Below are 56,097 nucleotides of genomic sequence, written 5' to 3' on the forward strand. Positions count from 1 at the left end.
AGAACCGACCCGGACCGGATGCGTGGCCCCGACCGCTCCCCGGACCCCGACCGGGTCGCTGGCCCGAAGCCAGGCCCGGTCCCTGGCCCCGACCTCGCCTCCGGCCGTGACTGCGGCTCCGGTCCCGGCTCCGGTCCCGGTCCCGGTCCCGGTCCCGGCTCCGGCCGCGGTCCCGGTCCCGGCTCCGGCCGCGGTCCCGGCCCCGGCCCCGGCCTCCGCTCCGGTCCCGGCCTCCGCTCCGGTCCCGGCCTCGGCTCCGGCCAAGGCTTCGACTCCGTCTCCGGCCCCAGCCCCGGGCTCGTCTCCGGCTCCGGCCTCGGCCCCGGCTCCGGCCTCGGCCCCGGCCTCGGCCCCGGCTCCGGCTCCGGCTCCTGCCTCGGCCCCGGCTCCGGCTCCGGCTCCTGCCTCGGCCCCGGCTCCGGCTCCGGCTCCGGCTCCTGCCTCGGCCCCGGCTCCGGCTCCGGCCTCGGCCCCGGCTCCGGCCCCGGCCTCGGCCCCAGCTCCGGATCCGGCCTCGGCTCCGGCTCCGGCCCCGGCCTCGGCTCCGGCTCCGGCTCCGGCCCCGGCTCCAGCCTCGGTCCCGGCCTCGGCTCCGGCCTCGGCTCCGGCCTCGGCTCCGGCCTCGGCTCCGGCCTCGGCTCCGGCCCCGGCCCCGGCTCCGGCCCCGGCCCCGGCTCCGGCCCCGGCCCCGGCCCCGGCCCCGGCCCCGGCCCCGGCCCTGGCCTCAGCCCCGGCCTCAGCCCGGGCTGTGACCCCGGCCTCGGCGCCGGCGGTCCGGCGGTGACCGGGGGCGGGCCGGCGGCGGTCCCGTACGGGGTGTCCGGTGGTGGGGGCGGCCAGGGCGTGGTTCTTCACCCGGGCGATCCGCTCACCGTGCTCGCGCACGGCATCGGCTCGCAGCACGATCTGCCCATCTCTCCCTTCTACGCCTTCGCCGGCGCCTTCACCGCACTCTTCGTCTCCTTCCTCGCACTGGGCCTCCTCTGGTCCACCTCCCGCTTCCGCGGCGACCGGTCCGGCCTCGCCCTGCCCGCCGGGTTCCAGCGGGTGGCCGACGCGCCGGCCACCCGCACCGCCCTGCGCGGGCTCGGCCTCGCGGCCGCGCTCGCCGTCCTCCTGTACCTGCTCCTCGGCCCCGACGACCCCGCCCGCAACCCCGCTCCCGGCGCCGTCTACGTCCTGCTCTGGGTCGGCCTCGTCCCCGCATCCCTCCTCTTCGGTCCCGTCTGGCGCCTCCTCAACCCGCTCCGTGCCCTGCACCGCCTGCTCGCCCGGCTGTCGGCGAAGCTCCGTACGGCCCGCCCCGCAGCCGCAGCCGCAGTTGCCGCCGGCGCCGCCGCGCGCTCCTCCCGGAGTCCGCGAGTCCCGGCACCGCACCTCGCCGCGGTGCCGGACCTCCCCGGCCCGCAGCCCCCGCGCCCGGAACCCCGCAACGACCGCCCGCTCCCCGCCCGGCTAGGGCAATGGCCGGCAGCCGCCGGGCTCTTCGCCTTCACCTGGCTCGAACTCGTCTCTCCCGACCCCGCCTCCACCACCACCCTCCTGATCGCCCTGGCCGGCTACGCCGCCGTCCAGCTCCTGCTCGCCGCCCGCTACGGCGAGCGCTGGTTCGCCGACGGAGACGCCTTCGAGGTGTACTCCGCCCTTCTGGCCCGGCTCTCCCCCCTCGGCCGCCGCAGCGACGGCCGCCTGGTTCTCCGTAATCCCTTCCACGGACTCGACGCGACACCCGAGCGGCCCGGACTCGTCGCCACCGTCTGCGTCCTGCTCGGATCCACCGCCTACGACGGCTTCTCCGACAACCCCTCGTGGATCAACGCGATCCAGACCTCCCCCCTCGGCCGCACCGCCGCGGCCACCCTCGGACTCATCGGCGCCATCGCCCTCGTCGCCGCCCTCTACTGCCTCTGCGCGGCGCTCACCCGCCTCGTCTGCGGCCCGCACCCCGGCCCGCTGACCGCCTTCGCGCACTCACTCGTACCGATCGCTCTCGGCTATCTCGTCGCCCACTATTTCTCCCTCCTGGTAGTCGAAGGACCACGCACAGTAATCATGGCACTGGGCACTGACAACGCCCCGGAACCCTTCTCTCCCTTGGGCCCCGGCGGCCTCGCCGCCCTCCAGGTCATCGCCGTCGTCACCGGCCACGTCCTCGGCGTGATCGCCGCGCACGACCGCTCCGTACGCCTCTTCCCGCCCGCGAAAGCCGTGGCCGGGCAACTGCCGCTGCTCGCGCTGATGATCACGTACACGGTGGGCGGCCTCAGCCTGCTGCTGAACTGAGGCGATCGAACCGGTACCGCCGCCCACCCGTGAACCAAGGAGCGGCATGATGGACCCCGTGCCCCCAGCCCACCCCCTGCGCCGGACGCCGATCCAGCAGCGCAGCGCCGACCGCCTCGCCCGGATCCTCGACGCGTGCGCCGAGCTCCTCGACGAGACCGGGTACGAGAACCTCAGTACCCGGGCCGTGGCCCTGCGGGCCGGCGTGCCGATCGGTTCGGTCTACCGGTTCTTCGGGAACAAGCGGGCCATGGCCATCGCCCTGGCCCACCGCAACCTCGACCGTTACGCCGACGGCATCGAGCAGCGGCTCGCGGACCTCCCGGACACCGACTGGCGCCCGGTCGTCGACGCGGTGCTGGACGAGTACCTGGTCATGAAGCGCAGCGTGCCCGGCTTCGCCCTCGTCGACTTCGGGGTGCCGGCGCCGCCGTCCGAGGGGCCGGCCTCCGACCCCAACCACCTGGTCGCCGTCCGCCTCACCGAACTCCTCGGCGCCCACCTCGGCCTCACGCCGGACGCCGTCCTGGAGCGTTCCGTCCTGGTCGCGGTCGAGGCCACCGACGCCCTGATCCAGCTGGCCTTCCGCAACGACCCGGCCGGCGACCCGGACATCGTCGCCGAGACCCGCGCGATGATGCAGGCCTACCTGGCACGCGTCCTGGACTGACCGGCCCGGCGGCCCCCACGCCGGGAGGCCGCCGTTTCCTCACGTGCGTTCCTCACACGCGTTCCTCACGCGCGGCCTTCGAGGCGGCCGGTCACCACCAGGTTGCCGTCCGGGGTGAGCCGTGCGAGGGCGCCGGTGCGCACGTAGCCGTCGGGGGTGAAGGAGCGCGCGTTGAGGCCGGGCGAGCGGTAGTAACCGCGGGCCGTGTAGGGGCCGCGGGCCAGGAGCTCGCCCGGCTCCCCGTCGGGGACCTCCTTGCCGTCGGTGTCGACGACGCGGATCTGATCGTCGGGGGAGAGCGGACGGCCCTGCGTCGTGAGCACGGTCTCGTCCGGGTCGTCGGGCCGGGTGAGGGTGAGCAGTCCCTCGGACGCGGCGAAGACCTGCTGGAGGCTGCAATCCCACTCGGCGGCCACCCGTTCGGCGGTCGCGCGATCCAGGGGCGCGGCGCTGCCGCCGACCTGTACGAGACGCAGGCTGCTCACATCGGCCCCGACCGCGGGACGCGCGTCGAGCCAGAGCCGGACCGCGGACGGCGTCAGCGCGGCGACGGTGACCCGCTCGCGCTCGACGGCCGCCAGGCACGCGGCGGGTTCCTGGTCCTCGACCAGGACGACGGTGCCGCCGACGGTGAGGGTGCCGATGACGCCGGGGCCGCCGAAGGCGAGGTTGAGGTCGCGGGGCAGCGCGGCGAGGTAGACGTCGTCCTGGGTGAGCGACACCAGCTCGGCCGCGGCCCGCGCCTGGTAGGCGTAGTCGTTGTGGGTGCGCGGAACCAGCTGGGGAGCCTCGCCGGGACCGCCGGAGAGCAGGAAGAGCGCCACCTGACCGGCGCTCAGCGCGAGCGCCGGTTCGGGCGGCGAGTCGAGGGAGTGCAGCGGGAAGTAGTGGCAGCCCGCCGTGTCGGTCGTGAAGCCGCCGTACGGGTCCGAGGTGCCCGGCGGCTCGAAGGTGAACACCCGGCGCAGGAAGGGGCCCTGGGTCGCGATGTCGGCGGCCATCGCCGTGTGGTCGAAGCCCCGGTACGTCGCGGGGCCGACGTAGCCGGTGGCCTCGGAGACCTGGACGACGTGGGACACCTCGGCCGCGCGGTACGAGATCGGGCAGAGCACGGGAACCGCGCCGGCGCGCATCAGCGCGAACGTGGCGACGACGAGCTCAGGGATGTCGGGAAGCTGGACGACGACCCGCTGCCCGGGCCGCAGGCCGCGCAGCCGGAAACCGGCGGCCATCCGGCTCACCCGGCGGTTCAGGGCGGCGTACGTGATGCGGGTGGCGCCGTGGGCGAGCGCGGTCCGCGGTCCGTACTGCAGGGCCCAGCCGCGCAGCAGGTTGTCCAGCGTATTGCCGCGCCAGTGGCCGGACGCCCAGTAGTAGTCGACGAATTCCTCGGGCCAGGGCGTACAGCCGTCGAGCATGGATGTCATTCGGCAATCCAATCCGGCCCTCTCCACAGGGGCAATGTGCTTTCCCGACCAAGGGTGCTGAAATGCGTCAGCAGAAGGACCAATGGGCGGCGCTGACCAGGGAGAACGGTCGGGGTGGTGGGAGGACGGCGGGAATGCGCGGCGGGGCGGCGAGGGTATTCACGGGGTGTCCGGCTTCTTGGGGCGCGTTCAATTGGCCCCGGGTCCGCGCAGTTCCCGGAGCCGGGCTCCGGGTGTGGCCCCGGCCTCGGCCCCGGCCCCGGTTCAGAGCCCGGCTGCCTGGATCCGGCCCGGCCCCAGCCCTGGACACGGCCCCGGCTCCGGCCCTGGCCCTGGCCCCGCCAACGAAGCCCGGCTCCGAGCTCGGCCCCGGCCCCCGGCCCCGGCCCCGGCCCCGATCTCAAGCCCGCCCCCCAAGCCCGGCCCCGCCCCCCCCCACGGAGCCGTCCCGGATTCCATGGGGCGCGGACCCTCCCCACCGTGCCTACCGGTCGGTATGCTCGGTGCCGCCCGCGCGGGTCCGGCGCCCGTGCCCCGTGTCGCAGCCTGCCGCCCCTGGAGGGCCCATGCCCCGCACCGCCCTGCGCATCTGCCCGCTCTGCGAGGCCACTTGCGGCCTCACGCTCACCATCGAAGGCACCACCGTCACCGGGGCCCGGGGGGACCGCGACGACGTGTTCAGCCGCGGTTTCATCTGCCCCAAGGGTGCCGCCTTCGGTGGCCTCGACGCCGATCCCGACCGGCTGCGTACCCCCCTCGTGCGGCGCGACGGCCAACTCCGCGAGGCCACCTGGGAGGAGGCCTACCAGGCCATCGCCGACGCGGTCCCGGCCCTCGTGGGCGCGTACGGGCCCCAGTCCGTCGGCGTCGTCCTCGGCAACCCGAACGTCCACACCATGGCCGGACAGCTCTACCCGCCCCTGCTGCTCAAGGCCCTCGGCACCCGCAACCTGTTCACTGCCAGCACCCTCGACCAGATGCCCAAACACGTCTCCAGCGGGCTGCTCTTCGGGGATCCCTTCGCCATCCCCGTCCCGGACCTCGACCGCACGGACTTCCTCCTGCTCCTGGGGGCGAACCCGGTCGAGTCCAACGGCTCCCTGTGCACCGCACCCGACTTCCCCGGCCGGCTCAAGGCGCTGCGCGCACGGGGCGGCACCCTCGTCGTCGTCGACCCGCGCCGCACCCGCACCGCCAAGCTCGCCGACCGTCACCTGGCGCCGCGCCCCGGCAGCGACGCGCTGCTGCTCGCCGCCCTGGCCCACACGCTGCTCGCCGAGGAGCTGACCGATCCGGGCGTGCTCGCGGAACACACCCAGGGAATCGGGGAACTCGCCGAAGCGCTCGGTAGTTTCACTCCCGAGGCCGTCGCCCCCGCCTGCGACCTCACGGCCGAAGAGATCCGCGGCCTCGCCCGCGATCTCGCGGCCGCGCCGACCGCCGCCGTCTACGGGCGCATCGGCAGCTGCACCGTCGAGTACGGCACGCTCGCCAGCTGGCTGGTGGACGTGCTGAACATCCTGACCGGCAATCTCGACCGGCCGGGCGGAGCCCTGTTCCCGTTGTCCGCGACCGACCGCGCACCCCGGCCGGCCGGACCCGGCAAGGGCTTCACCCTCGGGCGCTGGCACAGCCGGGTCAGCGGCCACCCCGAGGCCAAGGCCGAACTGCCCATGGCGGCGCTGGCGGAGGAGATCGCGACCCCGGGGGAGGGGCGGATCCGGGCCCTGATCTCCATCGCGGCGAACCCCGTGCTGTCCGCTCCCGACGGCCGGCGCCTCGACGCGGCCCTGGCCGGGCTCGACTTCATGGTCAGCATCGATCCCTACCTCAACGAGACCTCGCGCCACGCCCACGTGGTCCTGCCCCCAGGGCCGCCCTCCCAGAGCGCCCACTTCGACTTCTCCTTCAACACCTTCGCCATCCGCAACCAGGTCCGCTACTCACCGCCCGCCGTCCCGCTCGAAGACGGGCGCATGGACGAGTGCGAGATCCACGCCCGTCTCGTACTCGCCGTCTCCGGCATGCACGGAGCCGACCCGGCCGCTGTGGACGAACTGGCCATCGGGTCCACCCTCGCCAAGGAGTGCGCCGACCCGGACTCCCCCCTGCGCGGACAGGATCCGGCGCGCCTCGCGGGGCTGCTCGCCGGCGGCAGCGGCCCCGAGCGACGCCTCGACATGATGCTCCGGCTCGGCCCCTACGGAGACCGGTTCGGCGCGGCCCCGTCCCTGCCCGGAAGCGCCGCTACGGGCACCAGCGCGGGCACGCCCGACGGCGCGGCGGAACCGGGCCCGGCCCCTGCTGCTGCCGCCGCCCCCGGCGGCCTCGGGCTGGAGCAGCTGCGCGCGCACCCGCACGGAATCGACCTGGGCCCGCTGCAGTCCCGGCTCCCGGGCCTGCTGAAGACGCGCAGCGGCAGGATCGAGCTCCTGCCGGACCCGATCGCGGCCGAACTCCCCAGGCTGCGCAGGGCGCTCGCCGACAGCCCCTCGGCCCTGGTGCTCGTGGGCCGCCGCCACCTGCGGTCCAACAACAGCTGGTTGCACAACGTCGCGGCCCTCACCGGAGGTTCCAACCGCTGCACCCTCCAGGTCCACCCGGACGATGCCGCCCGGCTCGGCCTCACCGACGGGCGCCCGGCCCGGATCACCGCCGACGGCGGCAGCCTGGAGGTTCCGGTGGAGGTCACCGACACCCTGCGCGCCGGAGTCGTCAGCCTCCCGCACGGCTGGGGCCACGACCGCCCGGGCACCCGCCTGTCGGTGGCCGCGGCCGCGCCCGGAGTCAACGTCAACCAGCTCCTGGACGGCAGCCGACTCGACCCGCTCTCCGGTACGGCCGTGCTCAACGGCTTCCCCGTCGAACTGACACCCATCCCCTGAGCTGGGGTTTTGCTCGTATTGCTCACGCGTGGACGTCTTGTTGGCCCCCAGAGGAGGCACCTAGGTTCCCCCCATGCTGACCTTCCTCGGCTTCGCCATGATCGCGACCTTCCTGGTTCTGATCATGCTGAAGAAAATGTCGCCCATCGCGGCGCTCGTCCTCATCCCCGCGCTCTTCTGCGTGTTCGCCGGACAGGGCGCGCAGCTCGGCGGCTACGTCATCGACGGAGTCGGCAAGCTCGCGCCGACCGCCGCCATGCTGATGTTCGCCATCGTCTACTTCGGCGTGATGATCGACGTCGGCCTCTTCGACCCGATCGTGCGCGGCATCCTGCGCTTCTGCAGGGCCGACCCGATGCGCGTCGTGGTCGGCACCGCCGTCCTCGCCGCCATCGTCTCGCTCGACGGCGACGGCTCGACCACCTTCATGATCACCGTCTCGGCGATGTACCCGCTCTACAAGCGCCTCGGCATGAGCCTGGTGGTGATGACCGGCGTCGCGGCCACCGCCAACGGGGTCATGAACACCCTCCCCTGGGGCGGCCCCACGGCCCGCGCCGCCACCGCGCTCAAGCTCGACGCCGCCGACATCTTCGTGCCGATGATCCCCGCGCTCGCCGTGGGCCTGCTCTTCGTCTTCGCCCTGGCCTACGTCCTCGGCCTCAAGGAACGCCGCCGCCTCGGCCTGCTGACCCTCCCCGCCGACACCGGGCGGTCGGCGGAGCCGGCCGGGGAACTCCTGGTCGCGGCCGGCAAGGGCCCTGCCGCCGCCGCCGCGAGCGCGAGCACGCGTACGCCCTCCACCGGCTCCGCCCCCTCCACCGGCTCCGCCCCCTCCTTCGGCTCCGCCCCCTCCGAAGCGCCCACCCCCTCCGAGGCGCCCGCCGGTTCCGATGCACCCACCCCGCCCGCCCCCGCCGATGACGCCACCCCCGCCGAGGACGGCTTCCAGGGCCTCGACCCGCACCGCCCGACGCTGCGCCCCCGCCTCTACTGGTTCAACGCGGGCCTCACCGTCGCCCTGCTCACCGCCATGATCATGGAGCTGCTCCCGATCCCGGTGCTCTTCCTCCTCGGAGCCGCCCTCGCCCTCACCGTCAACTTCCCCCACATGCCGGACCAGAAGGCCCGGATCGCCGCCCACGCCGAGAACGTCCTGAACGTCGCCGGAATGGTCTTCGCCGCCGCCGTCTTCACCGGTGTCCTCACCGGCACCGGCATGGTCAAGCACATGGCCGACTGGCTCGTCGGTGCCATCCCCGAGGGCATGGGACCGCACATGGCCCTGGTCACCGGCCTGCTCAGCCTCCCCCTCACCTACTTCATGTCCAACGACGGCTTCTACTTCGGCGTCCTGCCGGTCCTCGCCGAGGCCGGCGCCGCCCACGGGGTCTCCCCGCTCGAAATCGCCCGCGCCTCCCTGGTCGGGCAGGCCCTGCACATGTCGAGCCCACTCGTCCCGGCCGTCTACGTCCTCGTCGGCATGGCCAAGGTCGAGTTCGGCGACCACACCCGGTTCACCGTGAAGTGGGCGGCCCTGACCTCCCTGGTGGTTCTGGCCGCAGGGATGCTTTTCGGCATCATCTGATCTCCTCCGCCCCTGGCGCACACAAAACTACCGGCGCTAGTTTGTAGGGTGGTGGCGACGCCAGATCCACAGCGGCTCCACTGGTCCATCGGTCTACAGGTCCACGCGTTCGCGCGTGCTCGGGAGGATTGCCATGAAGGCCCACGACGGGATGTACATCGGCGGCGAGTGGCGGGACGCCCTCGGCCAAGGCCGCATCGAGGTCCTCAACCCGGCCGACGAGCGGCTCATCGCCTCGGTTCCGGCCGGTACGGCCGAGGACGTGGACGCGGCCGTACGCGCGGCCCGCGCGGCCTTCCCGGCCTGGGCGGCCACCGCTCCGGCCGAGCGGGCCGCCCTCATCGGGGCCCTGCGCGACGTCCTGGTCGCCCGCAAGTCGGAGATGGCCGAGACGATCACCGCCGAGCTGGGCTCGCCGCTGGGGTTCTCGGAGATGGTCCACGTCGGGGCGCCGATCGCCGTGGCCTCCTCCTACGCCGAGCTCGGGGCCTCGTACGCCTTCGAGGAGCGGATCGGGAACTCGACCGTGCTGCTGGAGCCGGTCGGCGTCGTCGGGGCGATCACCCCCTGGAACTACCCGCTGCACCAGATCGTTGCCAAGGTGGCACCCGCTCTCGCCGCAGGCTGCACCATCGTCCTCAAGCCCGCCGAGGACACCCCGCTGACCGCACAGCTCTTCGCCGAAGCCGTGCACGAGGCGGGGATCCCGGCCGGGGTCTTCAACCTGGTGACCGGCACCGGCCTGGTCGCCGGCCAGGCCCTGGCCGCGCACGAGGAAGTCGACCTCGTCTCCTTCACCGGTTCCACCGCCGTCGGCAAGCAGATCGGCGCCACCGCCGGCGCCGCCGTCAAGCGGGTCGCCCTGGAACTGGGCGGCAAATCGGCCAACGTCATCCTGCCCGGCGCCAACCTCGCCAAGGCCGTCGCCTCGGGCGTGGGCCACGTCATGAACAACTCCGGCCAGAGCTGCAACGCGCTCACCCGCATGCTCGTCCACCGGGACGACTACGAGGAGGCGGTCTCCCTCGCGGCCGCCGCCGCGGCCAAGTACGCCTCCGGCGACCCCCTCGACCCGGGCACCCGCCTCGGACCGGTCGTCAGCGCCAAGCAGCGCGACCGCGTCCGCGACTTCATCACCCAGGGCGTGGAGGAGGGCGCGCGCCTCGTCGCGGGCGGGCCCGAGGCGCCGCACGAGCAGGGGTACTTCATCGCCCCGACCGTGTTCGCCGACGTCACGCCCGACATGACCATCGCCCAGGAGGAGATCTTCGGCCCGGTGCTGTCGATCCTCCCCTACGGAGACCAGGACGAGGCCCTGGCCATCGCGAACGGCACCGACTACGGGCTGGGCGGGGCGGTCTGGGCGGCGGACGAGGAGACGGCCGTCGCCTTCGCACGCCTGATGGACACCGGCCAGGTGGACATCAACGGCGGCCGCTTCAACCCGCTCGCGCCCTTCGGCGGGTACAAGAAGTCGGGCGTGGGCCGCGAGCTGGGCCCGCACGGCCTCGCCGAGTTCCTGCAGACCAAGTCCCTGCAGTTCTAGACCCGCAACCGCACAGTTCCAGACCCGCAACCGCACAGTCCAGCCCCGCAACCGCACACACGGAGACGACGATCATGGTTCGCGCCGCCATCCTGCCCGCCGTCGGAGCCCCCCTGGAGATACGGGACATCGTGCTGCCCGAGCCCGGCCCCGGCCAGGTCCGGGTGCGGCTCGCCGCCGCCGGGGTCTGCCACTCCGACATCTCTCTCACCAACGGCACCATGAAGGTGCCCGTACCCGCCGTCCTCGGCCACGAGGGCGCGGGCACGGTCCTCGCCGTCGGCGAAGGGGTCACCCATGTCGCTCCCGGCGACGGGGTGGTGCTCAACTGGGCCCCGTCCTGCGGGCACTGCCACCACTGCTCGATCGGCGAGGTCTGGCTCTGCGCCAACGCGCTCGTCGGAATGGGAGCGGTGTACGCCCACGACGCCCTGGGCGCCGAGCTGCACCCCGGGCTGAACGTGGCCGCCTTCGCCGAGGAGACGGTCGTGGCGGCCAACTGCGTCCTGCCCGCCCCCGCGGGGATCCCGCTCGCCGAGGCCGCACTGCTCGGCTGCGCGGTCCTCACCGGCTACGGAGCCGTCCACCACAGCGCCCAGGTCCGCCCCGGCGAGTCGGTGGCCGTCTTCGGAGTCGGCGGCGTGGGTCTGGTCGCCCTCCAGGCGGCCCGCATCGCGATGGCCGGCCCGATCGTGGCCGTGGACGTCTCCCCGGACAAGGAGGAACTGGCCCGGGCGGCCGGGGCCACGGAGTTCCTGCTCGCCTCCGAGAACACCGCCAAGGACATCCGCGCCCTCACCGGCGGCCACGGCGTGGACGTGGCCATCGAGTGCGTCGGCCGGGCCGCGAGCATCCGGGGCGCCTGGGCATCCACCCGGCGCGGCGGCCGCACGACGGTCGTCGGTATCGGCGGCAAGGACCAGCAGGTCACCTTCCACGCCCTGGAGATCTTCCACTTCGCCCGCACCCTCACCGGCTGCGTCTACGGCAACAGCGACCCCGCCCGCGACCTCCCGGTGATCGCCGCACACGTCCGCGCGGGCCGCCTCGACCTCGAAGCCCTGGTCACCGACCGGATCACCCTCGACGGCATCCCGGCGGCCTTCGACGCGATGCTGGCGGGCAAGGGCGGCCGCTCGCTGGTGGTGTTCTAGCAGCCTGCCCGTACGGGAGGCCCGCCCTTGGCAGGCCTCCCGTCAGGCGGTGTCGGGCGGCGTCAGGCGGCGTCAGGCGGCGTCAGGCCCGTCTCCCGCAGTGCCGCGTACTGGAGGGCCAGGCCGTCCAGCAGCGCCGCCAGGCCCGTCTCGAAGGCGCCCTCGTCCACCTCCTGCTGGCGCTCCGCCAGCAGGTGGGCCTGGCCCAGGTGCGGGTAGTCCGACGGGTCGTATGCCGCCTCGTCGTCGACGAAACCCCGGGCGAAGGAACCCACGGCCGAGCCGAGGATGAAGTACCGCATCAGCGCCCCGATCCGGGTCGCCTGCGCCGGCGGCCAGCCGGCCGCCGTCATCGCGCCGTAGACGGCGTCCGCGACCCGCAGACCGGCCGGCCTGCGGCCCGGTCCGCGCGCCAGTACCGGCACGATGTTCGGATGGTCGGACAGGGCGGCCCGGTAGGAGTGTGCCCAGTCGCGCAGCGCGACCTGCCACTCCCGGCCGTCCCCCGCCTCGAACATCGACAGGTCGACCCGTGCGCTCACCGCGTCCGCGACCGCGTCCAGGATCTCGTCCTTCGTGCGGAAGTGGTTGTACAGCGAAGGCCCGCTGACCCCCAGCGCCGCCGCCAGTCGCCGCGTCGAGACGGCCTCCAGTCCCTCGCCGTCCACCAGCGCACCCGCCGCCTCGACGATGAGCGATCTGCTGAGAAGGGGCTTGCGCGGTCTGGCCATGCGCCACATAGTAAGGCCTGCCGGATTTAAACTAGCAGTGGTAATTAACCCCATCCGATCCCGTCCCCACCCGGAGGTGCCCGGTGAATCTGGAACTCAGCGAGGAGCAGTCCGCCGTCCGCGATCTCGCCCGCGCGTTCACCGAGCGCGAGATCGCTCCGTACGCCGCCGAGTGGGACCGCGCCGAGAGCGTGGACCGGGCCATCGTGAAGAAGCTCGGCTCCGTCGGCTTCCTCGGCCTGACCGTCCCCGAGGAGTACGGCGGCTCCGGCGGGGACCACCTCTCCTACGTCCTGGTCACCGAGGAACTCGGCCGCGGGGACTCCGCCGTGCGCGGCATCGTCTCCGTCTCCCTGGGCCTGGTCGCCAAGACCGTCGCCGCCTGGGGGAGCGAGGAGCAGAAGCGCGACTGGCTGCCCCGCCTGTGCTCCGGCGAGGCCCTCGGCTGCTTCGGGCTCACCGAGCCCGGCACCGGCTCCGACGCCGCCGCCCTGACCACCCGGGCCCGGCGCGAGGGCGACTCGTACGTGATCAGCGGCAGCAAGATGTTCATCACCAACGGCACCTGGGCCGACGTGGTCCTGCTCTTCGCCCGCACCAACGAGGACCCCGGCCACCGCGGAATCTCCGCGTTCCTCGTGCCCACCGACACCCCCGGCCTGGCCCGCCGCGAGATCCACGGCAAGCTGGGCCTGCGCGGCCAGGCCACCGCCGAACTCTCCCTCGACGGCGTGCGCGTGCCCGCCTCCGCGATGCTCGGCCCCGAGGGGAAGGGCTTCTCCGTCGCCATGTCGGCCCTCGCCAAGGGCCGGATGTCCGTCGCCGCGGGCTGTGTGGGCATCGCCCAGGCCGCGCTGGACGCGGCCGTCTCCTACGCGGCCCAGCGCGAGCAGTTCGGCAAGCCGATCGCCCACCACCAGCTGGTCCAGGAGCTGATCGCCGACATCTCCGTCGACGTGGACGCGGCCCGGCTGCTGACCTGGCGGGTGGCCGATCTGATCGACCGCGGACTGCCCTTCGCCACCGAGTCCTCCACCGCCAAGCTCTTCGCCTCCGAGGCCGCCGTCCGCGCCGCGAGCAACGCCCTCCAGGTGCACGGCGGTTACGGCTACATCGACGAGTACCCGGCCGGCAAGCTGCTGCGCGACGCCCGTGTGATGACCCTGTACGAGGGCACCAGCCAGATCCAGAAGCTCCTCATCGGCCGCGCCCGTACGGGGGTTTCGGCTTTCTGAGTGGCCCCCCGGAGTTCCCGAGAGCCCCCAAGAGCCCCCAAGAGCCCCCAAGAGCCCCCGGGAGTCCCCGAAGTTCCTGAGTACGTAAGTGAGTACGCGCGCGGATGTGCCGGGGCCCGGCCCGCCCGAAGCTGGACCCATGAACGAGACACCGGTCAAGCAGCAGAACACGGGGGCCTACTACGGCCAGGCCGTCGCCTCCTTCGGCGTCGCCATCGGCGCGGTGGCCCTGGGGATCTACAACATGGAGGCTGACGGCTGGGTCCGGGCCTTCCTCGGCATCGCGGTCCTCTACCTCACCACCTCGGCCTTCACCCTCGCCAAGGTGATCCGCGACCGCCAGGAGGTCACCCAGATCGTCACCCGGGTCGACCAGGCCCGGATGGAGAAGATCATGACGGGCTACGACCCCTTCGCGGTCCCGAAGCAGCCCACTCCCCAGGATCGCTAAGCGCTTGCTCACCACCCTCCGGTAGGCTGTTCATTCCTACAGGCCGAAGAGGGTGAGCGAGCGATGGACAGCGCGGAGGAGATCAGCGGTTACCGGCCGTGGTCGGAGGTCACTCCCGACGCCGCGCGGCGGCTGCTCGTCGCCGCCGTGGAGGCCTTCGCGGAGCGCGGATATCACGCCACCACCACGCGGGACATCGCGGGGCGGGCCGGCATGAGCCCGGCCGCGCTCTACATCCACTACAAGACCAAGGAAGAGCTGCTCCACCGGATCAGCCGGATCGGCCACGACAAGGCGCTGGCGATCCTCGACTCCGCCGCCTCCGGCCCCGGCAGCGCCGCCGAGCGGCTCGACGTGGCCGTACGGTCCTTCGTGCGCTGGCACGCCGCGCATCACACCACCGCGCGCGTGGTCCAGTACGAGCTCGATGCTCTCGCTCCGGAGCACCGCTCCGACATCGTGGCCCTGCGCCGGCAGAGCGACGCGGCCATCCGCCGCATCCTCGCCGACGGCGTCGCGGCCGGGGAGTTCTTCGTCCCGGACGTCCCCGGCACCACCCTTGCCGTGCTGTCGCTCTGCATCGACGTCGCCCGCTGGTTCAGCGCCGACGGCCGTCGCACGCCCGACGAGGTCGGCGCGCTCTACGCCGGCCTCGTGCTCCGCATGGTGGGCGCGGGCTCCGGCGCGGCCGATGCGCCGGCCGCGGGCCCAGCGGTGGATCAGAAGTAGTAGCGGGACACCGACTCCGCCACGCACACGGGCTTCTCGCCGCCCTCGATCTCGACGGTCACGGTGGCCGACACCTGGACGCCGCCGCCCGCCTCCACGACCTCGGTGATCAGGGCGGTCGCGCGCAGCCGCGAACCGACCGGCACCGGCGCGGGGAAACGCACCTTGTTCACCCCGTAGTTGATGCCCATCTTCATGCCCTCGACCCGCATGATCTGCGGCACCAGGCTCGGCAGTAGCGACAGCGTGAGGTATCCGTGCGCGATCGTGGAGCCGAAGGGTCCGGTCGCCGCCCGCTCCGGGTCCACGTGGATCCACTGGTGGTCCCCGGTGGCGTCCGCGAAGAGGTCGATCCGCTTCTGGTCCACCTCCAGCCAGTCGCTCGGGCCGAGCGGTGCGCCGATCCCGGCGGTGAGCTGCTCGGCGGACGTGAAGATCCTCGGCTCGGACATACCCGTACCTCTCCCTGGCGAATAAGCGCTTGCTCAGAATGCTGGGGTCGTCATGGATCTGTCAATGACGGTCGGTGAAGCGCCCGACCCCGAATCCCGGCCCGGCCGATTACCCTCGGCGGTGTGCCGCAGATTCCCGAGAAGGTCCACGAGCTCACCGTCGGCCAGCTGTCCGCCCGCAGCGGCGCGGCCGTCTCCGCACTGCACTTCTACGAGACCAAGGGGCTGATCAGCAGCCGCCGCACCTCGGGGAACCAGCGCCGCTACACCCGAGACGCGCTGCGCCGCGTGGCGTTCGTACGGGCCGCCCAGCGCGTCGGCATCCCCCTGGCCAGCATCCGCGACGCCCTCGCCCAGCTCCCCGAAGGCCGCACCCCCAACCGTGAGGACTGGGCCCTGCTTTCGGAGAGCTGGCGCGCCGAGCTCGACCAGCGGATAGCTCAACTCGGCCGCCTGCGTGACCACTTGACCGACTGCATCGGCTGCGGATGCCTCTCCCTGGAGAACTGCGCCCTCTCCAACCCGGACGACGTCTTCGGCGAACGGATCACCGGCTCCCGGCTGCTGTGACCTCCCGCGCGCGGGAGGCCGCCGCGACCAGTTCGGCGTTCGACCGCGCCGCCCGGCCGTCCGGCAGGTGCAGCACGTCTCCTACGCCGATCCGCGCCCCGGCGCCGTACCGCGCGGCCAGCCGCAGCGCCGGCCAGGCCGCCGCCTCCCGCCCGAACAGCACCACCGGCACCGGCGGCAGCCGGCGCAGCAGCTCGGCCACCGGCCCGGGGTCGGCGGAGGCCAGCTCGGCCACCAGCCGGACCCGCGCGGGGTCCCGTACCGGCCAGGCGAGGAACCGCGCGAGGGACCCGGCCGCCCCGCTCACCGCGCCCTCGGCGTCCGCCGCCGCCCCGCCCGCCGCCGCCCTTCCCGTGGCTGCCTCGGTGTCCGCAGCCGCCCCGCCCACCGCGACCTCCGCGTCCACCGCCGCCCCGCGCTCCAGCAGCGCCTCGGCGAGCTCCCGCGCCCCCGGCTCCGCGAACCGCACCACCGCCCGGTCGGGCAGCACCGTCCAACTCCGCACCCGCGCGAGCCGCCCCGCGTGATCCGGCTCGGCCCCCGCGCTCACGGCCACGGAGACCGCCACCCCGCCGCCGGGCCCGGGACCGCCCCGGACCCCGCTCCCGCCCCTGAGGCCCGCGTCGCGCAGGGCCTCCAGCAGCGGCCCGACCACCCGGGGCGAGAGGCTCTCGCGGCCGCACGGGGTGCGCGGATGGACCAGCACCTCCCGGGCCCCGGCGGCCACCGCCGCGAGCGCGGCGTCCACCAGGTCCCCGGGGCTCATCGGGACGGCCGCGCCGTCGGCGGCGCCCCGGGAACCGTTCAGCGACACCACCAGGGTCGGCCCCGCGGGCCCGGGTCTCCGCCGGACGGACTCCGGCCCCGGCCCTGGTCGCCCGGACCGCGCCGGGTCCTGCCCGGAACGTGCGGACTCCGTCGGCGCCGACTCCCGGACCTTCGCCGCCGCCCCCGCCTCCATGCCCGCCCCGCTCACGCCGCCCCCGCCAGATCGGCCCCCTGGAGCGCCGCGTCCGCGAGCGCCGGTCTGGGCACCACGATCCCGCAGCCCGCGCACACCGGACCGTCCCACGCCCAGGCGGCCCCGGCCGCAGTACCGCCGGGCCCGCCGCCGGGCGCGCTCACCCCGGCTCCGGCGGCAACCGCCGCCACCGGCACCGGCCAGTGCAACTCCCGGGCCCCGCACACCGGACACCCCGTCCCCGGCTCCGACTCCAGTGCCTCCACCAGCCGTCTGAGCACCTCGCCCAGCGCCCCCTGCGGCCGTACCCCCGGATCGGCGCACCGCACCACCGCGTCCCCGCTGCCGCTCCACGCCCACTCGGGCCGGCGCAGCCCGTCGTGCTTCTCGCGCCGCCGGCGCTCCGCGAACTGCCGCTCGTACTCCAGCCAGACCGCCCGCGCCTCCTCCAGCTCCTCCAGCGCGGCCACCAGCCGCGACGGGTCCGCCGCCCGGTCCTCGGGGCCGATCCCGTGCCGGTCGCACAGGTGCCACCAGGTCGCGCGGTGCCCGTAGGGGGCGAACCGCTCCAGGCAGCGGCGCAGCGAGTGGCGCCGCAGGGCCCCGTCGTTGCGTGCGTCGCGCACCTGATGGGCCAGACTCCGGAATCCCGCCATCACACCTTCACCTCCGCCGAGCGCCCAGCACCGGGCGCCGTGCCCGCCGCGCTGTGTTCCCCACAGGACCGGCGCCGTGTGCCCAACATGCCCGGCCTGGTGCGGGCGCATGCGGGGGCGGTCGAGGCGTACGGGTGGCACATGGCCAAAACTCAGCGCCCCATGCGCCCCGCGAGCACCACCAGCCGGGCCAGCTCCTCGTGGCAGATGTCGCTGTGCGCCCCCGAGGGGGCCCCGCCGCGGCGGACCACGGAGCCCGCGTCCACGCTCACGCAGCCCGTGGCGGGCAGGCCGCCCCGCAGCGCCGCGTCCAGCGTCAGCCGCGGGGCTCCGGGCACCCCCCGCACCCCGTCGTGCCCGATCGCGCCCCACCGCTCGTCGAAACCGAGCAGACCGGCCGAATCGCCGGCCATCCGGGAGGCCAGCGGGTAGAAGACCTTGAGGGAGGAGTCGTAGGAGGAGTGGCAGGCGGTCAGCGGCCCGTCGACCCGGTCCTGCAGTCCGCGCAGGGCGCCCCCGCGCCCCCGGTCGTGCGGCAGGCTGTCGGCGAACGCGTAGTGGGAGAAGGCTCCTTGGAGGACGGTCAGGGACTTCACGTTCCGCGCCCCGGACGGCAGCCCGCGCAGCGAGAAGGAGACCACCCGGCCGCCGAAGCTGTGTCCGATGAGGTGCACGCGCAGGGCCGGACGGCGGCCGGCCAGCTCCGCCAGCAGCGGCCCCAGGCCGTGCTCGCCGACCACCCCGGCCCGCGCCTTCATCTGGTAGTACGTGGCCTGCCGCAGCACCTCCTTGGCGCCGTTCCACAGCGTCCGCATGCCGCCGCCCGCCGAGAAGCCGGGGGAGGAGTCGGCCGAGGAACCGGCCGAGGAGCCGGGGGAGCCGCCGGCGCCCGCCCCGCCCCCGGGGAACGTGGCGCCCGCCTCGGCCAGGGCGTCAGTGAACTCCCGGCACACCCGCAGGACGTCCCCGCTGAGGAAGTCCGGCACCTCGCGCGGGGCGAAGGCCGCCGCCAGATCGTCGCCCGTGCCCACCCCGTCGACCCCGGCCAGCTCCCGTACGAGCGCGCCGAACTCGGTGAAGTCGCCCTCTCGCGTGGGCCGTTCCTCCAGCAGCTCGGCGATCCGGTCCAGCTCCGCCGCCCGGCCCGGCCAGAAGGCGCCGAGGGACCGCCGGGTGGCCGGGTCCAGGGCCGTTCCGTGGCCCGGCTCCGCGGCACCCACCACGGCGCCCTCCACCGCGCCCCGGGCGTCGAAGTCGGGTATCGGCTCGTCCGAGAAGCGGATCGAGGGCCACACCACCCCCACGTACCCCAGCCGCACCCCGGTCCCCACCAGATCCGCGAAGGGGGCGTAGAACCGGTCGAAGAGCCGGATCGCGGTGGACCGGTCGGAGTTCCATCCGTGGGCGAAGACCAGCAGGTCCGTGGCCTCGATCCCGAAGACCGCCTCCCGCGCGCCCGGGCCCGCGTCGCCCTGCGCGTCGAAGGTCAGCTCCACGTACGGCCGGGCCCCGATCCCCGCCGCCGTCCCCGTCGCCCTCGCAGGCACCGTCCCGCCGATGTGCACCATGACGCCCCCCTCCACGCCGTGTCCCTGTTCCGCAGCATCCTGCGGAACGGGCCGCCCGGCCAGCCCCTGCGCGCCCACCGGTTCACGGATACAGCAGGTACTCCTCCCGTACCGCCGCGAACCCCGCCAGCCCCGCCGCCCAGTCGCCCGCGATCTCCTCCACGCCCGCCCCCGCGTCGACCATCCGCCGGACCCGGTCCGAGCCCGTCAGCCGGTCGATCCACTGGTCGGAGCGCCACGCGAAGCCGCTCCACACCCGCCGCGCGGTGACCAGCAGCCCGATCCCGGCCCGTACCGGATCGAAGGCCTCCCGGTCGTGGACGAGCAGCCGGACCCCGCCGCAGGTCTTCCCGGCGTGCTTGGAGAAGGAAGGCGTGAAATAGGCCTCCCGGAACCACACGCCGGGCAGCTCCAGCGCGTTCGCCACCTCCGCCCACCGCCGGTCCACGCCCTCGGCGCCGACCAGCTCGAAGGGGGTGGTGGTACCGCGCCCCTCCGACAGGTTCGTCCCCTCGAACAGGCAGGTCCCGGCGTACGCCAGGGCCGTGCCCGGCGTCGGCATGTTCGGGCTCGGCGGCACCCAGGGCAGCCCGGTCTCCTCGAAGAAGGACTCCCGCCGCCATCCCGCCATCCGCACCACCTCCAGCCGCGGGGCGGCGCCGGCTCCCCGGAGGAACTCGCCCGCGAAGAGCCCGGCCAGTTCGCCCGCCGTCATCCCGTGCGCCAGTGCGATCGGCTCCCGGCCCACGAAGCTCGCGTACGGGCGCTGCAGGACGGGCCCGGCCGCCCGCCGGGCGCCGACCGGGTTGGGGCGGTCCAGCACCACCACCGCCTTGCCGGCGAGGGCGGCCGCGCGCATGCAGTCGTAGAGGGTCCAGATGTAGGTGTAGAAGCGGGCGCCGACGTCCTGGATGTCGAAGACGACGGTGTCGACGCCGGCCGCCGTGAAGACGTCCGCGAGCCGCTGCCCGCTCTTGTCGTACGTGTCGTACACGGGCAGCCCGGTCGCCGGATCCCGCCCGGCCCCCTCCGAACCGCCCGCCTGGGCGGTGCCCCGGAAGCCGTGCTCGGGGCCGAACACCGCAACCAGGTCCACGCGCTCGTCCGCGTGCAGTACGTCGACCAGGTGGCGGGCGTCCGCGGTGACCCCCGTCGGGTTGGTGACCACCCCGACCCGCTGCCCGGCCAGTACCGCGTACCCGTCCGCGGCGAGCCGCTCGAATCCGGTCCGCACCCGGCCGCCGGGCGCGCCCACCGGCTGCGTTCCCGGGGGTCCCGGGGCTCCCGCCCCCAGGGCGCCCGCGGCGCCCGCCGCCCCGGCCAGACCCAGCAACCCGCGTCGCGACAGCGTCATCGCGCCAAAGTAGGGCTCCGCACCCTTCCACTCGCACATACCGACTGGTTAGTCTGCCCCGTGATCCGGCAGGCGGCTCAGCCGCACAGGGCGCCGAGGCACCCGAGGCACCACCACACGAAGGGCTGACCCGTGAACGCGTTCCAGGACCAGCGAGTCGTCGTCACCGGCGCGGGCGGCGGCATCGGAGCCGCCCTCGCCCACCGCTTCGCCGCCGAGGGGGCGACCGTCGCGGTCAACGACCTCGACCCCGCCAAGGCGGCCTCCGTCGCCGAGGCGATCGGCGCCCGCGCCGTCGCGGTGCCCGGCGACGCCTCGACCGTGGCCGCGCAGGCCCGCGAGGCGCTCGGCGGCACCGTGGACGTCTACTGCGCCAACGCGGGCCTCGCCTCCGGCGGAGACGCCTTCGCCGACGAGGCCGTCTGGGAGGCGGCCTGGGACACCAACGTCATGGCCCACGTCCGCGCCGCCCGGCTGCTGCTGCCCGACTGGCTGGAGCGCGGGAGCGGCCGGTTCGTGTCCACCGTCTCGGCCGCAGGGCTGCTGACCATGATCGGAGCCGCCCCGTACAGTGTCACCAAGCACGGCGCGCTCGCCTTCGCGGAATGGCTCTCGCTGACCTACCGCCACCGCGGGCTCCAGGTCCACGCCATCTGCCCGCAGGGGGTCCGGACCGACATGCTCACCGCCTCCGGATCGGCGGGCGAGCTGGTCCTCGCGCCGACCGCGATCGAGCCGGAAGCGGTCGCGGACGCACTGTTCGACGGCATGGAGAAGGGCCGGTTCTTGATCCTCCCGCACCCCGAGGTCGCGGACTTCTACGCGGCCCGCGCCACCGAGCCGGACCGCTGGCTGAGCGGCATGAACCACCTCCAGCGCAAGTGGGAAGCCCGGTGAGCGCCGCGGCCACGACGCCCCCGCCCTCCCGCTACGCCACCAAGCCCTGGGTCGGCCTGCTCAGCCCGGCCCAGCGGGCCCCGATCGCACCGCCGCCCAGCGTGCTGCACGCCTTCCGCGCCGCCGTCGCCCGCGCCCCCGGCCGCACCGCGCTCGCCTACTTCGACGGCCGCCTCACCTACGCCGAGGCCGACGCGCTCTCCGACTCCCTCGCCGGCCACCTCGCCGCCGACGGCATCCGCCGCGGGGACCGGGTCGCCGTCATGCTCCAGAACACCCCGCACTTCGTCCTCGCCGTCCTGGCCGCCTGGAAGGCCGGGGCGGTCGTGGTCCCGCTCAACCCCATGTACAAGTCCGGCGAGGTCGGCCACATCCTGCGCGACTCCGGGGCCGCCGCCCTGGTCTGCGAGGCCGGCGCCTGGTCCGCGTACCTGCGCGGGGCCATGCGGGGCACCGCCGTGCGCACCGTCCTGACCGCCTGCGACCTGGACTTCCAGACCCGCGACGACGTACGGGTCCTCGCGCCGGGCCGCCCGGAGCAGGCGGCCGACGCGGCCGACCTCCACACCGTGGCCCACCGAGGCCACCCCGCCCCGCCCGCTCCGGAGCTCAAGGCCGCCGACACCGCCCTCATCAGCTACACCTCCGGCACCAGCGGCACCCCCAAGGGCGCCATGAACCCGCACGGCGCCCTCACCCACAACGCCATGCGCCAGGTGACCGGCCACCCCCTCCCCGAAGGCTCCGGCTACTTCGCGCTCGCCCCGCTCTTCCACATCACCGGCATGGTGTGCGAGCTCGCAGCCTGCTTCACCAACGCCGGCACCCTGGTCCTCGCCCACCGCTTCGACGCCGGAGCCGTCCTCGACGCCTTCCTCGAACACCGCCCCGCCTACACCGTGGGCCCGGCCACCGCCTTCATGGCGCTCGCCGCCCACCCCGGAGCCACCCGGGACCACTTCGCCTCCTTCCAGGTGGTCTCCTCCGGCGGCGCCCCCCTGCCGCCCGCCCTGGTCGAACGCCTCCGCGCCGCCTACGGGTTCTACCTGCGCAACGGCTACGGCCTCACCGAGTGCACCGCCCCCTGCGCCTCCGTGCCCGTCCACCACGAAGCCCCCGTGGACCCGGCCTCGGGCACCCTCTCCGTGGGCGTGCCCGGCGCCGACACCCTCGTACGGATCCTCGACGAGAGCGGCGCCGAGGTCCCCTTCGGGGAGACCGGGGAGATAGCCGTACGCGGACCACAGGTCGTCCCCGGCTACTGGGGCCTGCTCGCCGACACGGCCAAGGCCTTCCCGGACGGCGAACTGCGCACCGGAGACGTCGGGTTCATGGATCCCGAGGGCTGGCTCTACGTGGTCGACCGCAAGAAGGACATGATCAACGCCTCCGGCTTCAAGGTCTGGCCGCGCGAGGTCGAGGACGTGCTCTACACCCACCCCGCCGTGCGCGAGGCGGCCGTCGTCGGCATCCCCGACCCCTACCGCGGGGAGAGCGTGAAGGCCTACGTCAGCCTGCGCCCCGGGACCGCGGCCGACCCGGCGGAACTGTCCGCGTACTGCGCCGAGCGCCTCGCCGCGTACAAATACCCGCGCCGGGTGGAGATCCTGCCTGTCCTTCCGAAGACGACCAGTGGCAAGATCCTGCGACGGGAACTGCGCGACCGCGACCACGGCTGAAAACGGCCGGACCGCGGCCGCACGGAACCCCACCAGAGAGCACCACGAAAGGGAGGCGACAGCCATGGCCGCCAAGACCACGACGGAGACCGTCGGGGCGCACGAGGCCCCGGTACCGCGCCGGCTGCTCGCCGTCGCGACCAGGCTGTTCGCCGAGCGGGGCTACGACCGCACCTCGGTCCAGGAGATCGTCGAGGCGGCCGGGGTCACCAAGGGCGCGCTCTACCACTACTTCGGATCCAAGGACGACCTGCTGCACGAGGTGTACGCGCGCATGCTGCGGCTCCAGCAGCAGCGCCTCGACGCGGTGGCCGGTTCCGACGCGCCGGTGGAGGAGCGGCTGCGCGCCGCGGCCGCCGATGTCGTGGTCACCACGATCGAGAACCTGGACGACGCGGCGATCTTCTTCCGCTCCATGCACCAGCTCAGCCCGGAGAAGTTCAAGCAGGTCCGGGCGGAGCGCCGGCGCTACCACGAGCGGTTCCGCGCGCTGGTCGAAGAGGGCCAGCGCACCGGGGTCTTCTCCGACGCCACCCCGGCCGACCTGGTGGTGGACTACCACTTCGGCTCCGTCCACCACCTGTCGACCTGGTACCGCGAGGGCGGCCCGCTCACGCCGCAGCAGGTGGCCGACCACCTCGCGGACCTGCTGATGCGGGCACTGCGCCCGTAGCGGGCGCGGGGCGCAGCGCGGGGTAGTCGGTGTAGCCCTCCGGCCCGGACACGTACATCAGGAGCTCCGGGCGGAGCTCGTTGAGCGGTGCGCCGGTGCGCAGCCGCTCCACGAAGTCGGGGTTGGCGAGGAACCCCCGCCCGAGCGCCACCAGGTCGGCGCCCCCGGCCAGCAGCGCCCCGGCCCGCCGTTCGCCGCCGTCGGAGGCGACCTCCTCGTGGGACAGCCGGGGGTTGGCGATCAGGGTGCCGGGCCAGGCCGCGCGGATCTTCCGGAAGAGCGGCTGGTCCGGGTCGGCGTGGACCAGGTGCAGGTAGACCGGCCCGACCTCCGCCAGGGCCTCGACCAGGGCCGGGTAGATCTCCTCGGTGTCGCCCTCCTCGACGCCGTTGACCTCGACTCCGGGGGAGATCCGTACGCCGACCCGCTCGGGGCCGATCGCCTCGGCGACGGCCCGGACCACCTCGGTGGTGAACCGGATCCGGCCCGCCACCGACCCGCCCCACCCGTCCGTGCGCAGGTTGGTGTTCCGCGCCAGGAACTGGTGGAGCAGGTGGCCGTTGGCGGAGTGCACCTCCACCCCGGCGAAGCCCGCCTCCACGGCGTGGCGGGCCGCCTTCGCGAAGTCCGCGACGGTCGCCGCGATGTCCTCGGGCGTCATCTCCCGCGGGTCGACGGCCTCCCGGAGCCCGCCGGGGGTCTGCAGCGGTTCCGGGAAGCGCACCACCGAGGGCGCGAGCGGTACGTGCCCGCTGGTGTCGGGGTGCCCGACCCGGCCGCCGTGCTGCAGCTGGAGGAACATCCGCCCGCCGGCGGCCCGCACGGCGTCGGTGACGCGGCGCCAGCCGGCGATCTGCGACGGACTGTGGATGCCGGGGATGTTCGGGTAGGTCTGTCCGACGGCGCTCGGGGTGGTGCCCTCGGCGATGATCAGACCGGCCGAGGCGCGCTGGGCGTAGTAGGTGGCCATGAGGGTCCCGGGGACCCCGTCCGCCCCCGCCCGGTTGCGGGTCAGCGGCGCCATCACCAGGCGGCTGGGGAGCTCCAGGCCGCCGAGGCGGGCGGATTCGAAGAGACGGGATGCGGCGGGGACCTGCTGTGTCTGAGTCATGCCGGTACCGTAAAACCTGACGCTGATGTCAGATTCAAGTCGGGACCCGGGGTGGAGTGCACATGCGGATCGGGGAGTTGGCGGCGCGCACCGGGGTCAGCGAGCGTTCGCTGCGGTACTACGAGACGCAGGGACTGCTGGTCTCCGACCGGACGCCCGGCGGCCACCGCGACTACACGGAGCGGGCGGTGGACCGGGTCATCCGCATCCAGGAGCTCTACGCGGCCGGACTGCACAGCGCGAAGATCGGGCAGATCCTGCCCTGCATGCGCGATGCGGACGGCGGGCCGAACGTACGGGCCACGCCCGCGCTCGTCGCCGAGCTGAAAACGGAACGGGACCGGATCGACCGGCTGATCGCCGATCTGCTCCGGTCCCGCGAGGTGCTGGACGAGGTCATCGAGACGGCGGCGGGCCACCCCGCCGCCGCTGCCACCCCCGCACCGGTGGCCGTGGAGAGCTCCTAGCCGAGCGGTGCGACCTCGCGGCCCCAGGTCTCCTTGGCGACCACGGCGAAGGAGATGTACCAGGCGACGCCCGCGGTGAAGAGGCCGAGGAAGCCGCCGGTGTGGCCCAGCGCCGTGCTCTGCGCCAGGTCGCCGAGGGCGAGGAACAGGAAGGTCAGTGCCAGCGAGACGAACAGCACGCGGTGCGCGACGTCCAGCTTCATGGCGGCGATCGACATGTACGCGGTGAAGATGAACCAGGCCACGAGGAACCAGCCGGTCGCCACGTGCGCCTGGTCGGCCGGCAGCGTCGGGACGACGAACTTCACGTAGCCCGCGAAGGACATCCAGAACGCGCCGTACGAGACGAACGCCGTGGTCCCGAAGGTGTTGCCGCGGCGGAACTCCATGATGCCCGCGACGAACTGCGCGAGGCCGCCGTAGAACAGCGCCAGCGGCAGTACGACGGCACTGAGAGCGGCGTTCGAGATCAGCCCCGAGTTGAAGAGGCTGAGCACGAAGGTGGTGAGGGCGAACGCCGCCAGGCCGAGCGGGCCGGGGTTGGCGACCTTGACCGCCGGAGCCGCGGACGCGGTGACGGGGGAGGCCGTGGCGTGCGGCGCGGCGGCGGGGGCCAGGGTGGAGCTGGGCATGGCGAAGGGCACTTTCAGTGGGGGACATCCCGAATATATCGGACTTCCCCAGTGGTCTGGACCATTAAAGGTCCGCTCCCGCGGGACCGAAGTCCTCCGCCACGCCCGCCGGAGGTCCGCTAGCGGTACCGCTTCAGCTCCCGGTGCGCCAGCGAGCGCTGGTGCACCTCGTCCGGCCCGTCCGCCAGCCGCAGCGTCCGCGCCGCGGCCCACAGCTCCGCCAGCGGGAAGTCCTGGCTCACCCCGCCCGCGCCGTGCAGCTGCACCGCGTCGTCCAGGATCCGCACCACCGCCCGCGGGGTCGCGATCTTGATGGCCTGGATCTCGGTGTGCGCACCCCGGTTGCCGGCCGTGTCCATCAGCCAGGCCGTCTTCAGCACCAGCAGCCGCAGCTGCTCCACGGTGACCCGGGCGTCCGCGATCCAGTTCTGTACGACGCCCTGCGCGGCCAGCTCCTTGCCGAAGGCGGTACGGCCCACCGCGCGCCGGCACATCAGCTCGATGGCCCGCTCCGCCATGCCGATGAGCCGCATGCAGTGGTGGATCCGGCCCGGCCCGAGGCGGGCCTGGGCGATGGCGAAGCCGCCGCCCTCCTCGCCGATCAGGTTCTCCGCCGGCACCCGGGCCCCGTCGAAGACGACCTCGGCGTGGCCGCCGTGGTCGTGGTCCTCGTACCCGTACACGGTCATCGCGCGCCGGATCTCGACCCCCGGAGTGTCCCGGGGGACCAGGATCATGGACTGCTGGCGGCGCGGGTCGGCGCCCTCGGGGTCGGTCTTGCCCATGACGATGAAGATCTTGCAGTCCGGGTTCATGGCCCCGGAGATGAACCACTTGCGGCCCGTGATCACGTACTCGTCGCCGCTCGCGGAACGCTCGATCCGCGTCTCGATGTTCGTGGCGTCCGAGGAGGCCACCTCCGGCTCGGTCATCGCGAACGCGGACCGGATCTCCCCGGCCAGCAGCGGCTCCAGCCACTGCTTCTTCTGCTCCTCGTTCCCGAACTGCGAGAGCAGCTCCATGTTCCCGGTGTCCGGAGCCGCGCAGTTCGTCGCGGTCGGCGCCAGGTGCGGGCTGCGGCCGGTGATCTCGGCGAGCGGGGCGTACTGGAGGTTGGTCAGCCCGGCGCCGTGCTCCGCGTTGGGCAAGAAGAGGTTCCAGAGTCCCTGGCGGCGCGCTTCGGCCTTCAGTTCACCGAACACGGCCGGGGTGTCCCAGGGCGAGGCCAGCCGTGCGCGCTGCTCGGCGGCGACGGCTTCCGCCGGGTAGACGTACTCGTCCATGAACGAAAGGAGCCGTCCGCGGAGTTCCTCGGTGCGGGCGTCGAATGCGAAATCCATGGGGTTCCTCAGCCTTCGTGCGGTTGCCGGAGTGTGGTGAGACCGTGCTCGATGAAGACCGGGACCAGCTCGCCGATCCGGTCGAAGCCCGAGCCGACGGTCTGCCCGAGCGTGAAGCGGTAGTGGATGCCTTCGAGGATCACCGCGAGCTTGAACCAGGCGAAGGCCGTGTACCAGGCGACCTGTGAGGTGTCCCGGCCCGAGCGGGCCGCGTACCGCTCGATCAGCTCGGCGGGCGCCGGATGGCCGGGGGCCGCGCTGGTCGTGCTGACCGGGGAGTCGGTCAGGCCCAGGTCGGAGCTGTACATCACCAGCAGCCCGAGGTCCGTCAGCGGATCGCCGAGCGTGGACATCTCCCAGTCCAGCACTGCCCGGATCCGGTCGTCGGAGCCGCCGATCAGCACGTTGTCGAGCCGGAAGTCCCCGTGCACCACCGTGGGCGCGGGGGAGTCGGGCAGGGCCCGCCCGAGGGCGCCGTGCAGTTCGTCGATGCCGGCGAGCTCCCGCCCCCGGGAGGCCGCGAGCTGCTTGCCCCAGCGGCGCAGCTGCCGGTCCAGGAAGCCCTCGGGCCGCCCGAAATCGCCCAGGCCCATCGCCTCCGGGTCCACCGCGTGCAGGTCGACCAGGGTGTCCACCAGGCCCAGCACCGCGCGCCGGGTCCGCTCGGGGCCGAGCGCGGCGAGCTGCTCGGCCGTCCGGAACGGCACCCCGTCCACGTACTCCATCACGTAGAACGGCGCCCCCAGCACGGCCTCGTCCTCGCACAGCAGCAGCGGCTCGGGCACCGGCACGGCGGTGCCGTGCAGCGCCGCGATCACCCGGTGCTCGCGCCGCATGTCGTGCGCGGTGGCCAGTACGTGCCCCAGCGGCGGCCGGCGCACCACCCACTGTGAGCTCCCGTCACCCACCTCGTACGTGAGGTTGGAGCGGCCGCCCTCGATCAGCCGGCCGGTCAGCGGCCCGGCCACCAGGCCCGGCCGGGCCCGGTCGAGATGGTCCCGCAGGCGCTCCAGATCGAGGCCTCGCGGGCCGGAGGGGGCTGCGGAGGGGGCCGCAGAGCGATCCGGTGCGGGGGCCGGGTCCGGGGCTGAGGTCATGGTGCGCGCCTCCGTAAGGAGTTGACGACGACAGAACGATCGCGACCCATGATGCCGACCAGTCGGTATGCCGTCCAGTGCATGAGCCGAAGCCGTCTCCGGCCCGCCCCGTCCGCAGGGCCCCGCCCGTCAGGCGTGGCAGAGGATCGGCGTCCCGCCGTTCATCACCGTCATGTCCCGCAACACCGCCAGAATGTCCAGCGCGGCCCCCTCGGGCTCGCCGTCCAGTTCCGCGTAGGCCCGGTGCAGGTTGGCCACCAGCCGCTCGCTCTCCCGCCAGGCGCCGAACTCCCCGAGGTCGGCCTCCCGGGCCGCCTCCAGCGGGGTCAGCCCCTTCGCACGGCCCTCCCGGGCCAGCTCGGCCACGTACCGCAGATAGCGCTCGGTGGCCTCGTACGCGCCGGGGTCCGTCAGTGGCCCGTGTCCCGGTACGACCGTCTCCGCGCCGAGCGAGCGCAGCAGCTCCAGCGCCCGCAGCGAACCGGCCAGCGAGCCCATCGCCAGGAACGGCGTGCCCTCCGCGAAGACCAGGTCGCCGGTGAAGACGATCCGCTGCCCGGGCAGCCACACGATGGAATCGCCCGTGGTGTGCGCGACGCCCGGGTGGATGACCCGCACCTCGGTCTCCCCGACGTGCAGGGTCATGCGGTCGCCGTAGGTCAGATCGGGAGCGGTGATGTCCACGGCGCCGAAGTCGGTCGCCGGCCAGATCAGCTCCAGCTGGCGCCCGGCGGCGAGCTGCTCGGACCGCGCGTTCTCGTGCCCCAGGATCAGCGCCTCCGGGGCGAACACGCCGTTGCCGTAGGTGTGGTCACCGTGGTGGTGGGTGTTGACCACCGTGCGGGGGAGCGGCGCCCCGGCGGCCAGTACCGCCGCGCGCAGGGCCAGCGCCCGCCGCTCGGTGGCCGCCGTGTCGACGAGCAGCGTCCGGCCGCCGTCGGTCACGAAGCCGGCGTTGTTGAGGCACCAGCCGCCGTCCGGCTGCACGTAGGCGTACACCCCGGGCGCGGGCTGGACGAGGTACGGGTCTTCGGCGGGCATCCGCGCTCTCCCCGGGTCGCTGTGACGGGCCTTCGGCATCCTGCCAGTCACGGCGGCCCGGGGGGAGGGGAACTCCGTCAGTGGGCGCCTCGGCGGCCGTCAGCGGTCGTCGGCGCCCGCCGGCAGCCGCAGGCGGCCGCCAGCAGCCGCCAGCAGCCATCAGTGCTCGTCAGTGATCGTCGTAGTGGCCGTCGTGCTCCGCGTGCCGGTGCCCGTCGTGCAGGAAGTCGACGTGGTCCCCGTGCGGGACGGAGTCGTGACCGCAGTCCGTGCCGTGGGCGTGCTCGTGGGCCGTGTGCGGGGCGTGCCCGGCGGGCTCGCATTCGTCCCAGTGTCCGGAGTGCTCGCGGTGCAGATGGCCGTCGTGCGCGTAGTCGACGTGGTCGCCGTGCTCGACCGCCCGGTGGCCGCAGTCCGGACCGTGGGCGTGGGCGTGCTCCTGGGCGGGGTGTTCCTGGTGCAGGGTCGTCATGGGGCCGACGCTAGTGCGGAAAGGCACTGATCGCCCGTTCTGTCCGCTGCGTGCCCTGGGTGGCGGGACAAGGCGGACCATCGGTTCATCGGCTCACCCGATGAGCGCGATCGCGAACACCGCCAGGCCCACCGTGCACGCCGTCGCCGCCAGCGCCGCACCCGCCGAGAGCCCGGCCGGCCGCGCCGCCGCCAGCTCCCGCACCCGCCGGTGCGCCACCCCCATGAACGCCAGCCAGAACAGCGCGATCACCGCGACCCCGGCGACCGCCACCGGGGAGCCGCCCGCCGCGTTCAGCGCCTGGCGCAGCGCCAGTACGGCCACCACCGCGCACGACAGCGTCGTACGCCGCCACGCGAGCCGGGTCCGCTCGGGCTGCAGCCCCGCGTCACGGCCCTCGGGACCCTCGCGGTCGGCGGCGTCGGCCGGGGAGCTCACCGCCCCTTCGTCCAGCCCAGCAGGACGACCACCACCATCGCCACCGCGACCAGCCCCACCCCCAGGCTCAGCACCACCGGGAACCGGGACATCGGCAGGTCCTCGCCGCGCCGCATGGCCCGCTCGCACCGCACCCAGTGGTTCACCGCGCGCAGGGAACAGGCCGCGCCCACCGCGAGCAGCGCGATGGCCATCCCCACGCGCACCGCCCACCGCAGGTCGGGCAGGAACTGGTCCACGGCGAACCCGCCGCCGATCAGGGCCAGGGCGGTCCTGATCCAGGCCAGGAAGGTCCGCTCGTTGGCCAGCGAGAAGCGGTAGTCGGGGGTCTCGCCCTCGTCCCGTACCCGAGCCGGCGCGAACCACAGCCGCACGTCCTTGACGAAGTCGATCACCAGCTCAATCTACTGGCGCCCCGGTCCGCCTGCGCTCCGAGCGGAACTCCAGCAGCCTGCGGTACGCATCCAGCCCGTCCGGCACCCACGGCCAGGAGCCGTCCGCGACCCGCCGCGCCACCTCCTCCTCGGAGAGCCACGCGTGCCAGGCCACCTCCGAGGCCTGCGGCCGGACCGGCAGCTCGCAGCGCACCTCGTGCACGTAGCTCCACCAGGCCCCGCCCGGACCCTCGTGCAGGAACTTGAACAGCGGATCGGGCTGCTCCAGACCCGTCACCCCCAGCTCCTCCTCGGCCTCCCGCAGGGCCGCCCCCGCGTAGCTCTCGCCCGCGCCGACCACCCCGCCCACGAACATGTCGTAGTTCGAGGGGAAGACCAGCTTCGAAGCCGTCCGCCGGTGCGTGAAGATCCGCCCCCGCCCGTCCCGGGCCAGCACGAAGACGCAGCGGTGGATCAGCCCGGCCGCGTACACCTCGCCCCGCGTCGCGCGCCCCGTCACCCGGTCCTCCCGGTCCACCACGTCCAGTACCTCGTCGGCCGCGCTCATACGGTGATCCCTCCGCTCCTGTTGACTGGTTACCGCTCCGTAGCAAAGGATCGCCCCACCACCGACGGAGGACGGGTTCCACATGACGTACGACGCAGACGTGATCGTGATCGGGGCCGGGCTCGCGGGCCTCGTGGCCACCGCCGAGCTCGTCGACGCCGGCCGCAAGGTCATCCTGCTCGACCAGGAGCCGGAGCAGTCCATGGGCGGCCAGGCCCACTGGTCCTTCGGCGGCCTGTTCTTCGTCGACTCGCCGGAGCAGCGCCGCATGCGGATCAAGGACACCCGCGAGCTGGCCCTCCAGGACTGGGCCGGCACCGCCGGCTTCGACCGCGAGGAGGACGCCTGGCCGCGCCGCTGGGCCGAGGCCTACGTGGACTTCGCGGCCGGCGAGAAGCGCCCCTGGCTGCACGCCCAGGGCGTCCGCTTCTTCCCCGTCGTCGGCTGGGCGGAGCGCGGCGGCTACGACGCGAACGGCCACGGCAACTCCGTCCCCCGCTTCCACATCACCTGGGGCACCGGCCCCGGCCTGGTGGAGCCCTTCGAGCGGCGGGTACGGGCCGGGGTGGCCCGCGGACTGGTCCAGCTGAAGTTCCGCCACCGGGTCACCGGGCTCTCCCGTACGGCGGGCACCCTGGACACCGTGACCGGTGAGGTCCTGGCCCCCTCCGGCGCCGTACGCGGCACCCCGAGCGGCCGCGAGGCCACCGGGGAGTTCTCCCTGCGCGCCCAGGCCGTGATCGTGACCAGCGGCGGCATCGGCGGCAACCACGACCTCGTACGGGCCCAGTGGCCGGCCCGCCTGGGCACCCCGCCCGCGCGGCTGCTCTCCGGGGTCCCGGCCCACGTGGACGGCCTGATGCTGGGCATCGCGGAAGGGGCGGGCGCCAGCCACATCAACAAGGACCGGATGTGGCACTACACCGAGGGCATCGAGAACTGGGACCCGATCTGGGCCAAGCACGGCATCCGCATCCTGCCCGGCCCGTCCTCGCTCTGGCTCGACGCCACCGGCAAGCGGCTGCCCGTACCGCTCTTCCCGGGCTTCGACACCCTCGGCACGCTCGACCACATCATGAAGACCGGCCACGACCACACCTGGTTCGTCCTCAACCAGCGCATCATCGGCAAGGAGTTCGGACTCTCCGGCTCCGAGCAGAACCCGGACCTGACGGGCAAGTCGGTCCGCGGGGTCATCGACCGGGCGCGCCAGGCCGTCCCCGGACCGGTGCAGGCCTTCATGGACAACGGCGCCGACTTCGTCGTCGAGAAGGACCTCTCCGCGCTGGTGCGCGGCATGAACGCGATCACCAAGGACGGGCTCCTCGACGAGGAGACCGTCCGCCGCGAGATCGTCGCCCGCGACCGGGAGATCGCCAACCCCTTCACCAAGGACCTCCAGGTCACGGCGATCCACGGCGCCCGCAAGTACCTCGGCGACAAACTGATCCGCACCGCCGCCCCGCACCGCATCCTGGACCCCGCGGCGGGCCCGCTGATCGCCGTCCGGCTCTCGATCCTGACCCGCAAGTCCCTGGGCGGCCTGGAGACCGACCTCTCCTCCCGCGTCCTGACCGCCACGGGAGAACCCCTCCCGGGCCTCTACGCGGCGGGCGAGGCGGCCGGCTTCGGCGGCGGCGGCGTCCACGGCTACCGGGCCCTGGAAGGCACCTTCCTCGGCGGCTGCATCTTCTCGGGCCGCGCGGCGGGCCGCGCCGCGTCCGCGGCCGTCTCCTGACCCCGGCACCTGCCCCTGCCCCCTAGGGCAGGGGCAGGCGGGTCACCAGGCGGAACCGCTCCGCCACGACGGGGGTGTCGTCGTCGACCGTGAAGTGCGGGTCGCCGATGGCCTCCCGCATCTGCGGGCCGTGCCAGAACTCCTCGTGACCGGAGCGCCATTCGGCCACGGACGTGAATCCCTCGCCCTCGTCCAGCGCGTGCCGAAGCCCCACGTCCGCCAGCCGCAGCACCTGTACGTCCGTCACTTCCAGGACACCCACCGGACGCTCGGCGGAGTCCACGATCACCATCATCTCGCCCGCCACCGGCAGCGGGTCCCCCGCCGCCTCGTAGTCGGCGAGGACTCCCGTGGTCGTGGTCTTGGCGCCACTCAGGACCGCCGCCACCAGCAGATCGCGCAGCGGCCCGGGAAAGGCGAACTCGATGGGCGGGAGATCTTCGTAGGCCGTCATGGATCCCACCCTACGGTCCTGCGCGCGAGCCGGCCCGAACAGGGGCGCGCCCTGCCGACAACCTGCCACGAACCGGAACAACCACGTCAACTCACCTGTCGAAAAGACCAGTTGAAACTAGCCACGCAGTGGACTGGACCTTGACGCGGAGCTGTGCGTACCGCTTTGCTGTGCGTGATCTTCCGGCCACACCGTCCAACTGCCCGCGTCCTGGAGGGAATCCCGCGGATGCCGCCCCCTCCGCCGCCCCTCGGCCGCGCCCGCAAGCGGGACGCCCAGCTCTTCGACTCCGCCCTCTGCGACACGGAACTCGTCGACGTCCGCGCACAGTTCACCCAGGGCCGCTGGGCCAAGGCGCGCACCCTGCTCGTCGCCACCGGTGACGACTGGGACCGCCGCGGGCACCGCCTCGTCGTCCTCGCCGAAACCCCGGCCGCCACCGCGTGGGCGCGCGAGTGGCTGCTCGCCGAACCGGAGAGCGCCGACGCCGTCACCCTCCTCGCCTGCGCGGCCGTCTTCGCCGCCCTGCGCCGCAAGGGCACCCCCGAGGCCGCCGAGGAGGCCTGCCGCCGCGCCGCGGTCCTGCTCCCGGCCGACCCCACCCCCTGGCTCGGCCTGCTGCTCCTCACCCGCGCCTTCGGCACCGAAGAGGAGTTCAGCCGCCACTTCGACCAGGTCCGGGCCCGCCACCGCGAACACCACCACGCCCACCACCTGATGGTCTCCCGGCTGGCCGAGCGGGCCCCCGCCGCAGGCCGCGACCCGCTCCACGAGGTCTACGACTTCGCCGCCTGGGCCGCCGAGGAATCCCCGGCCGACTCCCCGCTCGCCGTCCTCCCCGTCATCGCCCACGCCGAGCGCTACCGCGTCCTCGCCGCCGGACAGGGCCACGCCCCCGACGCCGGGGTCGAGCACTGGTCCGGCCGCCGCGCCCGGCAGGTGCTGCGCGCAGCCTTCGACTGGTGGCTGGAGTGGGAGCGCGAGGACCACCCCCGCAACCGGGTGGACCTCAACTTCCTCGCCCACGCCAAGCTCTGCGAGGGCCGCCCCGCCGAGGCCGCCGCCCTCTTCCAGCGCATCGGCAGCCACGCCACCCAGGCCCCGTGGTCCTACCCGGACCTCGACCCGCACAAGGCCTTCCTCGCCGCCCGCAGCGCCGCGCTCGGCACCGCCTGACCCCAGATCGGCCGACTCCACCCCGGTCGGCGCAGCCCGGCCAGTACCGCTCGGCCACGTACCGCCCAGCAAGTACCGCCCAGCAAGTACCGCTCAGCCGCTCAGCCAAGCACCGCTCCGTCCCCGCCCCGAAAGGACACCCCGCCATGCCGACGGGCAGATCCACCACGCTCACCGACCCGGCCGGCCAGGCCGAGATCCGTACGTACAAGGGCCAGGACCGCGCCCTGCGCGCCGATCGCCTCGGCACCGCCGGCCTGCTGCTCTCCGTGCTCGCCGCGAGCGCGCCCCTGATGGTCGTCGCGGGCGTCATGCCCACCACCTTCGGGGTCATGGGCATCGTCGGACAGCCCCTGCTGTTCGTGATCCTCGGCGCCGTCCTCGCCCTCTTCAGCGTCGGTTACGCCGAGATGAGCCGGCACGTCCACAACGCCGGCGCCTTCTACGCCTACATCGCGCGCGGGCTCGGCCCCACCGCCGGAGCCGGTGCCTCGTTCGTCGCCCTCGTCGCCTACAGCGCCATGCAGGTCGGCGTCTACGGCATCCTCGGCTTCGAGATCTCCGGCCTCTTCGCCACCTACCTCGACACCGAACTCGCCTGGTGGATACCGGCCCTGGCCGCCGTCGCCCTCACCGGCGCACTCGGCTGGCTCAAGATCGACCTCAACGCCAAGGTCCTCGGCGTCCTCCTGCTCATCGAGGTCCTCCTCGTCGTCGTCTTCGACGTCGCCGCCCTCGGCAAGCCCGGCCCCGAGGGCCTCTCGCTGCACGCCTTCAACCCCGAGACCCTCACCGGCGCGGGCCTCGGCACCGCCCTGTGCTTCTGCATCGCCGCCTTCGTCGGCTTCGAGCAGTCCCCGGTCTACGCCGAGGAGACCAGCAAGCCGCACATCGTGGTCTCCCGGGTGATGTTCCTCGCCGTGGGCTTCGTCGCCCTCTTCTTCGCCCTCAGCGCCTGGGCCCTCAGCGTCGCCACCGGCCCCGGCGAGGTGGTCAAGGCCTCCGCCGAGGCCGGACCCGGCCTGCTCTTCCAGCTCACCGAGAGCCGCCTGGGCGCCACCTTCACCGACGTCCTGCACATCCTCTTCGTGACCGGCATGTTCGCGGCGATGCTCAGCTTCCACAACGTCGTCTCCCGCTACGCCTTCGCCATGGGCCGCGAGGGCCTGCTCCCGGCCGCCTTCGGCCGCACCAACGCGGGCACCGGCGCGCCCGCCACCGGCTCGCTCCTGCAGACCGTGATCTCCGTCGTGGTCGTCCTGGCCTTCGCCTTCACCGACGACACCCCGGCCGGCGACCCCACCGTGCCCGTCCTGCACCTGTTCACCTGGATGGGCAGCGTCGGCGCCCTCGGCGTGACCCTCCTCATGGCCACCGCCTCCTTCGCGGTCATCGCCTTCTTCGTCCGCCGCGGCACCGCCGGCGCCCAGCTCTGGCGGCTCGCCGCGGCGGGCCTCGCCGGCCTCGCGCTGCTCGCCATCGCCGTCTACACGGTCAAGGACTTCGGCGTCCTGGTCGGCGCCGAGGAGGGCTCCGCGCTGAGCTGGGCCCTGCCAGGCATCATCGCCGCCGCCGCCGTCGTGGGCCTGGCGTACGGCCTCTTCCTGCGCTCCGGCCGCCCCGCGGTGCACGCCCGCATCGGCCTGGGCAACGAGGCCTTCCGCCTCGACCAGGCGGCGGAGTCGGAGCCGGCCGGGGCCGCGATCCCGGCCCCGCGCGACTGACCCCGTACGGGACGCACGAAGAGGGGCCCCGCCGCGGCGGGGCCCCTTCTCGTCGTTACCTCGCGCGTGACAGCGCAGCTCAGGCCTTCTTGACCACGCTGGACTTCAGCTGCATGGCCCCGAAGCCGTCGATCTTGCAGTCGATGTCGTGCCCGTCGACCCCGTCGATGAGCCGGATGTTGCGCACCTTGGTGCCGGCCTTGATCCCCGAGGGGCTGCCCTTGACCTTGAGCGCCTTGACGACGGTCACGGTGTCGCCGTCGTTCAGCACGTTCCCGACGGCGTCCTTCACGACCTGCTCGCCGGCGTCCCCACCGCTCTCGGCGTCGCTCTCGGCGGGCACCCACTCGTGACCGCACTCGGGGCACACCACGAGCGCGTTCATCTCGTAGGTGTACTCGCAGGAACATTTCGGACAAGGGGGAAGATTCTCGTTCACCGGCACAGAATATCCCGAACCGGACCCGCGCGGCCCGCCACGCGATGCTCCCCCAAACGCAGAAAACCCCACGTGAAGTGGGGTTTTCGCTTGGTGTCCGAGGGGGGACTTGAACCCCCACGCCCGATAAAGGGCACTAGCACCTCAAGCTAGCGCGTCTGCCATTCCGCCACCCGGACAAGGTGTCTGTCTCGCGTCCCTCGCGGGCCGTTCCGACGTGGAAAACATTACCAAACATTCCGGGGTCCTCGATCACACCCCCCGGCGGCCGGGGATCGCCCTTGGGAGAAGCGGCCCGGAGGGCGAGGATGGAGTCAGTTCGGTACTGATCAGTGGGAGGAAGCAGCGTGAGCGAATCGGGCGCGGGCAGGACCGTCTCCGGCGAGGACGAGGTCGTCGACCTCTGCCGGGACCTCATCCGGATCGACACCAGCAACTACGGGGACCACTCCGGGCCCGGCGAACGCAAGGCGGCCGAGTGGGTCGCCGAGCAGCTCGCCGAGGTCGGGCTGGAGCCGCAGATCTTCGAATCGCACAAGGGGCGCGCCTCGACCGTGGCGCGGATCGAGGGTGAGGACCCCTCCCGGCCGGCCCTGTTGATCCACGGGCACACCGACGTGGTCCCGGCCAACGCGGCCGACTGGACCTACGACCCCTTCGCGGGCGAGATCGCGGACGGCTGCGTGTGGGGCCGCGGCGCGGTCGACATGAAGGACATGGACGCGATGACGCTGGCCGTCGTACGCGACCGCATGCGCAGCGGCCGCAAGCCCCCGCGCGACATCGTGCTGGCCTTCCTCGCCGACGAGGAGGCGGGCGGCACCTACGGCGCCCGGTACCTCGTCGACAAGCACCCCGACCTCTTCGAGGGGGTGACGGAGGCGATCGGCGAGGTCGGCGGCTTCTCCTTCACCGTGAACGAGAACCTGCGGCTGTACCTGGTGGAGACCGCCCAGAAGGGCATGCACTGGATGCGCCTGACGGTGGAGGGCACCGCAGGCCACGGGTCCATGACCAACAACGACAACGCCATCACGGAGCTCTGCGAGGCCGTGGGGCGCCTGGGCCGCCACACCTGGCCCGTACGGGTCACCAAGACCGTCCGGCACTTCCTGGACGAGCTCTCGGACGCGCTGGGCACCCCGCTCGACCCGGACGACATGGACGCCACGCTCGCCAAGCTCGGCGGCATCGCCAAGATGGTCGGCGCGACCCTGCGCAACTCCGCCGCCCCGACCATGCTCGGCGCCGGCTACAAGGTCAACGTCATCCCCGGCCAGGCCACCGCCCACGTGGACGGCCGCTTCCTGCCGGGCTACGAGGACGAGTTCTTCGCCGACCTCGACCGGATCCTCGGGCCGCGCGTGAAGCGCGAGGACGTCCACGCGGACAAGGCGCTGGAGACGGCTTTCGACGGCAAGCTCGTGGACGCCATGCAGACCGCCCTGAAGGCGCACGACCCGATCGCCCGCGCGGTCCCGTACATGCTCTCCGGCGGTACGGACGCGAAGTCCTTCGACGACCTCGGCATCCGCTGCTTCGGCTTCGCCCCGCTCCAGCTTCCGCCGGAGCTGGACTTCGCCGGCATGTTCCACGGGGTGGACGAGCGGGTGCCGGTGGAGGGTCTGAAGTTCGGCGTGCGGGTGCTCGACCGGTTCATCGACGAGTCCTGAGGGGGCACGGGCGCAACGGGGCGTAGCTAACGCCCGGGAATCGGGAAGGTGTGCGGAAACCACTGAGAAGAGTGAATGCACTCATACGCTCGTAGCCCCGGTGATCCCTCCTCGTTACAGGTGGTGCGGTCCGCGGCTGGGACCGCGCTTGCCTACTAGGAGGAACAATGCTCAAGAAGGTTGCCGCCGCTGCGGCTGTCACCGGTGGTCTGGTTCTCGCGGGTGCGGGTCTGGCTGTCGCCGACGCGGGTGCGCAGGGTGCGGCCATCGGCTCGCCCGGTGTCCTGTCCGGCAACGTCGTCCAGGTTCCGGTCCACGTTCCCGTGAACGTCTGCGGTAACACGATCTCCGTGATCGGTCTGCTGAACCCGGCTTTCGGCAACACCTGCGTCAACGCCTGACGTTTCTGAAGTTCTCGGCCCCGGAGCGCATTCCAGCGCTCCGGGGCTGCCGGGTTTTGAGGGCCCGATGACGATCTTTCGGCGTGCCGGGCGGGGGAGCCTGTGCGGCCCGTGCGCCGACCGGGCGTGCACGTGTGTGAGCGTGCACGACGCACACACCAGGGGATGAAGTACAGATGCGACGACAGGTACAGGTCACCGGCAGGAAGACCTTGATCACCATGGCGGCCGCGGGGGGTCTGCTCGCGCTCGGAGGGGGCTACGCACACGCGGACTCCGGCGCCGGGGGCCGCGCCGCACACTCACCGGGACTGCTGTCCGGGAACGCCCTCGAGGCACCCGTGGACGCGCCGCTGAACGCCTGCGGGAACACGGTGACGGTGGTGGGGGCCCTGAACCCGGCCTTCGGAAACCGCTGCGCGAACCTTCCGGACCGGTCCGGACACCCGCAGCACCCACAACACCCGCAACATCCGCAGCACCCCCAGCACCCGGACCACCCGGGTGACCCGCACGAACCGTGCGACGAGGACACCGGCCCGGGGCACCCGGAACACCCGGACGGGCCCGGGGACCACGGCAACCCGGGCGGGCCCGGGGGCCACGGCAACCCGGGCGGGCCCGGGGGCCACGAGAACCCCGGCGGTCCGGGCGACCAGGGCAACCCGGGCGGTCCGGGCGACCAGGGCAACCCCGGCGGCTCTGGGGACAACGGCAATCCGGACGGGCCCGGGAACCACGGCAACCCCGGTGGGCCCGGCGACGATGACAACCCCGGCGGTCCGGGCACTCCCGGGGGCCCGGGTGCCGGGCAGCAGCCCGGGACTCCCGCCGGACCCGGCACCGGATCGGTGACCCCGGTGACGCACCCCGCCCAGGGGACCGGCACCGGTACCGGCATCGGAAACGGTTCAACCCCGGCCGGGGGACTCGCCGCCACCGGCTCCGGTGACGTCATCACCGCCGGAGTACCCCTGGCCGCGGGCATGTTGCTGGCCGGCGCCGTGCTCTACCGCCGGGCACGCAGCGCGGCCTGACGGTTCCTCGGGACGCGGGCCCCGCCCCGGGGTTCGCGTCACCAGGTCGCGCGGACCTGACGGATGATCCGGCGGCGCAGTCGCACACGGCGACTGCCGTCCCGAAGCAGGGTCAGCCGGTCGAGCTCCCAATGCCCGTACTCGGCGTGTTCGGTCAGCAGGCGGGTCGTTTCCTGACGTGGAACCCCGCGGGGCACGTACAGGTCGACGAATTCGTATTCCGACATCGCATCCATTCTGCTCGGGGTGTCAAGGGCTCGCCCGTGAAGCGCATGTACCGGGCGGCGGCCCCTTGTTCACAGGCTGAACACCGAGCGCGGCAACGGGCCCGGACGTGCTGAAGTGGCCACCGACACCAGGACCACGATCACGAACGGGACCGAGTTGAGAATCCAAGCCGCCGCCTTCGTCTGCATAGCTGCCCTAGCCACCGGCTGCTCCACCGGTACTCAGCCGATTCCCACCGTGACCGTGACCCAAGCCGCCGAGGCCGGACCGCTCGTGGACGCGTACCGGCGCGGGTGGAACTGGGGGCAGCGCCACTACGTGAAGGTCAACAACGACTACGTGGACGACATGGCGCAGTGCAGGAAGGCCGACGTCCTGCGGGACCTCTACCCCGACCAGCCCCGCATGGACTCCCTCATGCTGGGATGCGCCGACGGCCTGAACACGGACCCGCAGGCGGCACTGCGCTCCTGAGCGGCCGGTGTCCGGGAACTCACTCGCATTCTGCGTGCGGGCAGAGCCCCGCTACGGATAGCGTCAGCACTATGTCTGATGCCGCTCTGCCCACTGTTGCCGAGGTACGCGCCGCCGCCGAGGCGGTCAAGGCCGCGCTCGACCGTCACCTCGCCGCGGTCGAGAGCAGGATCGGGGACGATGATCCGGACGTCTACGCCGCGTTCAACGAACTCGCCGCCGCCGCCGAGGAGTACGACGAACTCCTCTACGACCGCTACGACGAGGTCACCCCGTTCGAGATCCCCACTCCCGAGGACGGGCTCCCGTACACCGGCCCCGCCGAACCCGCCGCCTTCAGCGTTCTCATCCGCCGCGACTACGCCGTCGTCGAGCCGGCCCGCCTGATCGCCCAGGCCGAACGCGTCGTCGCGCACGACCGCGAGGCCGAACTCGACCACGACGGCGGCACCGCCGACGCGCTCGGCGTTCTCTTCGGCGAGTACGAGCCCGACGAAATCGCCTCCCGCGCCAAGGACTTCGGGCTGGAGGAGGGGGATTCCACCCTGTGGATCGCCGCTTCGGAAGAGGTCGCGGAACCGGGGGAGTGGCTCGGCACGCCCTTCGCGCACATCGATCCGCAGGACGTCATGCACCGGTTCGACGTCAGCTCGGTCTTCGACGAGGAAGACGCTGAATACGCCGAAGACACCGACGAGGGCGAATACGCCGAGGGCGGCGAGGGGGCCGAGGACGGCGCGCCGGCCGAGCGGGGTCTGACCCCGGCCTGACCCCGCCCCGCACGACCCCTCGTACGGGAACGCGCCGCGGCCCCCGTCCCACCCGGGACGGGGGCCGCGGCGCGTCCGTCAGCGGGGCTCCGCCGCCGAGGCCACGAGCGCCTGCAGCAGACCCGCCAGCCGGGTCGTACGGGGCTTCGCCGGTACTTCCGCGACCGCGCGCGGCAGCGCCTGGTCCACCCCGTGCACCACCGACAGGTGCCGCTCGGCCCGGCTGAAGGCCGTGTACACCCAGTCCCGCGACAGGGCCTGAGCCGCGTCACCGGGCAGGACGACGACCGCCGCGGGCCAGCGGGAGCCGACGGCCTGGTGCGCCGTCACGGCCCAGCCGTGCCGCACCTGGGACTCCACCCGCTCCTTCGGTACGACGATCCGCGCGCCCGCGGCTCCGGCCAGGTGCAGCCCCTGCGCGTCGGCCGACACCACGCGGGCCGGCAGCGCCCGCCCGGCGGAGGGCACGTGGACCACCCGGTCACCGGGGTCGAAGCCGCCGAACCGGCCGGGGCCCGGGTTCAGCCGCTCCTTGAGGGCCGCGTTGAGCGCGCGGGTGCCCGCCGGGCCGCCGTGGCCCGGGGTGATCACCTGGACGGCGTCCGCCGGGATCCCGAAGGCGCGGGGCACCGACTCGGCGACCAGCTGCACGGTGCGGTGCACCGCCTCCCCGGCGTCGCGGACCGGGACGATGACGACCTCCTTGCCGGGGGCGTCGACCTGGTTCAGCTCCCCGACGCCGACTCCCGAGACCAGCTCGCCGATCGGGCCCGGGTCCGGGATCCGCGAGACGAGCTGGGGGCAGGCGCGGGCCGCGAGCACATCGGCGAAGACCCGGCCGGCACCGGCGGAGCCGAGCACCGCGGGGTCGCCGGACAGCACCAGGCGGGCGCCGTCGGGGACGGACTCCACCAGCGCGGCGGCCGTCTCCACGTCCAGCTGCGGGGCGTCCAGGACGATGAGCAGGTCCAGCGCGAACTGCCCGTCCGCGTCCCGCCCCGGGCCCTCGGCGCCGGCCAGCAGGCCCGCCACGGTGACGGACCCCTCGGCCGGGGCGTGCGCGGCCAGGCAGGCCCGCAGGCCGAACTCCCGGGCGGCCGCGAGCAGTGCGCGGGGTTCGGCGCGGGCGGCCTCCCCACCCGTGTGGGTGACCAGGCCGTGCCCGGCGGCGGCGCGGATCAGCTCGGCGCCGGTGCCGGTGGCGGCCTTGTCCCAATCGGCCGGGTCCGTGAAGGTGTTGGCGAGCCGGGCCAGGCCCTCGGCGAGGCTCTCCTCGGCCATGGCGGAGCCCTCCAGGCCCACCAGGATCCGTGCGGGCTGTTCCTCGTCCTCGCCTACGGGAGGACCGACGGGCTCCTCGAAAGCCAGCGCAGCTCCCTCGCCGACGGCCGCCTCCAGAGCCTCCGCGGGGTCCGGGACGCCGTACTGGGCGAGGGCCGACTCCAGGGTGGGGGCCTCCAGCACGGTGTGCCCCTTGGCGGCGGCCTGCGCCAGCAGCCAGCCCACCAGGGCGGCGGCCCGCCGCTCGTCCCCGGGGCCGGTCGCCTCGGCGCCGAGCAGGGCGCGGGCGAACCCGTCGGCCTGGGTCGGGCGGACCCCGGCGACGGCCAGCAGCCGCCAGGGGGACTCGGCGAGCTGCGCGGCGGCGTCCTCGCCGAGGGCGGCGAAGGTCTGCGGGGCGAGGGTCTCGGGGGCTCCGCCCCTGGCCAGGACGGTCCGGATCGCCTGGACGGCGTCGGGGGAGGGGGTGGGGTGGGACTGGGCCGGTGCCATTGCCTGCGGCGCCGGTGCGGGTGTGGGTGCGGGTGTGGGCGTGCGCGCCGGGGTGGGCGCTGGGGCGGGCTCCGGCCGGCGGGGCGCCGGGGGCGCGTCGAACACGGCGGGGGGCTTGGCGCCGCTCTCCACGGCCCGTACGGCGGCCAGCAGGTCGGCGGCCGTGCCGCTGAGCTTGGCACCGGCCTCTACGGGGGCTTCGCGCTCCGCCTTGCGGCGGGCGATGCGCTCCCGCTCGATCTTCTGGGCGGCCAGTTCCGCGGCGGCCTCGCTGAGCTGGGGCTTGGCCTCGGCGGCCGCTTCCGTGCCGGCGTCCCCGCCGGCCCCGTCGGCGGCTTCCGCCTCCGACTCCGCGTCCGCGTCCGCTTCCGTGCCGGTGGTGGTGGGCCCTGCGGGGCTTTCCCCCACCCCGCCCCTTCCCGAAACCGGGGGCTCCGCCCCCGGCCCCCCGCTCCCGGCTTCGCCGGACGGCACGGCTTCCGCCTCTGCGTCGCCGTCCCCGGCTTCGCCGGACGGCGCGGCCTCCGCGTCCTCGGGTTCGCCGGACGGCGCGGCCTCAGCCTCCGGGTCACCGTCCTCCGCTTCGCCGGACGGCGCGGCTGCCGTGGCCCCGGCTTCCGCTTCCGCGGACGGGGTGGGCTCCGCCTCGGGGGCGTCGGACTGGGTGGCGTCCGTGGCCTCGGCCTCGCCGGGCTCCGGGGCCTGGTCGGCTTCCGCGGCGGCGGGGGCGTGCTCCCGGGCCGGGTCGGCCGGTTCTGCCGCGGCGGCGGTGTCGCTCACAAAGTGCTCCAGTCCTGATCGGGGTAGCGGTGGACGGGCGCCGAGACGTCGTCCAGCGCTTGGCGGATCTCCTCCGGAAGACTAAGGGCCTCCACCGACAGGGCTGCCCCGAGCTGCGCCGACGTGCGCGCGCCGACGATCGGCGCGGCCACCCCGGGCCGGTCGCGGACCCAGGCCAGGGCCACCTGGAGCGGGGTCACCGCCAGGCCGTGCGCGGCCGTCGCGACCGCGTCCACGATCCGGCTCGCCGGCTCGTCCAGGTAAGGGTCCACGAACGCGGCCAGGGTCTCGGAGGCGCCCCGGGAGTCCGCCGGGGTGCCGGACCGGTACTTGCCCGTCAGGACGCCCCGGCCGAGGGGGGAGGAGGGGAGGAGGGACAGGCCCAGGTCCAGCGCGGCCGGGAGCACCTCCCGTTCCACGCCGCGCTGGAGCAGGGAGTACTCCATCTGCGTGGACGCCAGCCGGGTCCGTACCCCCGGCGCCGCGAGCTGCCAGGTCGCCGCCTTCGCGAGCTGCCAGCCGCTGAAGTTCGACACGCCCGCATACCGCGCCCGGCCGCTGCTCACCGCGATGTCCAGCGCCTGGAGGGTCTCCTCCAGCGGGGTCCAGGGGTCGAAGGCGTGGACCTGCCAGAGGTCGACGTAGTCCGTGTCCAGACGGGCCAGCGAGTCGTCCAGGGCGGCGAGGAGATGGCCGCGCGAGGCGTCGAAGCGACGGTCCGGGTCCGCGACACCGCCCGCCTTCGTCGCGATCACCAGATCCCGCCGCGGGACCACGGAACCGATCAACTGCCCGAGGAGGTACTCCGCCTCCCCGCCGCCGTACACGTCGGCGGTGTCCACGAGCGTGCCGCCCGCGTTCCAGAACGTCTTCAACTGCGCGGCCGCTTCCGCCTCGTCCGGTCCGTCCGCCGACCGGCCCCAGGTCAGTGTGCCGAGACCGATCCGGGAGACGCGCAGTCCGGTGCGGCCGAGATGCCTCTGCTCCATGAGGGCTGAGACTACTGCCGCACTGACGCGCGGCACCCGGGCGCGCTACAGTCCCCGCAGACCTACGTTACTGATCGGTAAACCGGTAAGGGGACGACTTATGCGGCTCGGCATCAATCTCGGCTACTGGGGCGCTGGCATGGACGCCGACAACCTGGCCGTCGCGCAGGAGGCCGACCGCCTCGGCTACGACGTCTGCTGGGCCGCGGAGGCCTACGGCTCCGACGCGCCGACCGTGCTCGCCTGGGTCGCCGCCCAGACCGAGCGCATCGACGTGGGCTCGGCCATCCTGCAGATCCCGGCCCGCCAGCCCGCCATGACGGCCATGACGGCCGCCACCCTCGACTCCCTCACCAAGGGCCGCTTCCGGCTCGGCCTCGGGGTCTCCGGACCCCAGGTCTCCGAGGGCTGGTACGGGGTGAAGTTCGACAAGCCGCTCGCGCGGACCCGCGAGTACGTGGAGATCGTCCGCAAGGCGATGACCCGCGAGCGCCTGTCCTACGAGGGCGAGCACTGGACGCTGCCGCTGCCCGGCGGCCCGGGCAAGCCGCTCAAGCTGACCGTGCACCCCGAGCGCGAGCACATCCCGCTCTACATCGCCGCCATCGGGCCGAAGAACCTGGAGCAGACCGGCGAGATCGCCGACGGCGCCCTGCTGATCTTCCCGGCCGCCGAGCACCTGGAGGCCACCGCCCTCACCCACATCCGGGCGGGCCGCGAGAAGGCCGGGCTGACGATGGACGGCTTCGACGTCTGCCCGACCGTGCCGCTGGCCCTCGGCGATGACGTGGCCGGGCTCGCGGACATGTTCCGCCCGTACACCGCCCTGTACGTGGGCGGCATGGGCAGCCGCAAGCAGAACTTCTACAACCAGCTGGCCCAGCGCATGGGCTACGAGAAGGAAGCCGCCGAGATCCAGGACAAGTACCTGTCCGGCGACAAGCAGGGCGCGGCCGCCGCGATCCCGCACTCGCTGATCGACTCCACCACCCTGCTGGGCCCGGTCGAGCGGATCGCCGACGGGATGCGGGCCTACGCGGAGGCCGGGGTCACCACCCTGACGCTCGCCCCGGCCGGCTTCACCCTGGAGGAGCGGACCGCCGCCCTGCGGGCCGGCGTCGAGGCCATGGAGCTCGCCGGCCTGGCCTGACCCCTTCCGCTGGACGGAGTCCGGCGCAGCCGCCCGAAGCCGGTCCGGGGGGACCTGCGAGGGCGGCGTGAAGAAGGAGAAGTCTGCGGCCGTGGTGGGGGCTCGGGGGGTCTTCCCCGCCACGGCCGACACAGCCAACAACGCGCGCGGTGCCCGCCGGGTTACGCCCCCGGCGCCACCGGTCGCGGTCGTTCATTCGGCCGAGTCGTACGCCGCACCCGGTTGCCCGGCCCGCGAATCGGCCCTTGACTCGACACATGCTCTCTGCGCGCAGTCTGTTCCGGGAAATCGTCGACCACGACGCTTCCTTCCAGCTGTTCTGCTCCATCGCCGCCGGCGGCGAGTCCCAGGGCGGCTGGGAGAACGCCCGGATCGCGGCCCTGGTGCCCGATTCCATGCGCGACCTCGCGCCCAAGATCACCCGGCACGGCGCCGACGAGGACAAACACGGCCGGATCTTCAACGCGCTGCTCCGCAAGCGCGGCCTGCCCCCCGTGCCCGTCCCGCCGGAGACCGACTACACGATGCTGCTGGAGCGGCGCGGCATCGGCCTGAGCCACGAGAAGCTGCGCGGCGAGCGGGCCCTGAGCGAGGAGGACATCGTCGTCTACCTCGCGCACAGCCGGGTCACCGAACAGCGCGCCGCCGACCAGATGGTCATGCTCGTCCGGTACTTCGGCAGCGACCCCGAGCTCGGCAAGGCCATCCGCATGATCGGCGCGGACGAGGACAACCACCTGGCCTACTGCCACGAGGAACTGCTCCGCCTCGCCCGGGCCGGCCACGGCCGCACCATCCACCGGGTGTTGCGCGAGTGCGCGCTCGCCGAGATCGCCGTCTACCGGGACGTGAGCCTGGCCGTCATGGGCCACATGGGGCGCCTGCTGGGCTGGCCCGCGCCGAAGGCGGCCGCGCTGGCCGCCGGGATCCGCGGGGCTTACGCGTACGAGCGGTTCAGCGGCTGGCGCCGGATGGTCGACCTGCGCCCGCCGGAGCGCAGCAACCCGCTGGGCGGCGCACCGACCTCGGCGCCCGAGTTCGCCTAGAGCCCCCGACCCTGTGCCCCGCCTAGAGCCAGCCGCGGCGCTTGAACATCCGGTGCAGGCCCACGCAGATGACCGCCATCACCAGCAGCACGAGCGGATAGCCCCAGCGGTGCGTCAGTTCCGGCATGTGCTCGAAGTTCATCCCGTAGATCCCCGCCACCATGGTCGGGACCGCCGCCATGGCCGCCCAGGCCGAGATCTTGCGCATGTCGTCGTTCTGCCGGACGCCCATCTGCGCCAGGTGTGCGGCCAGCGCGTCCGAGAGCAGCCGGTCCAGGCCCTCGATGTACTCGTTCGCCTTCGTCAGGTGGTCGGCGACGTCGCGGAAGAACGGCTGGGCGTGCTCGTGCACGAACGGCACGTTCCCGAAGGCCAGCCGGTCCATCGGCTGCAGCAGCGGACTCGTGGCCCGGCGGAACTCCAGGACCTGCCGCTTGAACCCGTAGATCCGGGCGGCGGTGTTCTTGCTGTCCGAGGGATTGGGCGAGAAGACCTCCGCCTCCAGCTCCTCCAGATCCGCCTGCAGCTCCGCGGCCACCTCGATGTAGTGGTCCACCACCGCGTCCGAGACCGCGTACAGCACCGCCGTGGGGCCGTGCTTGAGCACCTCGGGATCCTGCTCCAGCCGGTGGCGCACGGCGGCCAGCGCGGCACCCTCGCCGTGCCGGACCGTGACGACGAAGGAGTCGCCGATGAACACCATCAGCTCGCCCGTGGTCACCGTGTCCGAGGAGTCGTCGTACATCACCGGCTTGAGGACCACGAACAGCGAATCGTCGTAGACCTCCATCTTCGGCCGCTGGTGCGCGGTCAGCGCGTCCTCCACCGCCAGCGGGTGCAGCCCGAACTCCTGGCTCACGTGCTCGAATTCCTTCTCCGTGGGCTCGTGCATGCCGACCCAGAGGAAGGCGTCGCCGGTGGCCCGCGCCTCGTCGAGGGCATCGGAGAAGTCGTCGGGCGCCTCGGAGCGGCGGCCTTCGCGGTACATGGCGCAGTCCACAATCACTCGCGCATTGTTCCCTGCCCCGGCCCCGACCGCACGCCGGCGACACCGCTTACCCTTCTGCCATGGCCACGCTGATCCTCGTACGACACGGGCGGTCCACCGCCAACACCGCAGGGCTGCTCGCCGGATGGACCCCGGGGGTGAGGCTCGACGAGCACGGAGCCGCACAGGCCGCCGCGCTGCCCGGGCGGCTCGCCGCCGTGCCCCTCGCCGCGGCCGTCACCAGCCCGCTGGAGCGGTGCGGCGAGACCCTGGCGCCGCTGCTGGCGGCCCGGCCCGGTCTCGCGCTGCACACCGACGAGCGGATCGGCGAGTGCCACTATGGCGACTGGTCGGGCCGCAAACTCTCCGAACTGTCCGAAGAACCGCTGATGCGCATCGTCCAGCAGCACCCCTCGGCCGCCGCCTTCCCCGGCGGCGAGTCCATGCGCGCCATGCAGGCCCGCGCCGTGGACGCCGTCCGCGACTGGAACGCGCGGATCGAGGAGGAGCACGGCGCCGACGCCGTGTTCCTGATGTGCTCGCACGGCGACATCATCAAGTCCCTCGTCGCGGACGCCCTCGGCATGCACCTGGACCTCTTCCAGCGCATCCACGTCGACCCCTGCTCGGTCACCGCCATCCGTTACACGCCGACCCGCCCCTTCCTGCTCCGGCTCGGCGACACCGGCGACTTCGCCTCCTTCGCGCCCCGCGAAAGCGCTTCGCCGGACGCCGCGGCGGCCCAAGGGGACGCGGAAGCGGGCGGCGAAGCGGTCGTAGGGGGCGGTGCGGGCGCGGTGTGATCGAACGGCGCAGTAGGGTGGACGGGCCAACCCATGGGCGCAGCCCTGCCCCTGCCGCCGACGCTTGGAGACTGGACGTGCCCCGTCAGGTGTTCCTCTACGACCCCCCGGACCGTTTCGTGGCCGGCACGGTCGGCCTGCCTGGACGCCGTACGTTCTTCCTGCAGGCCTCCACCGGCCCCCGCGTCACCAGCGTCTCCCTGGAGAAGACCCAGGTGGCGGCGCTCGCGGAACGGATGGAAGAACTGCTGGACGAGGTCGTACGGCGCACCGGGGGCAATGCCCCCGTCCCGGCCGTTGCCCCCGCCGAGGCGACCGACACCGCCCCCCTCGACGTCCCCGTCGAGGAGGAGTTCCGCGTCGGCACCATGGCCCTGGCCTGGGACGGCGAGGACCAGCGCATGATCGTCGAGGCGCAGGCCCTGGTGGAGCTCGACGCCGACTCGGAGGAGGACCTCGCCGAGGCGGAGGAGCGACTGCTCCAGGACGAGGAGAACGGGCCGCCGATGCTGCGCGTCCGCCTCACCGGCGCCCAGGCCCGGGCCTTCACCAAGCGGGCCCTGGACGTGGTCAACGCGGGCCGCCCGCCGTGCCCGCTGTGCAGCCTCCCGCTGGATCCCGAAGGGCACGTCTGCCCGCGCCAGAACGGCTACCGGCGCCAGGCGTGAACGCGACGGGGGGAACGGCGCAAAGGGAAGCACTGCTGGCCCACGGGGAACTCACCGTCGTCGGCCGGATCCGGGAGGCGTCCAACGCCGTCCTGATGTGCACCGTCACGCAGGGGGGCGTCAGCACCGACTGCGTGTACAAACCGGTCAAGGGCGAACGCCCGCTGTGGGACTTCCCCGACGGGAACCTCGCCCAGCGCGAGGTCGCCGCGTACCTGGTCTCCGAGGCCACCGGCTGGGGGCTGGTGCCCCCGACCGTGCTGCGCGACGGACCGTACGGCGAGGGCATGGTCCAGCAGTGGATCGAAACGGGGGAGTCCCCCGAGGCGGAACTGCTCGCGCTCGTGGACGGCGAGGAGGCGGGGGAGGGCTGGAAGCCCGTCGCCTTCGCCGAGGTCGGCGAGGGCCGCACCGCGCTCCTCGTGCACGCCGACGACGAACGGCTGCGCCGGATGTCCGTCCTCGACGCCGTGATCAACAACGGCGACCGCAAGGGCGGCCACCTGCTGCCCGCCCCCGACGGACGGCTCTACGGCATCGACCACGGAGTGACCTTCCACACCGAGGACAAGCTGCGCACCCTGCTCTGGGGCTGGGCCGGGGAGCCGCTGACCGAGGAAGCGGGATCCGTACTGACCGCCCTGGAGGCCGCCCTGGCCGCAGGGCAGCCCCTCGCCACCCGACTGGCCGAACTGGTCACCACCGCCGAGCTGGCCGCCGTACGGGCCCGCGTGGCCCTGCTGCTGCGCACCGGGAAGCATCCGCAGCCCTCGGGGCAGTGGCCCGCGATCCCCTGGCCGCCCGTCTGACCGGGCCGGGGTCCGCAGGGTGACACACGCACAGAACCGGCCATGGCGCAAGAGTGCCGATCAGGACAACAGTGCAGGTCCGGTTCGTTTTCGGAACACCCGTCCGGTTAGGCTCGACGCATGCATGCCTGGCCCGCTTCTGAGGTCCCCGCCCTTCCTGGCAAGGGCCGCGACCTCCAGATCCACGACACCGCGACCCAAGGGACGATCACCCTCGCCCCCGGTCCCGTCGCCCGTATCTACGTCTGCGGGATCACCCCGTACGACGCGACGCACATCGGTCACGCGGCGACCTACAACGCGTTCGACCTCGTGCAGCGCGTGTGGCTCGACACCAAGCGGCAGGTCATCTACGTCCAGAACGTCACGGACGTCGACGATCCACTGCTGGAGCGGGCCCTGCGCGACAACCAGGACTGGACCGAGCTCGCCGAACGCGAGACGGCCCTCTTCCGCGAGGACATGACCGCCCTGCGGATGCTCCCCCCGCAGCACTACATCGGCGCCGTCGAGGCCATACCCGGCATCGTGCCGCTGGTCGAGCGGCTGCGGGACGCCGGCGCCGCCTACGAGCTGGACGGCGACGTCTACTTCTCGGTGGAGTCCGACCCGAACTTCGGCAAGGTGTCCAACCTGGACGCCGAGGCGATGCGGCTGCTGTCGGCCGAGCGCGGTGGTGACCCGGACCGGGCGGGCAAGAAGAACCCGCTCGACCCGATGCTGTGGATGGCGGCCCGCCCGGGCGAGCCGAGCTGGGACGGCGGCTCGCTGGGCCGCGGCCGGCCCGGCTGGCACATCGAGTGCGTGGCCATCGCCCTGGACCACCTGGGGATGACCTTCGACATCCAGGGCGGCGGCTCCGACCTGGCCTTCCCGCACCACGAGATGGGCGCCTCGCACGCCCAGGTCCTGACGGGCGAGTTCCCGATGGCCAAGGCGTACGTACACGCCGGGATGGTCGCGCTGCACGGCGAGAAGATGTCGAAGTCCAAGGGCAACCTGGTCTTCGTATCGGCCCTGCGGCGGGCGGGCGTGGACCCGGCGGCGATCCGCCTGGCCCTGCTCTCGCACCACTACCGCGCGGACTGGGAGTGGACCGACGAGGTCCTCGCCCAGGCGGTGACCCGCCTGGAGCGCTGGCGCGCGGCCGTCTCCCGCCCCGACGGCATCCCGGCGGACGCCCTGGTCGAGGAGGTCCGCGAGGCCCTCTCCAACGACCTGGACGCGCCTGCTGCTCTCGCGGCGGTGGACCGCTGGGTCGAGCGGCAGCTCGTCTCCGACGGGGACGACGAGTCGGCCCCGGGCCTGGTGTCCCGCACGGTGGATGCCCTGCTGGGCGTGGCCCTGTAATACCTGCGGTGCCGCGGCCGGGGGCTCCGCCCCCGGACCCCCGCGCCTCGAACGCCGGCGAGGCTGGATTTGGGGCTGGATTGCCGTCAGGCAATTCCAGCCCCTCCGGCGTTTGAGGAGCGGGGTCCGGGGCGGAGCCCCGGGAAACGGCGAAAGGGCGGGGCGGGGAGAAAATCCCCTGCCCCGCCCCACCACCCGGCTACGCCTCCGGAGGCGCCTCGTCCTCGTCCGGCGAGGCCGCCGCAGAGCCCGGGGGCTCGTCCCCGGACCCGGACGACTCCGGCTTGCGCTTCGGCGCCCGGGGCAGCCCGCCGGAGGTGTCCCGCAGGTACGACCCGTCGCCCGGATCCGGCGCGGCGGAAGGATCACGCCGCCGCAGGTACCGCTCGAACTCCCGGGCGATCGCGTCCCCGGAGGCCTCCGGCAGGTCGGCGGTGTCCCGCGCTTCCTCCAGCGTCTGGACGTACTCCGCCACCTCGCTGTCCTCGGCGGCCAGTTGGTCCACGCCCAGCTGCCACGCCCGCGCGTCCTCCGGGAGTTCGCCCAGCGGGATCCGGATGTCGATCAGATCCTCCAGCCGGTTGAGCAGCGCGAGGGTCGCCTTCGGGTTCGGCGGCTGGGACACGTAGTGCGGCACCGCCGCCCACAGGGACACCGCCGGCACCCCGGCATGGGTGCAGGCCTCCTGCAGGATGCCCACGATCCCGGTCGGGCCCTCGTACTTGGTCTCCTCCAGGTCCATCGTCCGCGCGAGATCCGCGTCCGAAGTCACCCCGCTGACCGGCACCGGACGGGTGTGCGGGGTGTCGCCCAGCAGTGCCCCCAGGATGACGACCATCTCCACGCCCAGCTCGTGGGCGAAGCCCAGGATCTCGTTGCAGAACGAACGCCACCGCATGGACGGTTCGATGCCCCGCACCAGCACCAGGTCGCGCGGTTTGGTCCCGCCGATCCTGACCACCGAAAGCCGGGTCGTCGGCCACGTGATCTTCCGTACCCCGTTGTCCAGCCACACCGTCGGCCGGTTGACCTGGAAGTCGTAGTAGTCCTCGGCGTCCAGAGCCGCGAAGACCTCGCCCTTCCACTCCCGGTCCAGGTGTGCGACCGCACCGGAGGCCGCGTCACCCGCGTCGTTCCAGCCCTCGAACGCGGCCACCATGACCGGGTCGATCAGCTCGGGCACGCCCTCAAGCTCGATCACCCAGGTCTCCTTCCGAAGTTCCCTTGTGTACGTGGGTCAGCCTAAGCCTTGAAGAGGCACCGGCCACAGCCCACGACAGAGGGGCGGTTCCCCCTGGAACCGCCCCTCTGCCCGTTCACGACACCGCTTATGCCTTGTCGGCCAGCATCTCCTCGACGCGGCCGCGCACTTCGGCGCTGTCCAGACCGCGCACCGTCACCGTCGTACGGCGGCGCAGCACGTCGTCGGCCGTCTCGGCCCACTCGTTGTCACGGGCGTAGGCGACCTGCGCCCAGATCTCCGGACCGTCCGGGTGGATCCGCTCGGCCAGCGCCGGGTCCTCGTTCGCCAGGCGCGCGATGTCGAAGGCCAGCGAGCCGTAGTGCGAGGCCAGGTGCCGCGCGGTCAGCGGGTCCATCCGGGAGCCCGGCTCGCGGTCCACGAGCAGCCGGTGCGCCACCGCGTTGGGGTTGGCGACACCGGGCAGCGCGATCCGTCGTACGAGGGACTTCACCGGCTCCATGTCCTCGGTCAGCGGGCTGCCGGGAAGCTTGGCCAGCTTGTCCATGACCACGCGGCCGATGTGCCGGTACGTGGTCCACTTGCCGCCGGCCACCGACAGCATGCCGCCCGCGCCCTCGGAGACGACCGTCTCGCGCTTGGCCTTCTCCACCCCGCCCGGGCCGCCGGGCAGCACGCGCAGGCCCGCGAAGGCGTACGTCATCAGCGAGCGGTCCAGATCGGCGTCCTTCACCGAGAAGGCCGCCTCGTTCAGGATCTGCTGGATGTCGCCCTCGGTGGCCCGCACGTCCGCCGGGTCGCCCTCGTACACCTCGTCGGTGGTGCCCAGCAGCAGCTGGTCCTCCCACGGCAGGGCGAAGGTGATGCGGTACTTGTCGATCGGGGTGGCCATGGCGGCCTTCCACGGCGACTTGCGCTTCATCACGATGTGCGCGCCCTTGGACAGCCGGATGGAGGGCATCGAGTGCTTGTCCTCCATGCGCCGCAGGTGGTCCACCCACGGGCCGGTGGCGTTCAGCACGACGCGGGCGTCCACGCCGAACTCGGTGCCGTCCAGGCGGTCCTTGAGCTCGGCGCCGGAGACCCGGCCGCGCGTCATGCGCAGACCGGTGACCTCGGCGTGGTTCAGGACGACCGCGCCCGACTCGACGGCCGCGCGGACCGTCATGACGGCGACGCGCGAGTCGTTCATCTGGTGGTCGTAGTAGACGGCCACGGCCTTGAGGTTGTCCGTCTTCAGACCCGGGTTGTCGGCGGCGGCACGGGCCGGAGAAATGATCTTGCCCATGCCGTCGCCGAAGCCCGAGAGCGCCGAGTACGCGAACACGCCCGCGCCCAGCTTCGCCGCGCCCACCGGACCGCCCTTGTACACCGGGAGGTAGAAGGTCAGCGGGTTGACCAGGTGCGGGGCCACGTCCTTGGCCAGGACCCGGCGCTCGTGGTGGTTCTCGGCGACCAGCTTGACCGAACCGGTCTGCAGGTAGCGCAGGCCGCCGTGGACGAGCTTGGAGGAGGCCGAGGAGGTGGCGCCGGCGAAGTCGCCGGCGTCCACCATGGCGACCCGCAGACCCGACTGCGCGGCGTGCCAGGCCACCGAGGTGCCCAGGATCCCACCGCCGATGACCAGCAGGTCGTACGTGGCCTTCGCCAGCTGCTCACGGGTCTCGGCGCGGCTCGCGTTCGAACCGGCGGTCGGGTGCGTACCCAGGGTGGGAACGCTCTGCAGGGTGCTCATGTCCGTTGACTCCTACTTGCTCGTCGATTGCGCCGCTGTGCGGTCAGCTGGCGTCTTCGTCATCGACCCAGCCCATGGACCGCTCCACGGCCTTGAGCCAGCTCTTGTACTCGCGATCCCGCTGCTCGGCGGGCATCCGCGGGGTCCACTCCGCCGCGCGGCGCCAGTTGGCGCGCAGGGCGTCGGTGTCGGGCCAGAAGCCGACGGCCAGGCCGGCGGCGTAGGCGGCGCCGAGGCAGGTGGTCTCGGCGACCATCGGGCGCACCACGGGGGCGTCCAGGAAGTCCGAGAGCGTCTGCATCAGCAGGTTGTTGGAGGTCATGCCGCCGTCGACCTTGAGGGCGGCGAGCTCGACGCCCGAGTCCTTGGTCATGGCGTCGGTGATCTCGCGGGTCTGCCAGGCGGTGGCCTCCAGGACGGCACGGGCGATGTGCGCCTTGGTGACGTACCGGGTGAGGCCGGTGATCACGCCGCGGGCGTCGGAGCGCCAGTACGGGGCGAACAGGCCGGAGAAGGCCGGCACGAAGTACGCGCCGCCGTTGTCCTCGACGGAGGAGGCCAGGGTCTCGATCTCGGCCGCGGACTTGATCAGGCCCATCTGGTCGCGCATCCACTGGACGAGCGAGCCGGTGACGGCGATGGAGCCCTCCAGCGCGTAGACCGGCTTCTGGTCGCCGATCTGGTAGCCGACGGTGGTCAGCAGGCCGCTGTAGGAGTTGATGATCTTGTCGCCGGTGTTCATCAGCATGAACGTTCCGGTGCCGTACGTGGACTTCGCCTCGCCCTCGGCGAAACAGGTCTGGCCGAACAGCGCGGCCTGCTGGTCGCCGAGCGCCGAGGCGACCGGGACGCCGGCGAGGACGCCCTCCTTGACGTGGCCGTAGACCTCGGCGGAGGACTTGATCTCCGGGAGGACGTTGAGGGGCACGTCCATGGACTCGGCGATCTTCTCGTCCCAGGCCAGGGTGTGCAGGTTCATCAGCATGGTGCGCGAGGCGTTGGTGACGTCGGTGACGTGCACACCGCCCTGGGGGCCGCCGGTGAGGTTCCAGATGACCCAGGAGTCCATGGTGCCGAAGAGGATGTCCCCGGCCTCGGCGCGCTCGCGCAGGCCCTCGACGTTGTCGAGCAGCCAGCGGACCTTGGGTCCGGCGAAGTAGCTCGCCAGCGGCAGGCCGGTCTCGCGGCGGAAGCGGTCCTGGCCGACGTTGCGGCCGAGCTCCTTGCACAGGGCGTCGGTGCGGGTGTCCTGCCAGACCAGCGCGTTGTGGACCGGCTCGCCGGTGTTCTTGTCCCACAGCAGGGTGGTCTCGCGCTGGTTGGTGATGCCGACGGCCTTGACGTCCGCCGCGGTGATCTCCGCCTTCGCGATGGCCGAGGCGACGACCTCCTGGACGTTGTTCCAGATCTCGGTGGCGTCGTGCTCGACCCAGCCCGGCTTCGGGAAGATCTGCTCGTGCTCCTTCTGGTCGACGGCGACGATGCGGCCGTCACGGTCGAAGACGATGCAGCGGGAGGAGGTGGTGCCCTGGTCGATCGCGGCGATGAAGGGGCCGGTGCTGGTGGTCATGGTGGCTGCTCCTGGCAGGTGTCGAAGTAGGCGGAATCAGAATGGCGGTGCGGGAGGTGCCGTGGTGCCGAT

At 73.2% G+C, this 56,097-nt stretch carries 52 protein-coding genes, 1 tRNA gene and 2 pseudogenes; 29 read left to right on the plus strand and 26 right to left on the minus strand.

Annotated elements, in window-relative coordinates; translation table 11 throughout:
• Positions 1–843 precede the first annotated feature (843 nt).
• The 3 genes and pseudogenes from OG276_RS30155 to OG276_RS30165 all read left to right on the plus strand — a co-directional run.
• Positions 844–1,275, plus strand: a pseudogene (locus OG276_RS30155) (hypothetical protein); the annotation flags it as partial.
• Between the two features lie 162 nt (positions 1,276–1,437).
• Positions 1,438–2,283, plus strand: a pseudogene (locus tag OG276_RS30160) (hypothetical protein); the annotation flags it as partial.
• Positions 2,284–2,332: 49 nt separating this feature from the next.
• Entirely contained in the window at positions 2,333–2,953 is a 621-nt protein-coding gene (locus OG276_RS30165) for a TetR/AcrR family transcriptional regulator (protein ID WP_266913244.1), read from the plus strand.
• 65 nt (positions 2,954–3,018) lie between these two features.
• Here OG276_RS30165 and OG276_RS30170 read toward each other — a convergent pair whose 3' ends face one another.
• Positions 3,019–4,380, minus strand: a complete 1,362-nt coding sequence (locus tag OG276_RS30170) for an AMP-binding protein (protein WP_266910020.1) — start codon at positions 4,378–4,380, stop codon at positions 3,019–3,021.
• A gap of 566 nt (positions 4,381–4,946) precedes the next feature.
• Here OG276_RS30170 and OG276_RS30175 point away from each other — a divergent pair.
• From OG276_RS30175 to OG276_RS30190, 4 genes are all read left to right on the plus strand, one after another.
• Positions 4,947–7,265, plus strand: a complete 2,319-nt coding sequence (locus OG276_RS30175; RefSeq protein ID WP_266910022.1) for a molybdopterin oxidoreductase family protein — start codon at positions 4,947–4,949, stop codon at positions 7,263–7,265.
• Between the two features lie 73 nt (positions 7,266–7,338).
• Complete coding sequence (locus OG276_RS30180; RefSeq protein WP_266910024.1) at positions 7,339–8,853, plus strand: CitMHS family transporter; 1,515 nt, start codon at positions 7,339–7,341, stop codon at positions 8,851–8,853.
• A gap of 133 nt (positions 8,854–8,986) precedes the next feature.
• Positions 8,987–10,399 carry an aldehyde dehydrogenase family protein gene (locus OG276_RS30185; RefSeq protein ID WP_266910026.1) on the plus strand — a complete coding sequence of 471 codons (1,413 nt, stop codon included), beginning with the start codon at positions 8,987–8,989 and terminating at the stop codon, positions 10,397–10,399.
• A 74-nt stretch (positions 10,400–10,473) separates the two neighbouring features.
• On the plus strand, positions 10,474–11,553 hold the full coding sequence (locus OG276_RS30190; protein WP_266910028.1) for a zinc-binding dehydrogenase: 1,080 nt from the start codon (positions 10,474–10,476) through the stop codon (positions 11,551–11,553).
• Between the two features lie 62 nt (positions 11,554–11,615).
• On the opposite strand, the gene OG276_RS30195 is transcribed toward OG276_RS30190, so the two are convergent.
• On the minus strand, positions 11,616–12,284 hold the full coding sequence (locus OG276_RS30195; protein WP_266910030.1) for a TetR/AcrR family transcriptional regulator: 669 nt from the start codon (positions 12,282–12,284) through the stop codon (positions 11,616–11,618).
• Between the two features lie 83 nt (positions 12,285–12,367).
• Between OG276_RS30195 and OG276_RS30200 the strand changes: the two genes are divergently transcribed.
• The 3 genes from OG276_RS30200 (at position 12,368) to OG276_RS30210 (ending at position 14,699) form a co-directional block, all read left to right on the plus strand.
• Complete coding sequence (locus OG276_RS30200) at positions 12,368–13,519, plus strand: acyl-CoA dehydrogenase family protein (protein ID WP_266910032.1); 1,152 nt, start codon at positions 12,368–12,370, stop codon at positions 13,517–13,519.
• Between the two features lie 139 nt (positions 13,520–13,658).
• Complete coding sequence (locus OG276_RS30205; RefSeq protein ID WP_266910034.1) at positions 13,659–13,970, plus strand: YiaA/YiaB family inner membrane protein; 312 nt, start codon at positions 13,659–13,661, stop codon at positions 13,968–13,970.
• 63 nt (positions 13,971–14,033) lie between these two features.
• Positions 14,034–14,699 (plus strand): TetR/AcrR family transcriptional regulator, encoded by a 666-nt coding sequence (locus tag OG276_RS30210; RefSeq protein WP_266910036.1) that lies wholly within the window; start codon positions 14,034–14,036, stop codon positions 14,697–14,699.
• Here the strand turns inward: OG276_RS30210 and OG276_RS30215 are convergent.
• Positions 14,690–15,151 carry a MaoC family dehydratase gene (locus tag OG276_RS30215; RefSeq protein WP_266910038.1) on the minus strand — a complete coding sequence of 154 codons (462 nt, stop codon included), beginning with the start codon at positions 15,149–15,151 and terminating at the stop codon, positions 14,690–14,692. The two genes, OG276_RS30210 and OG276_RS30215, sit on opposite strands and share 10 nt — an antisense overlap.
• A 123-nt stretch (positions 15,152–15,274) precedes the next feature.
• On the opposite strand from OG276_RS30215, the gene soxR reads away from it, so the two are divergent.
• Positions 15,275–15,721: a redox-sensitive transcriptional activator SoxR gene (soxR, locus tag OG276_RS30220; protein WP_266910040.1), complete on the plus strand. Its 447-nt coding sequence runs from the start codon at positions 15,275–15,277 to the stop codon at positions 15,719–15,721.
• On the opposite strand, the gene OG276_RS30225 is transcribed toward soxR, so the two are convergent.
• The 4 genes from OG276_RS30225 to OG276_RS30240 form a co-directional block, all read right to left on the minus strand.
• Positions 15,699–16,535, minus strand: coding sequence for a 3-keto-5-aminohexanoate cleavage protein (locus OG276_RS30225; RefSeq protein ID WP_323182376.1), 837 nt, complete (start codon positions 16,533–16,535; stop codon positions 15,699–15,701). The two genes, soxR and OG276_RS30225, sit on opposite strands and share 23 nt — an antisense overlap.
• Positions 16,536–16,693: 158 nt before the next feature.
• The gene (locus OG276_RS30230; RefSeq protein WP_266910042.1) at positions 16,694–17,338 is read right to left on the minus strand and encodes a hypothetical protein; all 645 of its coding nucleotides are present in this window, start codon (positions 17,336–17,338) and stop codon (positions 16,694–16,696) included.
• 152 nt (positions 17,339–17,490) lie between these two features.
• Entirely contained in the window at positions 17,491–18,906 is a 1,416-nt protein-coding gene (locus OG276_RS30235) for a serine-threonine protein kinase (protein WP_266910044.1), read from the minus strand.
• An 82-nt stretch (positions 18,907–18,988) separates the two neighbouring features.
• Positions 18,989–20,260, minus strand: a complete 1,272-nt coding sequence (locus tag OG276_RS30240) for a DUF1343 domain-containing protein (RefSeq protein ID WP_266910046.1) — start codon at positions 20,258–20,260, stop codon at positions 18,989–18,991.
• A 132-nt stretch (positions 20,261–20,392) separates the two neighbouring features.
• Here OG276_RS30240 and OG276_RS30245 point away from each other — a divergent pair, with 132 nt between their 5' ends.
• The 3 genes from OG276_RS30245 (at position 20,393) to OG276_RS30255 (ending at position 23,509) form a co-directional block, all read left to right on the plus strand.
• The gene (locus OG276_RS30245) at positions 20,393–21,157 is read left to right on the plus strand and encodes an SDR family oxidoreductase (protein WP_266910048.1); all 765 of its coding nucleotides are present in this window, start codon (positions 20,393–20,395) and stop codon (positions 21,155–21,157) included.
• Positions 21,142–22,836 (plus strand): class I adenylate-forming enzyme family protein, encoded by a 1,695-nt coding sequence (locus tag OG276_RS30250; protein ID WP_266910050.1) that lies wholly within the window; start codon positions 21,142–21,144, stop codon positions 22,834–22,836. Before OG276_RS30245 ends, OG276_RS30250 begins: the two co-directional genes overlap by 16 nt.
• 64 nt (positions 22,837–22,900) lie before the next feature.
• The gene (locus OG276_RS30255; protein WP_266910052.1) at positions 22,901–23,509 is read left to right on the plus strand and encodes a TetR/AcrR family transcriptional regulator; all 609 of its coding nucleotides are present in this window, start codon (positions 22,901–22,903) and stop codon (positions 23,507–23,509) included.
• On the opposite strand, the gene OG276_RS30260 is transcribed toward OG276_RS30255, so the two are convergent.
• Entirely contained in the window at positions 23,448–24,620 is a 1,173-nt protein-coding gene (locus tag OG276_RS30260) for an alkene reductase (protein ID WP_266910054.1), read from the minus strand. The genes OG276_RS30255 and OG276_RS30260 overlap by 62 nt on opposite strands.
• A gap of 62 nt (positions 24,621–24,682) precedes the next feature.
• On the opposite strand from OG276_RS30260, the gene OG276_RS30265 reads away from it, so the two are divergent.
• Positions 24,683–25,087, plus strand: a complete 405-nt coding sequence (locus OG276_RS30265) for a MerR family transcriptional regulator (RefSeq protein WP_266910056.1) — start codon at positions 24,683–24,685, stop codon at positions 25,085–25,087.
• Here the strand turns inward: OG276_RS30265 and OG276_RS30270 are convergent.
• The 8 genes from OG276_RS30270 to OG276_RS30305 form a co-directional block, all read right to left on the minus strand.
• Positions 25,084–25,719, minus strand: coding sequence for an acetate uptake transporter (locus OG276_RS30270; protein ID WP_266910058.1), 636 nt, complete (start codon positions 25,717–25,719; stop codon positions 25,084–25,086). The two genes, OG276_RS30265 and OG276_RS30270, sit on opposite strands and share 4 nt — an antisense overlap.
• A gap of 119 nt (positions 25,720–25,838) precedes the next feature.
• On the minus strand, positions 25,839–27,059 hold the full coding sequence (locus tag OG276_RS30275) for an acyl-CoA dehydrogenase family protein (RefSeq protein WP_266910060.1): 1,221 nt from the start codon (positions 27,057–27,059) through the stop codon (positions 25,839–25,841).
• A gap of 8 nt (positions 27,060–27,067) precedes the next feature.
• A complete protein-coding gene (locus OG276_RS30280; RefSeq protein ID WP_266910062.1) occupies positions 27,068–28,156 on the minus strand; it encodes a phosphotransferase family protein in 1,089 nt (362 codons plus the stop codon).
• A gap of 129 nt (positions 28,157–28,285) precedes the next feature.
• Complete coding sequence (locus OG276_RS30285) at positions 28,286–29,197, minus strand: MBL fold metallo-hydrolase (protein ID WP_266910064.1); 912 nt, start codon at positions 29,195–29,197, stop codon at positions 28,286–28,288.
• Between the two features lie 169 nt (positions 29,198–29,366).
• Positions 29,367–29,669, minus strand: a complete 303-nt coding sequence (locus tag OG276_RS30290; RefSeq protein ID WP_266910066.1) for a hypothetical protein — start codon at positions 29,667–29,669, stop codon at positions 29,367–29,369.
• Between the two features lie 93 nt (positions 29,670–29,762).
• The gene (locus OG276_RS30295; RefSeq protein ID WP_266910068.1) at positions 29,763–30,107 is read right to left on the minus strand and encodes a DUF202 domain-containing protein; all 345 of its coding nucleotides are present in this window, start codon (positions 30,105–30,107) and stop codon (positions 29,763–29,765) included.
• Positions 30,104–30,502, minus strand: a complete 399-nt coding sequence (locus OG276_RS30300; protein ID WP_266910070.1) for a YidH family protein — start codon at positions 30,500–30,502, stop codon at positions 30,104–30,106. The genes OG276_RS30295 and OG276_RS30300 overlap by 4 nt, the downstream gene beginning before the upstream one ends.
• A 4-nt stretch (positions 30,503–30,506) precedes the next feature.
• Positions 30,507–31,049, minus strand: a complete 543-nt coding sequence (locus tag OG276_RS30305) for an NUDIX hydrolase (RefSeq protein WP_266910072.1) — start codon at positions 31,047–31,049, stop codon at positions 30,507–30,509.
• An 82-nt stretch (positions 31,050–31,131) separates the two neighbouring features.
• Between OG276_RS30305 and OG276_RS30310 the strand changes: the two genes are divergently transcribed.
• Positions 31,132–32,787 (plus strand): FAD-binding dehydrogenase, encoded by a 1,656-nt coding sequence (locus OG276_RS30310; protein ID WP_266910074.1) that lies wholly within the window; start codon positions 31,132–31,134, stop codon positions 32,785–32,787.
• Between the two features lie 22 nt (positions 32,788–32,809).
• Here OG276_RS30310 and OG276_RS30315 read toward each other — a convergent pair whose 3' ends face one another.
• On the minus strand, positions 32,810–33,241 hold the full coding sequence (locus OG276_RS30315; protein ID WP_266910076.1) for an ASCH domain-containing protein: 432 nt from the start codon (positions 33,239–33,241) through the stop codon (positions 32,810–32,812).
• Positions 33,242–33,469: 228 nt separating this feature from the next.
• On the opposite strand from OG276_RS30315, the gene OG276_RS30320 reads away from it, so the two are divergent.
• Positions 33,470–34,417: a hypothetical protein gene (locus tag OG276_RS30320; RefSeq protein WP_266910078.1), complete on the plus strand. Its 948-nt coding sequence runs from the start codon at positions 33,470–33,472 to the stop codon at positions 34,415–34,417.
• Positions 34,418–34,563: 146 nt separating this feature from the next.
• Complete coding sequence (locus tag OG276_RS30325; RefSeq protein ID WP_266910080.1) at positions 34,564–36,141, plus strand: APC family permease; 1,578 nt, start codon at positions 34,564–34,566, stop codon at positions 36,139–36,141.
• A gap of 79 nt (positions 36,142–36,220) precedes the next feature.
• Here the strand turns inward: OG276_RS30325 and OG276_RS30330 are convergent, their stop codons facing one another.
• Together OG276_RS30330 and OG276_RS30335 are read right to left on the minus strand one after the other, a co-directional pair.
• A complete protein-coding gene (locus OG276_RS30330; protein ID WP_266910082.1) occupies positions 36,221–36,580 on the minus strand; it encodes a zinc ribbon domain-containing protein YjdM in 360 nt (119 codons plus the stop codon).
• Between the two features lie 91 nt (positions 36,581–36,671).
• A tRNA-Leu gene (locus tag OG276_RS30335) sits at positions 36,672–36,759 on the minus strand.
• 168 nt (positions 36,760–36,927) lie between these two features.
• Between OG276_RS30335 and OG276_RS30340 the strand changes: the two genes are divergently transcribed.
• From OG276_RS30340 to OG276_RS30350, 3 genes are all read left to right on the plus strand, one after another.
• A complete protein-coding gene (locus tag OG276_RS30340; protein ID WP_266910084.1) occupies positions 36,928–38,253 on the plus strand; it encodes a M20/M25/M40 family metallo-hydrolase in 1,326 nt (441 codons plus the stop codon).
• A gap of 167 nt (positions 38,254–38,420) precedes the next feature.
• On the plus strand, positions 38,421–38,654 hold the full coding sequence (chpH, locus tag OG276_RS30345) for a chaplin ChpH (protein WP_250740333.1): 234 nt from the start codon (positions 38,421–38,423) through the stop codon (positions 38,652–38,654).
• Between the two features lie 176 nt (positions 38,655–38,830).
• A complete protein-coding gene (locus OG276_RS30350) occupies positions 38,831–39,691 on the plus strand; it encodes a chaplin (RefSeq protein WP_266910088.1) in 861 nt (286 codons plus the stop codon).
• Between the two features lie 38 nt (positions 39,692–39,729).
• Here the strand turns inward: OG276_RS30350 and OG276_RS30355 are convergent, their stop codons facing one another.
• Positions 39,730–39,918 carry a DUF5703 family protein gene (locus OG276_RS30355; protein ID WP_250740335.1) on the minus strand — a complete coding sequence of 63 codons (189 nt, stop codon included), beginning with the start codon at positions 39,916–39,918 and terminating at the stop codon, positions 39,730–39,732.
• A gap of 238 nt (positions 39,919–40,156) precedes the next feature.
• On the opposite strand from OG276_RS30355, the gene OG276_RS30360 reads away from it, so the two are divergent.
• Both OG276_RS30360 and OG276_RS30365 read left to right on the plus strand, forming a co-directional pair.
• Positions 40,157–40,393, plus strand: coding sequence for a hypothetical protein (locus tag OG276_RS30360; protein ID WP_266910091.1), 237 nt, complete (start codon positions 40,157–40,159; stop codon positions 40,391–40,393).
• A gap of 71 nt (positions 40,394–40,464) precedes the next feature.
• Entirely contained in the window at positions 40,465–41,163 is a 699-nt protein-coding gene (locus tag OG276_RS30365) for a hypothetical protein (protein WP_266910093.1), read from the plus strand.
• 78 nt (positions 41,164–41,241) lie between these two features.
• On the opposite strand, the gene OG276_RS30370 is transcribed toward OG276_RS30365, so the two are convergent.
• Both OG276_RS30370 and OG276_RS30375 read right to left on the minus strand, forming a co-directional pair.
• Positions 41,242–43,716: a helix-hairpin-helix domain-containing protein gene (locus OG276_RS30370; protein ID WP_266910095.1), complete on the minus strand. Its 2,475-nt coding sequence runs from the start codon at positions 43,714–43,716 to the stop codon at positions 41,242–41,244.
• Positions 43,713–44,705, minus strand: coding sequence for an aldo/keto reductase (locus tag OG276_RS30375; RefSeq protein WP_266910097.1), 993 nt, complete (start codon positions 44,703–44,705; stop codon positions 43,713–43,715). Before OG276_RS30375 ends, OG276_RS30370 begins: the two co-directional genes overlap by 4 nt.
• A 100-nt stretch (positions 44,706–44,805) precedes the next feature.
• On the opposite strand from OG276_RS30375, the gene OG276_RS30380 reads away from it, so the two are divergent.
• The gene (locus OG276_RS30380; protein ID WP_266910099.1) at positions 44,806–45,855 is read left to right on the plus strand and encodes an LLM class F420-dependent oxidoreductase; all 1,050 of its coding nucleotides are present in this window, start codon (positions 44,806–44,808) and stop codon (positions 45,853–45,855) included.
• A 257-nt stretch (positions 45,856–46,112) separates the two neighbouring features.
• Positions 46,113–46,901, plus strand: coding sequence for a ferritin-like domain-containing protein (locus OG276_RS30385; RefSeq protein WP_266910101.1), 789 nt, complete (start codon positions 46,113–46,115; stop codon positions 46,899–46,901).
• A 22-nt stretch (positions 46,902–46,923) separates the two neighbouring features.
• On the opposite strand, the gene corA is transcribed toward OG276_RS30385, so the two are convergent.
• The gene (gene corA, locus OG276_RS30390) at positions 46,924–47,907 is read right to left on the minus strand and encodes a magnesium/cobalt transporter CorA (RefSeq protein ID WP_323182377.1); all 984 of its coding nucleotides are present in this window, start codon (positions 47,905–47,907) and stop codon (positions 46,924–46,926) included.
• A gap of 62 nt (positions 47,908–47,969) precedes the next feature.
• On the opposite strand from corA, the gene OG276_RS30395 reads away from it, so the two are divergent.
• The 4 genes from OG276_RS30395 to mshC all read left to right on the plus strand — a co-directional run bounded on the left by OG276_RS30395 (position 47,970) and on the right by mshC (position 51,519).
• Positions 47,970–48,692, plus strand: coding sequence for a histidine phosphatase family protein (locus OG276_RS30395; RefSeq protein WP_266910103.1), 723 nt, complete (start codon positions 47,970–47,972; stop codon positions 48,690–48,692).
• Between the two features lie 77 nt (positions 48,693–48,769).
• Complete coding sequence (locus tag OG276_RS30400; RefSeq protein WP_243333987.1) at positions 48,770–49,360, plus strand: DUF3090 domain-containing protein; 591 nt, start codon at positions 48,770–48,772, stop codon at positions 49,358–49,360.
• Complete coding sequence (locus OG276_RS30405; protein WP_266910106.1) at positions 49,357–50,169, plus strand: SCO1664 family protein; 813 nt, start codon at positions 49,357–49,359, stop codon at positions 50,167–50,169. The genes OG276_RS30400 and OG276_RS30405 overlap by 4 nt, the downstream gene beginning before the upstream one ends.
• Before the next feature lie 120 nt (positions 50,170–50,289).
• Complete coding sequence (mshC, locus tag OG276_RS30410) at positions 50,290–51,519, plus strand: cysteine--1-D-myo-inosityl 2-amino-2-deoxy-alpha-D-glucopyranoside ligase (protein ID WP_266910108.1); 1,230 nt, start codon at positions 50,290–50,292, stop codon at positions 51,517–51,519.
• 199 nt (positions 51,520–51,718) lie between these two features.
• On the opposite strand, the gene OG276_RS30415 is transcribed toward mshC, so the two are convergent.
• The 3 genes from OG276_RS30415 to glpK form a co-directional block, all read right to left on the minus strand.
• The gene (locus tag OG276_RS30415; protein ID WP_266910110.1) at positions 51,719–52,720 is read right to left on the minus strand and encodes a PAC2 family protein; all 1,002 of its coding nucleotides are present in this window, start codon (positions 52,718–52,720) and stop codon (positions 51,719–51,721) included.
• Between the two features lie 127 nt (positions 52,721–52,847).
• Positions 52,848–54,455, minus strand: a complete 1,608-nt coding sequence (locus tag OG276_RS30420; RefSeq protein WP_266910112.1) for a glycerol-3-phosphate dehydrogenase/oxidase — start codon at positions 54,453–54,455, stop codon at positions 52,848–52,850.
• A gap of 43 nt (positions 54,456–54,498) precedes the next feature.
• Positions 54,499–56,025: a glycerol kinase GlpK gene (gene glpK, locus OG276_RS30425; RefSeq protein WP_266910114.1), complete on the minus strand. Its 1,527-nt coding sequence runs from the start codon at positions 56,023–56,025 to the stop codon at positions 54,499–54,501.
• Positions 56,026–56,097: the final 72 nt, after the last annotated feature.

This window comes from Streptomyces sp. NBC_00086, assembly GCF_026343255.1.
In the GTDB taxonomy this organism is placed as follows: domain Bacteria; phylum Actinomycetota; class Actinomycetes; order Streptomycetales; family Streptomycetaceae; genus Streptomyces.

Excerpts from the sequence above, each read along its gene's own strand:
- OG276_RS30325 (WP_266910080.1), top strand. The coding sequence starts at position 34,564 with ATGCCGACGGGCAGATCCACCACGCTCACCGACCCGGCCGGCCAGGCC.
- OG276_RS30185 (WP_266910026.1), top strand. The coding sequence starts at position 8,987 with ATGAAGGCCCACGACGGGATGTACATCGGCGGCGAGTGGCGGGACGCC.
- OG276_RS30375 (WP_266910097.1), bottom strand. The coding sequence starts at position 44,705 with ATGGAGCAGAGGCATCTCGGCCGCACCGGACTGCGCGTCTCCCGGATC.
- OG276_RS30420 (WP_266910112.1), bottom strand. The coding sequence starts at position 54,455 with ATGAGCACCCTGCAGAGCGTTCCCACCCTGGGTACGCACCCGACCGCC.
- OG276_RS30260 (WP_266910054.1), bottom strand. The coding sequence starts at position 24,620 with ATGACTCAGACACAGCAGGTCCCCGCCGCATCCCGTCTCTTCGAATCC.
- OG276_RS30395 (WP_266910103.1), top strand. The coding sequence starts at position 47,970 with ATGGCCACGCTGATCCTCGTACGACACGGGCGGTCCACCGCCAACACC.
- OG276_RS30365 (WP_266910093.1), top strand. The coding sequence starts at position 40,465 with ATGTCTGATGCCGCTCTGCCCACTGTTGCCGAGGTACGCGCCGCCGCC.
- OG276_RS30285 (WP_266910064.1), bottom strand. The coding sequence starts at position 29,197 with ATGCCCGCCGAAGACCCGTACCTCGTCCAGCCCGCGCCCGGGGTGTAC.
- OG276_RS30275 (WP_266910060.1), bottom strand. The coding sequence starts at position 27,059 with ATGGATTTCGCATTCGACGCCCGCACCGAGGAACTCCGCGGACGGCTC.
- mshC (WP_266910108.1), top strand. The coding sequence starts at position 50,290 with ATGCATGCCTGGCCCGCTTCTGAGGTCCCCGCCCTTCCTGGCAAGGGC.
- OG276_RS30315 (WP_266910076.1), bottom strand. The coding sequence starts at position 33,241 with ATGACGGCCTACGAAGATCTCCCGCCCATCGAGTTCGCCTTTCCCGGG.
- chpH (WP_250740333.1), top strand. The coding sequence starts at position 38,421 with ATGCTCAAGAAGGTTGCCGCCGCTGCGGCTGTCACCGGTGGTCTGGTT.
- OG276_RS30190 (WP_266910028.1), top strand. The coding sequence starts at position 10,474 with ATGGTTCGCGCCGCCATCCTGCCCGCCGTCGGAGCCCCCCTGGAGATA.
- glpK (WP_266910114.1), bottom strand. The coding sequence starts at position 56,025 with ATGACCACCAGCACCGGCCCCTTCATCGCCGCGATCGACCAGGGCACC.
- OG276_RS30290 (WP_266910066.1), bottom strand. The coding sequence starts at position 29,669 with ATGACGACCCTGCACCAGGAACACCCCGCCCAGGAGCACGCCCACGCC.
- OG276_RS30350 (WP_266910088.1), top strand. The coding sequence starts at position 38,831 with ATGCGACGACAGGTACAGGTCACCGGCAGGAAGACCTTGATCACCATG.
- OG276_RS30305 (WP_266910072.1), bottom strand. The coding sequence starts at position 31,049 with ATGAGCGCGGCCGACGAGGTACTGGACGTGGTGGACCGGGAGGACCGG.
- OG276_RS30310 (WP_266910074.1), top strand. The coding sequence starts at position 31,132 with ATGACGTACGACGCAGACGTGATCGTGATCGGGGCCGGGCTCGCGGGC.
- OG276_RS30165 (WP_266913244.1), top strand. The coding sequence starts at position 2,333 with ATGGACCCCGTGCCCCCAGCCCACCCCCTGCGCCGGACGCCGATCCAG.
- OG276_RS30180 (WP_266910024.1), top strand. The coding sequence starts at position 7,339 with ATGCTGACCTTCCTCGGCTTCGCCATGATCGCGACCTTCCTGGTTCTG.
- OG276_RS30380 (WP_266910099.1), top strand. The coding sequence starts at position 44,806 with ATGCGGCTCGGCATCAATCTCGGCTACTGGGGCGCTGGCATGGACGCC.
- OG276_RS30195 (WP_266910030.1), bottom strand. The coding sequence starts at position 12,284 with ATGGCCAGACCGCGCAAGCCCCTTCTCAGCAGATCGCTCATCGTCGAG.
- OG276_RS30210 (WP_266910036.1), top strand. The coding sequence starts at position 14,034 with ATGGACAGCGCGGAGGAGATCAGCGGTTACCGGCCGTGGTCGGAGGTC.
- OG276_RS30385 (WP_266910101.1), top strand. The coding sequence starts at position 46,113 with ATGCTCTCTGCGCGCAGTCTGTTCCGGGAAATCGTCGACCACGACGCT.
- OG276_RS30240 (WP_266910046.1), bottom strand. The coding sequence starts at position 20,260 with ATGACGCTGTCGCGACGCGGGTTGCTGGGTCTGGCCGGGGCGGCGGGC.
- OG276_RS30280 (WP_266910062.1), bottom strand. The coding sequence starts at position 28,156 with ATGACCTCAGCCCCGGACCCGGCCCCCGCACCGGATCGCTCTGCGGCC.
- OG276_RS30205 (WP_266910034.1), top strand. The coding sequence starts at position 13,659 with ATGAACGAGACACCGGTCAAGCAGCAGAACACGGGGGCCTACTACGGC.
- OG276_RS30215 (WP_266910038.1), bottom strand. The coding sequence starts at position 15,151 with ATGTCCGAGCCGAGGATCTTCACGTCCGCCGAGCAGCTCACCGCCGGG.
- OG276_RS30320 (WP_266910078.1), top strand. The coding sequence starts at position 33,470 with ATGCCGCCCCCTCCGCCGCCCCTCGGCCGCGCCCGCAAGCGGGACGCC.
- OG276_RS30230 (WP_266910042.1), bottom strand. The coding sequence starts at position 17,338 with ATGGCGGGATTCCGGAGTCTGGCCCATCAGGTGCGCGACGCACGCAAC.
- OG276_RS30270 (WP_266910058.1), bottom strand. The coding sequence starts at position 25,719 with ATGCCCAGCTCCACCCTGGCCCCCGCCGCCGCGCCGCACGCCACGGCC.
- OG276_RS30170 (WP_266910020.1), bottom strand. The coding sequence starts at position 4,380 with ATGACATCCATGCTCGACGGCTGTACGCCCTGGCCCGAGGAATTCGTC.
- OG276_RS30175 (WP_266910022.1), top strand. The coding sequence starts at position 4,947 with ATGCCCCGCACCGCCCTGCGCATCTGCCCGCTCTGCGAGGCCACTTGC.
- OG276_RS30255 (WP_266910052.1), top strand. The coding sequence starts at position 22,901 with ATGGCCGCCAAGACCACGACGGAGACCGTCGGGGCGCACGAGGCCCCG.
- OG276_RS30355 (WP_250740335.1), bottom strand. The coding sequence starts at position 39,918 with ATGTCGGAATACGAATTCGTCGACCTGTACGTGCCCCGCGGGGTTCCA.
- OG276_RS30235 (WP_266910044.1), bottom strand. The coding sequence starts at position 18,906 with ATGGTGCACATCGGCGGGACGGTGCCTGCGAGGGCGACGGGGACGGCG.
- OG276_RS30265 (WP_266910056.1), top strand. The coding sequence starts at position 24,683 with ATGCGGATCGGGGAGTTGGCGGCGCGCACCGGGGTCAGCGAGCGTTCG.